At 70.1% G+C, this 49461-nt stretch carries 46 protein-coding genes and 2 pseudogenes; 22 read left to right on the forward strand and 26 right to left on the reverse strand.

Going from position 1 to position 49461, the window contains the following annotated elements; all coding sequences use genetic code 11:
- Window positions 1–25: 25 nt before the first annotated feature.
- Genes ACWDEW_RS09960 through ACWDEW_RS09980 form a run of 5 tightly spaced genes read left to right on the forward strand, consistent with a single transcriptional unit; the run spans window position 26 to window position 5521 of the window.
- The gene (locus ACWDEW_RS09960; RefSeq protein WP_450511291.1) at window positions 26–814 is read left to right on the forward strand and encodes a rhamnogalacturonan acetylesterase; all 789 of its coding nucleotides are present in this window, start codon (window positions 26–28) and stop codon (window positions 812–814) included.
- 17 nt (window positions 815–831) lie between these two features.
- On the forward strand, window positions 832–2142 hold the full coding sequence (locus ACWDEW_RS09965) for a pectate lyase family protein (RefSeq protein WP_450511293.1): 1311 nt from the start codon (window positions 832–834) through the stop codon (window positions 2140–2142).
- A gap of 40 nt (window positions 2143–2182) precedes the next feature.
- On the forward strand, window positions 2183–3349 hold the full coding sequence (locus ACWDEW_RS09970) for a pectinesterase family protein (protein WP_450511295.1): 1167 nt from the start codon (window positions 2183–2185) through the stop codon (window positions 3347–3349).
- A gap of 2 nt (window positions 3350–3351) precedes the next feature.
- Window positions 3352–4386, forward strand: a complete 1035-nt coding sequence (locus tag ACWDEW_RS09975) for a pectinesterase family protein (protein ID WP_450511403.1) — start codon at window positions 3352–3354, stop codon at window positions 4384–4386.
- Between the two features lie 31 nt (window positions 4387–4417).
- Window positions 4418–5521 (forward strand): right-handed parallel beta-helix repeat-containing protein, encoded by a 1104-nt coding sequence (locus ACWDEW_RS09980; protein WP_450511405.1) that lies wholly within the window; start codon window positions 4418–4420, stop codon window positions 5519–5521.
- Window positions 5522–5598: 77 nt separating this feature from the next.
- Here the strand turns inward: ACWDEW_RS09980 and ACWDEW_RS09985 are convergent, their stop codons facing one another.
- The 3 genes from ACWDEW_RS09985 to ACWDEW_RS09995 are packed head-to-tail and all read right to left on the reverse strand — an operon-like array spanning window position 5599 to window position 10722.
- On the reverse strand, window positions 5599–6072 hold the full coding sequence (locus tag ACWDEW_RS09985; RefSeq protein WP_450511297.1) for a hypothetical protein: 474 nt from the start codon (window positions 6070–6072) through the stop codon (window positions 5599–5601).
- A complete protein-coding gene (locus ACWDEW_RS09990) occupies window positions 6069–10376 on the reverse strand; it encodes a DUF6531 domain-containing protein (protein ID WP_450511299.1) in 4308 nt (1435 codons plus the stop codon). Before ACWDEW_RS09990 ends, ACWDEW_RS09985 begins: the two co-directional genes overlap by 4 nt.
- Window positions 10360–10722, reverse strand: coding sequence for a hypothetical protein (locus ACWDEW_RS09995; protein ID WP_019067486.1), 363 nt, complete (start codon window positions 10720–10722; stop codon window positions 10360–10362). Before ACWDEW_RS09995 ends, ACWDEW_RS09990 begins: the two co-directional genes overlap by 17 nt.
- 201 nt (window positions 10723–10923) lie before the next feature.
- Here ACWDEW_RS09995 and ACWDEW_RS10000 point away from each other — a divergent pair, with 201 nt between their 5' ends.
- Window positions 10924–11715 (forward strand): HAD family acid phosphatase, encoded by a 792-nt coding sequence (locus tag ACWDEW_RS10000; protein WP_450511301.1) that lies wholly within the window; start codon window positions 10924–10926, stop codon window positions 11713–11715.
- Here the strand turns inward: ACWDEW_RS10000 and ACWDEW_RS10005 are convergent.
- The gene (locus ACWDEW_RS10005) at window positions 11708–13918 is read right to left on the reverse strand and encodes a family 43 glycosylhydrolase (protein WP_450511303.1); all 2211 of its coding nucleotides are present in this window, start codon (window positions 13916–13918) and stop codon (window positions 11708–11710) included. The two genes, ACWDEW_RS10000 and ACWDEW_RS10005, sit on opposite strands and share 8 nt — an antisense overlap.
- Before the next feature lie 236 nt (window positions 13919–14154).
- On the opposite strand from ACWDEW_RS10005, the gene ACWDEW_RS10010 reads away from it, so the two are divergent.
- Complete coding sequence (locus tag ACWDEW_RS10010; RefSeq protein ID WP_450511305.1) at window positions 14155–15309, forward strand: right-handed parallel beta-helix repeat-containing protein; 1155 nt, start codon at window positions 14155–14157, stop codon at window positions 15307–15309.
- A gap of 60 nt (window positions 15310–15369) precedes the next feature.
- On the opposite strand, the gene ACWDEW_RS10015 is transcribed toward ACWDEW_RS10010, so the two are convergent.
- Window positions 15370–15702, reverse strand: coding sequence for a hypothetical protein (locus ACWDEW_RS10015; RefSeq protein WP_450511307.1), 333 nt, complete (start codon window positions 15700–15702; stop codon window positions 15370–15372).
- Between the two features lie 225 nt (window positions 15703–15927).
- Between ACWDEW_RS10015 and ACWDEW_RS10020 the strand changes: the two genes are divergently transcribed.
- On the forward strand, window positions 15928–16869 hold the full coding sequence (locus tag ACWDEW_RS10020) for a MerR family transcriptional regulator (RefSeq protein ID WP_450511309.1): 942 nt from the start codon (window positions 15928–15930) through the stop codon (window positions 16867–16869).
- A 58-nt stretch (window positions 16870–16927) separates the two neighbouring features.
- Entirely contained in the window at window positions 16928–17494 is a 567-nt protein-coding gene (locus ACWDEW_RS10025; protein WP_450511311.1) for a GNAT family N-acetyltransferase, read from the forward strand.
- A gap of 77 nt (window positions 17495–17571) precedes the next feature.
- Here the strand turns inward: ACWDEW_RS10025 and ACWDEW_RS10030 are convergent.
- The 3 genes and pseudogenes from ACWDEW_RS10030 to ACWDEW_RS10040 form a co-directional block, all read right to left on the reverse strand.
- Window positions 17572–17883 (reverse strand): annotated as a pseudogene (locus ACWDEW_RS10030) (polysaccharide lyase family protein); the annotation flags it as partial.
- A gap of 14 nt (window positions 17884–17897) precedes the next feature.
- On the reverse strand, window positions 17898–18758 hold the full coding sequence (locus tag ACWDEW_RS10035) for a hypothetical protein (RefSeq protein WP_450511313.1): 861 nt from the start codon (window positions 18756–18758) through the stop codon (window positions 17898–17900).
- On the reverse strand, window positions 18755–19321 hold the full coding sequence (locus tag ACWDEW_RS10040; RefSeq protein WP_450511314.1) for a SigE family RNA polymerase sigma factor: 567 nt from the start codon (window positions 19319–19321) through the stop codon (window positions 18755–18757). Before ACWDEW_RS10040 ends, ACWDEW_RS10035 begins: the two co-directional genes overlap by 4 nt.
- Window positions 19322–19586: 265 nt before the next feature.
- Here ACWDEW_RS10040 and ACWDEW_RS10045 point away from each other — a divergent pair, with 265 nt between their 5' ends.
- A complete protein-coding gene (locus tag ACWDEW_RS10045) occupies window positions 19587–21038 on the forward strand; it encodes an NCS2 family permease (RefSeq protein WP_450511316.1) in 1452 nt (483 codons plus the stop codon).
- Between the two features lie 34 nt (window positions 21039–21072).
- Here ACWDEW_RS10045 and ACWDEW_RS10050 read toward each other — a convergent pair whose 3' ends face one another.
- The 3 genes from ACWDEW_RS10050 to ACWDEW_RS10060 form a co-directional block, all read right to left on the reverse strand.
- A complete protein-coding gene (locus ACWDEW_RS10050) occupies window positions 21073–22533 on the reverse strand; it encodes a peptidoglycan D,D-transpeptidase FtsI family protein (protein ID WP_450511318.1) in 1461 nt (486 codons plus the stop codon).
- Window positions 22534–22633: 100 nt separating this feature from the next.
- Complete coding sequence (locus tag ACWDEW_RS10055; RefSeq protein ID WP_450511320.1) at window positions 22634–23104, reverse strand: GNAT family N-acetyltransferase; 471 nt, start codon at window positions 23102–23104, stop codon at window positions 22634–22636.
- 3 nt (window positions 23105–23107) lie between these two features.
- Window positions 23108–23881 carry an IclR family transcriptional regulator gene (locus ACWDEW_RS10060; protein ID WP_019067473.1) on the reverse strand — a complete coding sequence of 258 codons (774 nt, stop codon included), beginning with the start codon at window positions 23879–23881 and terminating at the stop codon, window positions 23108–23110.
- Between the two features lie 140 nt (window positions 23882–24021).
- Between ACWDEW_RS10060 and ACWDEW_RS10065 the strand changes: the two genes are divergently transcribed.
- Both ACWDEW_RS10065 and ACWDEW_RS10070 read left to right on the forward strand, forming a co-directional pair.
- Window positions 24022–25551, forward strand: a complete 1530-nt coding sequence (locus tag ACWDEW_RS10065) for an aldehyde dehydrogenase (NADP(+)) (protein ID WP_450511323.1) — start codon at window positions 24022–24024, stop codon at window positions 25549–25551.
- A gap of 129 nt (window positions 25552–25680) precedes the next feature.
- Complete coding sequence (locus tag ACWDEW_RS10070; RefSeq protein ID WP_450511325.1) at window positions 25681–26289, forward strand: DUF1349 domain-containing protein; 609 nt, start codon at window positions 25681–25683, stop codon at window positions 26287–26289.
- On the opposite strand, the gene ACWDEW_RS10075 is transcribed toward ACWDEW_RS10070, so the two are convergent.
- Window positions 26249–27619 (reverse strand): MFS transporter, encoded by a 1371-nt coding sequence (locus ACWDEW_RS10075; RefSeq protein WP_450511327.1) that lies wholly within the window; start codon window positions 27617–27619, stop codon window positions 26249–26251. The two genes, ACWDEW_RS10070 and ACWDEW_RS10075, sit on opposite strands and share 41 nt — an antisense overlap.
- Before the next feature lie 70 nt (window positions 27620–27689).
- Between ACWDEW_RS10075 and ACWDEW_RS10080 the strand changes: the two genes are divergently transcribed.
- From ACWDEW_RS10080 to ACWDEW_RS10095, 4 genes are all read left to right on the forward strand, one after another.
- Window positions 27690–28685: a GlxA family transcriptional regulator gene (locus ACWDEW_RS10080; RefSeq protein WP_450511329.1), complete on the forward strand. Its 996-nt coding sequence runs from the start codon at window positions 27690–27692 to the stop codon at window positions 28683–28685.
- On the forward strand, window positions 28682–29173 hold the full coding sequence (locus tag ACWDEW_RS10085; protein ID WP_450511331.1) for an N-acetyltransferase family protein: 492 nt from the start codon (window positions 28682–28684) through the stop codon (window positions 29171–29173). The genes ACWDEW_RS10080 and ACWDEW_RS10085 overlap by 4 nt, the downstream gene beginning before the upstream one ends.
- Before the next feature lie 79 nt (window positions 29174–29252).
- On the forward strand, window positions 29253–29966 hold the full coding sequence (locus tag ACWDEW_RS10090) for a DsbA family oxidoreductase (protein ID WP_450511333.1): 714 nt from the start codon (window positions 29253–29255) through the stop codon (window positions 29964–29966).
- Between the two features lie 96 nt (window positions 29967–30062).
- Window positions 30063–31112, forward strand: coding sequence for an aminotransferase class V-fold PLP-dependent enzyme (locus ACWDEW_RS10095; RefSeq protein WP_450511335.1), 1050 nt, complete (start codon window positions 30063–30065; stop codon window positions 31110–31112).
- A gap of 22 nt (window positions 31113–31134) precedes the next feature.
- Here the strand turns inward: ACWDEW_RS10095 and thpD are convergent, their stop codons facing one another.
- From thpD to ACWDEW_RS10125, 6 genes are all read right to left on the reverse strand, one after another.
- Entirely contained in the window at window positions 31135–32031 is an 897-nt protein-coding gene (thpD, locus tag ACWDEW_RS10100) for an ectoine hydroxylase (protein ID WP_450511337.1), read from the reverse strand.
- Window positions 32032–32036: 5 nt separating this feature from the next.
- Entirely contained in the window at window positions 32037–32471 is a 435-nt protein-coding gene (locus ACWDEW_RS10105) for an ectoine synthase (RefSeq protein WP_450511339.1), read from the reverse strand.
- A gap of 54 nt (window positions 32472–32525) precedes the next feature.
- On the reverse strand, window positions 32526–33797 hold the full coding sequence (gene ectB, locus ACWDEW_RS10110; RefSeq protein ID WP_450511341.1) for a diaminobutyrate--2-oxoglutarate transaminase: 1272 nt from the start codon (window positions 33795–33797) through the stop codon (window positions 32526–32528).
- Between the two features lie 55 nt (window positions 33798–33852).
- Window positions 33853–34359, reverse strand: coding sequence for a diaminobutyrate acetyltransferase (gene ectA, locus ACWDEW_RS10115; RefSeq protein WP_450511343.1), 507 nt, complete (start codon window positions 34357–34359; stop codon window positions 33853–33855).
- A 242-nt stretch (window positions 34360–34601) separates the two neighbouring features.
- The gene (locus ACWDEW_RS10120) at window positions 34602–34805 is read right to left on the reverse strand and encodes a mycothiol transferase (protein ID WP_450511344.1); all 204 of its coding nucleotides are present in this window, start codon (window positions 34803–34805) and stop codon (window positions 34602–34604) included.
- Window positions 34796–35896 carry a pyridoxal-phosphate-dependent aminotransferase family protein gene (locus ACWDEW_RS10125; RefSeq protein WP_450511346.1) on the reverse strand — a complete coding sequence of 367 codons (1101 nt, stop codon included), beginning with the start codon at window positions 35894–35896 and terminating at the stop codon, window positions 34796–34798. The genes ACWDEW_RS10120 and ACWDEW_RS10125 overlap by 10 nt, the downstream gene beginning before the upstream one ends.
- Window positions 35897–36089: 193 nt before the next feature.
- On the opposite strand from ACWDEW_RS10125, the gene ACWDEW_RS10130 reads away from it, so the two are divergent.
- The 5 genes from ACWDEW_RS10130 (at window position 36090) to ACWDEW_RS10150 (ending at window position 40749) form a co-directional block, all read left to right on the forward strand.
- Window positions 36090–36941 carry an ABC transporter substrate-binding protein gene (locus ACWDEW_RS10130; protein ID WP_450511348.1) on the forward strand — a complete coding sequence of 284 codons (852 nt, stop codon included), beginning with the start codon at window positions 36090–36092 and terminating at the stop codon, window positions 36939–36941.
- Window positions 36938–37765 (forward strand): amino acid ABC transporter permease, encoded by an 828-nt coding sequence (locus tag ACWDEW_RS10135; RefSeq protein WP_450511350.1) that lies wholly within the window; start codon window positions 36938–36940, stop codon window positions 37763–37765. Before ACWDEW_RS10130 ends, ACWDEW_RS10135 begins: the two co-directional genes overlap by 4 nt.
- The gene (locus ACWDEW_RS10140; protein ID WP_450511351.1) at window positions 37762–38562 is read left to right on the forward strand and encodes an amino acid ABC transporter ATP-binding protein; all 801 of its coding nucleotides are present in this window, start codon (window positions 37762–37764) and stop codon (window positions 38560–38562) included. The genes ACWDEW_RS10135 and ACWDEW_RS10140 overlap by 4 nt, the downstream gene beginning before the upstream one ends.
- Before the next feature lie 64 nt (window positions 38563–38626).
- On the forward strand, window positions 38627–39718 hold the full coding sequence (locus ACWDEW_RS10145) for an amidohydrolase family protein (RefSeq protein WP_450511353.1): 1092 nt from the start codon (window positions 38627–38629) through the stop codon (window positions 39716–39718).
- A gap of 131 nt (window positions 39719–39849) precedes the next feature.
- Window positions 39850–40749 carry an SCO1860 family LAETG-anchored protein gene (locus ACWDEW_RS10150; RefSeq protein WP_450511354.1) on the forward strand — a complete coding sequence of 300 codons (900 nt, stop codon included), beginning with the start codon at window positions 39850–39852 and terminating at the stop codon, window positions 40747–40749.
- Between the two features lie 66 nt (window positions 40750–40815).
- Here ACWDEW_RS10150 and cobC read toward each other — a convergent pair whose 3' ends face one another.
- The 6 genes from cobC to cobM are packed head-to-tail and all read right to left on the reverse strand — an operon-like array spanning window position 40816 to window position 47187.
- Window positions 40816–41901 carry an Rv2231c family pyridoxal phosphate-dependent protein CobC gene (cobC, locus tag ACWDEW_RS10155; RefSeq protein WP_450511356.1) on the reverse strand — a complete coding sequence of 362 codons (1086 nt, stop codon included), beginning with the start codon at window positions 41899–41901 and terminating at the stop codon, window positions 40816–40818.
- Entirely contained in the window at window positions 41891–42829 is a 939-nt protein-coding gene (locus tag ACWDEW_RS10160; RefSeq protein ID WP_450511358.1) for a sirohydrochlorin chelatase, read from the reverse strand. The genes cobC and ACWDEW_RS10160 overlap by 11 nt, the downstream gene beginning before the upstream one ends.
- Window positions 42826–43437 (reverse strand): precorrin-8X methylmutase, encoded by a 612-nt coding sequence (locus ACWDEW_RS10165; protein WP_450511360.1) that lies wholly within the window; start codon window positions 43435–43437, stop codon window positions 42826–42828. Before ACWDEW_RS10165 ends, ACWDEW_RS10160 begins: the two co-directional genes overlap by 4 nt.
- A complete protein-coding gene (gene cobJ, locus ACWDEW_RS10170; RefSeq protein WP_450511362.1) occupies window positions 43434–45125 on the reverse strand; it encodes a precorrin-3B C(17)-methyltransferase in 1692 nt (563 codons plus the stop codon). Before cobJ ends, ACWDEW_RS10165 begins: the two co-directional genes overlap by 4 nt.
- A complete protein-coding gene (cbiE, locus tag ACWDEW_RS10175; RefSeq protein ID WP_450511364.1) occupies window positions 45122–46360 on the reverse strand; it encodes a precorrin-6y C5,15-methyltransferase (decarboxylating) subunit CbiE in 1239 nt (412 codons plus the stop codon). Before cbiE ends, cobJ begins: the two co-directional genes overlap by 4 nt.
- Window positions 46357–47187, reverse strand: coding sequence for a precorrin-4 C(11)-methyltransferase (gene cobM / locus ACWDEW_RS10180; protein ID WP_450511366.1), 831 nt, complete (start codon window positions 47185–47187; stop codon window positions 46357–46359). The genes cbiE and cobM overlap by 4 nt, the downstream gene beginning before the upstream one ends.
- A gap of 110 nt (window positions 47188–47297) precedes the next feature.
- On the opposite strand from cobM, the gene ACWDEW_RS10185 reads away from it, so the two are divergent.
- Entirely contained in the window at window positions 47298–48026 is a 729-nt protein-coding gene (locus ACWDEW_RS10185; protein WP_450511367.1) for a ZIP family metal transporter, read from the forward strand.
- Window positions 48027–48037: 11 nt separating this feature from the next.
- On the opposite strand, the gene cobI is transcribed toward ACWDEW_RS10185, so the two are convergent.
- Together cobI and ACWDEW_RS10195 are read right to left on the reverse strand one after the other, a co-directional pair.
- Window positions 48038–48784: a precorrin-2 C(20)-methyltransferase gene (gene cobI, locus ACWDEW_RS10190; RefSeq protein WP_450511369.1), complete on the reverse strand. Its 747-nt coding sequence runs from the start codon at window positions 48782–48784 to the stop codon at window positions 48038–48040.
- A pseudogene (locus ACWDEW_RS10195) lies at window positions 48769–49461 on the reverse strand (cobyrinate a,c-diamide synthase); the annotation flags it as partial. The gene cobI and the pseudogene ACWDEW_RS10195, both read right to left, overlap by 16 nt.

The following is a 49461-nucleotide window of genomic DNA, read 5'->3' on the forward strand; positions in this document are numbered from 1 at the left end:
AGACGAAGCCGGAAGGTGAGCCATCATGTCTCTTACCCGCAGACAGATCACCCTTGCTGGTCTTGCTGCTGTTCCCTTGCGAGTCGGTCGGCAAGAGGGCCGTACTCTCTACATCGCCGGTGATTCCACCGCCGCCCAGAAGTACTCCACCGAAGCGCCCGAGACCGGGTGGGGAATGGCGCTGCCCTTCTTCCTGCGGCGGGGAGTGAAAGTCGCCAACCATGCCGTGAACGGCCGTAGTTCGAAGAGTTTCGTCGACGAAGGGCGGCTGGACGTAATCCTCGCCGCCATTCGCCCCGGTGATCTTCTCCTGGTCCAGTTCGCGCACAACGACGAGAAGATCGCCGACCCGACCCGCTACACCGAGCCCTGGACGACGTACCAGGACTATCTGCGGCTCTACCTCGACGGGGCCCGCAGCCGTGGTGCCCGGCCCGTGCTCGCCACTCCCGTCGAGCGCCGCAGGTTCGACGCCGACGGCAACGCCGTTCCCACGCACGGCGATTACCCGGCGGCGATGCGCGCGCTCGCCCAGGAGGAGCGGGTCGCGCTGCTCGACATCGAGGCGCTGTCGCTCGCGTTGTGGCAGCGGCTCGGGGTCGAGGAGACGAAGGTCTACTTCAACTGGACCGACACCGAGCAGGACAACACGCACTTCAATCCGCCCGGTGCGATCGCCGTGGCGCGGCTCGTGGCGCGGGAGTTGGTTCGTACCCGGGTGCTCGCGCCGCGTGATGCTGTCCGACTGCGCGACGAGATTCCCACGTCCTGGATCACCTGGCCCGAGGCGACGGACGCCTCGGACGTCCTCTGAGCAAGGAGACCCGCACAGTGCATTCATTTGTATGTCATGGACGCGTCATAGGTTCGCTGGTGGGGTGCACGGTGCTGGCGCTCGCCCTCACCAGCACCACCGCGCAGGCCCATCCGCGCAACCTCGCCCGGGAGACCCTCGGTGCCGGTGACGGCTGGGCCTCCTACGGCACCGGCACGAGCGGGGGCGCCGCCGCCACCCCCGACCACGTCTACACCGTCTCCAACTGGGCTGACTTCAAGGCCGCGTTGACCGCCGGCGGGACGGCGCCGAAGGTCATCAGGGTCAAGGGGACCATCGACGCCAACGCCGAGGGCTGCGACTCCTTCGCCGCGCCCGGCTACGACTTCGCGCAGTACCTCGCCACCTACGACCCCGCCGTCTGGGGCTACGACCAGAACCTCGACAACGAGCCCGCCGCCAGCCCGGAGGGCCTGCGCCGGGTCTCCGCCGCCAACCAGAACACCGCCATCAAGGCGTTCGTGCCCGCCAACACCACCATCATCGGCATCGGCAAGGACGCCGGGTTCAAGGGCGCCAGCCTGCAGATCACCGCCGTGGACAACGTCATCGTCCGCAATCTGGCCTTCGAGAGCCCGCTGGACTGCTTCCCGCAGTGGGACCCGACCGACGGCGACACCGGCAACTGGAACTCCGAGTACGACAGCGCCGTCATCTACGGCTCCACCCATGTGTGGCTGGACCACAACACGTTCACCGACGGCGACCACCCGGACAGCTCACTGCCCACCTACTACGGGCGCATCTTCGAGCAGCACGACGGCGAGCTCGACATCGTCAAGGGTGCCGACTACGTCACCGCCTCCTGGAACGTCTTCTCCGACCACGACAAGACGATCCTCATCGGCAACAGCGACAGCGCTTCGACCGCCGCTGTCGACCGGGGACATCTGAAGGTCACGCTCCACCACAACCTGTTCTCGAACCTCGTCGAGCGCGCACCCCGCGTCCGGTTCGGACAGGTCGACTCCTACAACAACCACTTCGTCGCCGAGCCCGGATACGGCTACAGCTACGGCATCGGCAAGGAGTCCCAACTCGTCGCGGAACACAACGCGTTCACGGTCCCGGCCGGCATCTCGGAGGCCGCCATCCTCAAGAAGTGGTCCGAGGCGCCGCTCACCGCCGACGACAACTACGTCAACGGCGAGCTCACCGACCTGATCGCCGTCCACAACGCGGGTGTGCCCAGCGAGATCCTCCAGTCCGACGCGGGCTGGACCCCGACCCTGCGCACGAGGGTCGACCCCGCGAGGGCCGTGCCGTTCGTCGTCGACCGCAACGCCGGTGCGGGCCGCCTGCGCTGACCTCTCGTCATCCCGCCATCTCGTCATAAGGAGCACCCGCATGCCCCTGCACGAGCACCTCCAACATCCCCTGTCCAGACGGGGGTTCCTCGCGGCGGGCACCGTCACCACCGCGGGCGCCCTGCTAGGCCTCGCCCCGGTCCCCGCCCGGGCCGCCGCCCCGCCCCGTCCGTTCGGCCGCTACGGCTCACCGGCCGCGCGCCTCACCCCGCTCACCCTGTACGTCGACCCGCGCGGCCGGGGCGACTTCACGACCGTCCAGGCGGCCGTCACCGCCGCGACCGGCGCGGGGTACACCCTGGTCATCGCACCCGGCGTCTACCGCGAGACGGTCACCGTCGGGGTCACCGACCCGGCGACCGGCCAACTCACCGCCGCCGGGCGCGAGATGACCTGGCTGGGCGCCGATGCGGACCCGCGTGCCGTCGTCATCGTCTACGACAACGCCAACGGGACGCAGAAGCCCGACGGTTCGGGCACCTACGGCACCTCGGGCTCGGCCACCACCCTCATCCGCACCGACGGCTTCACCGCCCGCCGGATCACCTTCGCCAACGACTGGCTGCGCGCCGAGCACCCCGACATCACCGGTACGCAGGCGGTCGCGATCAAGGTGCAGGGCGACCGTTCGGCGTTCTTCGACTGCCACTTCCTCGGGCACCAGGACACTCTGTACGCCGACTCGTTCGCCCTCGGTGTCTTCGCCCGGCAGTACTACGCGCGCTGCTACGTCGAGGGAGACGTCGACTTCGTCTTCGGACGGGCGACGGCCGTCTACGACCACTGCCACTTCCGCACCCTGAACCGCACCGACCTGGCGACGGCACCGTACGGCTTCGTCTTCGCGCCCTCCACGGCGGTCGCCAACCCACGCGGATACCTGGTGACACACAGCCGCGTCAGCAGCCAAGCCCCGGACGGCTACTACAAGTTGGCCCGCCCCTGGGTGCCCGGCTCGGACACCACCGCCCGCCCGATGCTCACCGTGCGGGAGACGGCGCTCGGTGCGGGGATCGACGCGGTGGCGCCGTACACCAACATGTCGGACGCCCATCCCTGGCAGAGCCAGCGGTTCGCCGAGTACCGCAACACGGGACCGGGTTCTGTGGTCACCGACACCGAGAACCGTCCCCAACTCACCTCCGAACAGGCCGAGTCGGCGACGCGAGAGGTCTATCTCGGCGACTGGAAGCCGGGGCGGCGATGACCCTGCGCAGACGCACACTCCTGACGGGGATCGCCGGAGGACTGGTGGCCGCCGGCGCGGCACCGGCCGTCGCTCTCGACCGTCGTCGTGTGCTGCACGTCCGGCCCGGCGACTCGGTGCAGGCGGCCGTGGACGCGGTGGAGGGCGGCGGCCGGACGATCGTCGTGCACCCGGGGACGTACCGGGAAGTCGTCAACGTGCCTGCGGGGGTGGGCGAGTTGACCTTGCGTGGCGCCACCGGTGATCCGCGTGACGTCGTCATCGTCTACGACAACGCCAACGGGACGCAGAAGCCGGACGGTTCGGGGACGTACGGCACGGCGGGCTCCGCGACCTTCACCTCGGCGGCGCCCGGGCTGACCGTCCGCGATCTCACGCTCGCCAACGACTGGCTGCGCGCCGACCATCCGGAGATCACGGGCACCCAGGCGGTGGCCGCGTATGTGACGGGCGACCGTTCGCGGTTCTCGCACGTCCGGCTGCTGGCCCACCAGGACACGCTCTTCGTCGACACCTCGGCGCTGGACGCCTTCGACCGGCAGTACTTCTCCCACTGCTACATCGAGGGGGACGTCGACTTCGTCTTCGGGCGGGCCACCGCGGTCTTCGCGGACTGTCACTTCCACACCCTTCAACGGGACGTCGCCTTCACACCGAAGGGCATGGTCTTCGCCCCCTCCACCGCCCGTGCCAACCCGCACGGCATCCTCGCCGTCCGCTCGCGGATCACCTCCGGCGCCGAGGACGCCGCCTACAAGCTGGCCCGCCCGTGGGTCCCGTCGTACGAGACGACGGCCTGGCCGTCCCTCGTCGTGCGGGACACCCGGATCGGGCCCGGCATCGACCCGGTCGCGCCCTACACGAACATGCGCGACGCCTACCCCTGGCAGTCGATGCGCTTCCACGAGTACCGCAACACGGGACCGGGCTCCGTGATCACCGTCCCGGAGAACCGGCCCCAACTCACTTTCGCCGAGGCCCGGTTGCACACCCCCGCGACCTACCTCGGCGACTGGGAACCCCTCCGCTCGCTCTGATCGACGAAAGGACCCGCACGTCATGCGTCGTATCAGCACCTTCACCGCGCTCGCCGTGACCACGGCATCGCTCGGACTCGCCGTCATCGCAACTCCCGCGCACGCGGCGACCGTTGTGGTCAGCAACTCCACCGACCTGACCAACGCCATCAAGAACGCCACCGCCGGTACGGTCATCCAGGTCCGGGCCGGCACCTACTACCCGACGGCCACCCTCCAGTCGACGGCCAACGGGACCTCCTCCGCGCCGATCACGCTCACCGCGTACGGCTCGGATACCGTCAAGATCGACGGGTCGTCGCTGCCTGCCGGCTCCTGGATCTTCAAGCTGACCGCCGACTACTGGAACGTCTCCAACCTGACCTTCCAGAACTCCCCGGACAGCGCGGTCGTCTGCCAGTCCTGCACCGGCACCAACTGGAACAACGTCAAGACCATCAACGGCGGCGACTCCGGCTTCACGCTCACCGGTGACGGCACGGTGAACAACACCGTGAAGAACCTGGACAGTTACGGCAACTACGACGCCGCCACGCACGGCCAGAACGCGGACGGGGTCGCCATCAAGTTCGGCTCCGGCACCGGCAACCTCGTCACCGGAGCCCGCCTGTACAACAACTCGGACGACGGCATCGACCTCTGGTCCTTCTCGTCGCCGGTCACCATCGAGCACAGCTGGTCCTTCGGCAACGGGGTCAACCGCTGGGGCGACTCCGCCTTCGAGGGCAACGGCAACGGCTACAAACTGGGCGGCAACGGCGTCACCGTCGCCCACGTCGTCAACAACTCGGCGGCCTGGGGCAATTCGGGCAACGGCTTCACCGAGAACTCCAACACCGGCTCGATCGTCATCAACCGCACCACCGCCTACGCCAACGGCGGCTGGGGCTACTACTTCGCCACCAGCTCCGCCAAGCTCGGCAAGAACCTCGCGGTGAGCAACGGCAGCGGCGCGGTCACCAAGGGCTCCGCGGTCACCTCGGCCGGCAACAACTGGGACTCCGGCATCTCCACCCCGGCCTTCGTCTCCACGGACGCGTCGACGACGTACAACGCCCGTTCGTCGAGCGGCACGTTGCCCGCGACGACGTTCCTGACAACCGGGAGTACCACGATCGGGGCGACGATGAACTGACCCGCGAGGTGGGCCCGGTCCGGGTGTCCTGGGGCTGGGCCCACGCCCTCGGCGGACCGTCACGTTCGGCTCGGTGGTCAGCCCGTCCCGTCCGTGTTCTCCCAGACCGCCTCCAGGTCCTGGCACCGCACTGTGATGCTCGCGTCGGTGAGCGCGATCTCGTGGACGCAACCGCCGTCCTCGTCCGGGAGGATCTCGTCCAGGAGCACGGTGTCGACCAGCATCCAGTCGATGGAGTGCTCGTAGTCGACGGAGAAGTGCGTCACACCTGAATAGCTGATGCGCAGACCGGAGTCGTGCTTGAACTTGTTGGGCGCGAACTGCAGGACCAGCCCGCCACTCTTGTCGGTGGCGAGATGGACGCCGGCCAGTTCCAGATCCTTCACACAGCGGACGGCGCCGGCGATGTCGTAGTGCCCGGGGTCCGTGGCGAAGGAGAGGGCGCCCGGGGGCAGGTCGGCGCGCAGGCGCGGCAGCTCCGCCAGATAGGGGTGCGCGTCCAAACGGAACCCGGGCACCTCGGGATCCCAGTCCGCCTTGACGAATTTCATGGGCAACCTTCCTGTGACAGCGGGGGGCGACGCCATTTGTCGCCGGAGATGTCCTCGGTCCCCTTGGGGCCGATACGCCCGGTCCTGCGCATCGTGTCGATGGCTCGGCCCTTGATGGCATTCTCCACGGCCGGCGGGACGTCTACCTGCTCGGCCTTGAGGCTGTGCTTGTTGAACCAGCCGTCGCTGCGGAACGTCCCGACCTCACGGTTCGCCTTGTCGTAGACGTGGATCTCGAAGTCCGAGCCCTTCGAGCCCTCGCCCCAGATGTCCACCCGTCCGGAATACCCCTGACCGAAGTCGAGAGGGTTGCCCCATGGCCCCTTCGGTCCCTTCGCCCCGGCGAGGCCGAGTGGGTCGCTCCAGCCCAGCGGGTTGGGCACATAGGCATGGTGGTCGGGTGCCGGGAGGAGCCCCAGCGGATCCGCGCTGAGGTACCTCGCCGTCTCGGGGTCGTAGTACCGGTGCACGTTGTAGTGCAGGCCGGTCTCGGGATCGGCGTACTGCCCCGGGAAGCGCAGGGGGCAGTCGATCGACGGCATGTCCTCGTCAGGAGTCGGGACCCGGGTGCCCCACAGTCCGGTACGGCGCTGCCAGACCAGCTCTCCGGTCGCGGAGACCAGTTCCGTGGGCGTACCGACGGAGTCGGTGACGACCGCGTGGAACCGGGCGTCGTGCCCCGGATCCGACTCCTCCGCCAGCCGCGCCAGGAACGACGCGTTGGCGGCTTGCGCGGCCGGTCTACGGCTCGTCTGGGCGACCGGCTGCGGACCGTTCGGCGCGTGGTCCCAGGTGGTGATCCAGCCGTCCGGCGCGGTCTGCTCGGCCAGGCACAGGTCGTCCCAGACGAAGACCGTACGGTCGGCCGCGGAGCCGTCGTCGGCCACCCGGTGCTTGGAGACGCGCCGGCCGAGCGGGTCGTACGCGTACCGCCAGCGGCTGCCGTCCGGGGCGATCACCTCCGTGAGGCGGTCCTCGGCGTTCCATGCGTAGGTCCAGGCAAGGACCTGGCCGTTCAGGAGCTTGCGGGTCCTGCGGACGAGGCGGCCCTCGGCGTCGTGCTCATAGCGGGTGCGGCCGGCCGAGCGGACCAGCGTGCCGTCGAACCGGCGCTCACCGGGGGCCTCATGGGCGGGCGAGGTCGCGTGCACCACGTTGCCGGCCGGGTCGTGCGCGTAGGTCTCGCTCCAGCCGTGGGCGCGCGTTCCGGTGACGCGGCCCATGCCGTCCAGGTCGAAACGCCGGGTGCCCGACGTCAGCTCCCGGATCTCGGTGAGGCAGCCGTCTGCCCGGTGGGCGTACGTCCGGTGCTGGAGGAGGCGGTTCGCAGCGGCGGCGGTCAGGGTCTGCGCGGTCAGCAGCCCCGTCGCGTTCCACGTCTGGGCCAGCGTCGCCTCCGTACCGAGGGTGCGCCGTGTCTCGCGGCCCGCGGCGTCGTGGGCGAAGTCCAGCGCTCCCGCGGACGAGCGCAGGGTGAGCGGTTGTCCTGCCGGGTCGTACGTCCACTCGGAGACCAGTCCGGAAGGCGTCACCCGTCGGGTACGGCGGCCGACGGCATCGTGGACATGGGTGGTCGTCCGGCCGTTCACGCTCTCCGCCAGCACCCGGCCGAGCAGGTCACGCTCCAGTGCGACCTCGGCATCCGCGTTGGCCGCACGGCACAGGCGGCCGTCGTAGCCGTAGGCGAACGTCGTGACGTCGCCCGTGTCCGTGTGCTGTTCCACGACCCGCCCGAGCGGGTCCCGCACGAAGCGCAGTGTCTGCCCGGCGCTGTTGGTGCGGGCGGCCTCTCGCCCGGCTGCGTCGCGCGCGTAGGTGAGGGTACGGCCGTTGAAGTCCGACTCCGCGGTCGCGCGGCCCGCCTCGTCGTAGATGTACGACCAGGTCAGGCCCAGCGGGTTGGTGACGGTGGTGAGGCGGAGCTCGGTGTCGTGGGCGAACGCGTACCGCGCGCCGTCCGGGTCCGTACGGCCCGTCGGCACGCCGAAGTGGCCCACCGTGTGGTGGGTCGTGTTCCCGGCGAGGTCCGTGTGACCGAGCAGCCGGCCCTCGGCGTCCCAGGTCCACGACTCCCGCGTACCGTCGGGCAGTTCGCGCCAGGACGGCCTGCCCTCCGTCGTCCAGCCCAGTCGGGTGGCGTGGCCGAGCGGGTCGGTCACCTCGACGACCCGGCCGAAGGGGTCACGGCGGACCGTTGTCGTGCGGCCCAGTTCGTCCGTCAGCGCGAGGGGCAGGCCCGCGGCGTCGTACGCCGTCGTGCGGGTGTGGCCGAGCCCGTTCGTGACCGCCGTCGGACGGCCCGCCTCGTCGTACGCGTACCGTGTCTCGGCGCCGGCCGGGTCGACCGTCGTCAGCAGGTTGCCCCGCTCGTCGTACGTGTGCCGCCACACCGCGCCGCCCGGCTCGACCACCTCGGCCGGCAGTCCGAGCGCGTTGTACGCGGCCCGGGCCACCGAGCCGTCGGGCAGGGCGAGTTCGGTGACATTGCCCGCGTCGTCGTAGGCGAACCGGGCGATGTGGCCCAGGGCATCGGTGACCGCCAGTGGCTCGGCACCGTACTCGTCCCATTCCGTACGGATGACATGCCCCAGCGGATCCGTCTCCTCCACCACCAGCCCCTCGGCGTTGGCGCGGTGCACCGAGACATGGCCCTGCGAGTCGGTGTACGTGGTCGTGCGCGTCGTGTCGTCGTAGGCCAGGGTGCCGGAGAGGATGCCGTCGACGCCCTCGGTGCGGACGACCCGGCCGCGCTCGTCGTAGACGTACGCGAACCAAGTGCCGTTCCGGTCGGTCCACTTGGTGACCCGGCCCTGCTCGTCGTAGGCGAACCGCAGTGGTTCCCCGCTGGAGTTGATGACCTCCGTTAGGTTGCCGACGCCGTCGTAGCCATAGCGCATGACGACCGTGCCCTCGCCCACGGGACCGTCGGGGCCGTAGCGGGAGGGGGGTTCGTCGAGCAGGCGCAGGGCGGTGATGCGGGGGCCGGTCGTGTCGACGGCGACGTAGTAGCCGCCGGAGTGACGCAGGCCGAACGGGACGCCCTCGTCGTCGCGTTCGACGTCGATGCGGTTGCCGTTGCGGTCGCTCCACGAGTCCAGCGCGAGGTGGAAGACGCCGAAGGTCGGGGAGGGGACCGGGGCGGCGAAGGTGCGGACGACTCCGGTCGCCGGGTCGGTGACGGTCATGGCGCTGTCCGGCTTGCCGTCCCATTCCAGCGGCCAGCGAACGCCCTTCACCGGCATGGTCGCCGCGCCCGGTTCCGGGACGGGATAGACGAGGCGCATGCCGTCCGCCGCCGCGAACACCACGCCCTCGCCGTCGATTTGAAGGCACTCGTCGAGAGTGGAGATCCAGGTCGGGCCGAAGCAGACGCCACCCCGGTACGAGGACAGATGGGTGCGCGTGAACTCCAGCGGCAGGCTTCCCGGCAGCGTCAGATCTGTCTGCGTCATCAGCATCGCGCCGGTCGCCACGTCGATCGGCTCGCCGACACAGGGGGTGCGGTCGGCGGTGCGGGCGGCCGGGCCGAGTTCGACCAGGTCGGGTCGGAGCGAGGGCGGGCGCAGGAGCAGCGGGGTGGTGTCGCTGAGCCCGCCTTCCATGGTCGCTTTCAGGACCCCGCCGCCGGCGCCCAGCGCGCCGCCGAAGAGCATGCCGTCCTCGGCGGCCTGGTTGACCTCGTCGAGGCTGAACCCCTGCTGCAGGCCGGTCGCGATCTTCAGCGGCTGGGCGACGGCCAGGTCGACGGTCACCGACTCGATCCCGCCGAACGCGGCGGCGACCAGCGTGCCGCCGGCGATCTCGGCGATCGTGGTGGAGACGGCGACACCGAGCCCGGCACCGAACTCGATGACGAGGTCGGCCGCCGCGACGGCCGCGCCGGAGGCCAGCCCGGCGGTGAAGAAGGCCAGCGCCACCCCGCCCGCGATCACGGCGGCGTCGATGCCGATCTGCGTCCAGAGCTTGGTGATGGCGTCGTCGATCGCGTCGGCGAACTTCTCCAGGGCGGTGGCCATGTCATGCCCGGAGTCGGCCAGGTCCTTCAGCCAGCCGCTGTCCTTGCCCTGGGCGCTCTGCGCGTAGCGGCCCCAGAACTTGTCGAACGCCTCGATCGACTCACCCGTGTTGTTGTGGATGATCGACGACGCGCTCTGCTGCACCGGGCCCCGCACATCGTCGACCGCGCCCGCGAAGGTGCGCCAGGCCGTCGCCGCCGACCGCAGCTTCCCGGAGTCGGCCTCCGGCCACCACAGGCCCAGATCGAGCAGGATCTTCCGGGCCTCGTCCTCAACGCTCACCGGCACCGTCCGCCTTGGTGACCTTCACTTCGGTGAACATCCCGGCGATCAGCTCGTCGTTGTCCACATGCCCGTCCGCCATGTCCACCATGGCCTCGTGAATGCTCGTCAGACCGAGCACCAGCGTGCCCGCCGCGCTCTCGATCTTCTTCTGCAGCGGCTTGTAGGAGTCGCCGAACTCCTTGCCCTGCTTGTCGTTCCCCCAGGGCTCGCCCAGTCCGTCGAGGGACTTCACGAGCGCGGTCAGCGCCTTGCCCAGATCAACTGCCGCCGTCTGGAAGTCCGGTGCCGCCCGCTTGATGTCGGCGGTCTTGATGTCGAGAACCTTGGCCGGATCCTTGCCGTCACCCATCGCGCGTTCCCCCGTTCGCAGTCGCGTGCACGACGGTAGGGGAAGCCGATCAAGAGAAGGTCAAGTGGGCCCCAAGCGCGGGTAATTCCCCGGCCTGTGGGTTGTGTATCGATCGGATAAAGACTCTCGCCTCCACGGTGTGATGCGCGTAGACAGTCTCTGACCTGGTGCATCACCCAAACAACCAGATCCGGAGATTCCATGCGGAAGTCCCTCAGAGCGGCCGCCGTCGGCGCCGCCTGTGTCGTCGCCGGTGCCGCCCTCTACGGCACGGGCGTCGCCACCGCCGGTCAGTCGACGGCCAACTCGACCCACGAGCCCTACAACATCGGGCTGTTGACGAAGGACATCGACACCTACTACGGCACCGCGCTCGACAGCAACGGCGTGTACCAGGCCTCGGCGACCAGCCCCTACGCCAAGGACCTGGCGCGCATCGACGCGTCCGCCAAGAAGTACATCGACGAGGCCGTCCACAAGCACCACAAGGGTGCCAAGCCGGCGGTCGTCTTCGACATCGACGACACGCTGCTGCTCAGTCTCGACTACGAGAAGAAGAACAACTACGGCTACAGCTCGGCCACTTGGGCCGCGTACGTCGCCCAGGCCAACCGCCCTGAGGTCTTCGGCACCCCCGAGCTGGTCAAGTACGCCGCGTCCAAGGGCGTCACGGTCTTCTACAACTCGGGTCTGAAGGAGTCGCAGCGCACCTACGCGGTCGACAACCTGAAGAAGGTCGGCGCCGACGTCAACCTCGACGCCGACCACATGTTCCTGAAGGACGCGGACAACCCGCCGTCCTACCTGAGCGCCTGCGCCACGCCGGGTACCTGGACCTGTACCACCGTGCAGTACAAGTCCGGCACCCGGAAGCACATCGAGGACCTCGGATACGACATCATCGCCAACTTCGGCGACCAGTACTCGGACCTCGACGGCGGCTACGCCGACAAGACGTACAAGATCCCGAACCCGACGTACTTCGTCAGCTGATCCGTACCGGACCGACTGCCCCGAGGGTGGGCACCACCGGCTGAATCGTTCCGTCCGCCGCGAACCGCAGGCGGTCGATCGTGGTCTCCCGGTGGGTGCCGTCCCCACCAGGTTTTCCTGGCCCGTTCAGGGCGAACCGGTGGTAGACGATGTACCAGTCGTCGGTCCCCGGGACGTTCACCACGGAGTGGTGGCCGGTGCCCAGGATGCCGTACTCGGGGTTCTTGGACAGGATCGTGCCCCGCTTGGTCCACGGACCGAGCGGGGACGGTCCCGTCGCGTACGCCACGTGGTAGTTCTCGCTGCGGGTGTCGTCCTCGGACCACATGAAGTAGTACGTGCCCTTGCGCTTCACCACGAAGGACCCCTCGCGGAAGTTGTCCGTCGTGATGTCCTTCACCTTCGTCGCGTCGTACGAGGTCATGTCGTCGTTCAGCGGCACCACGTACGCGTGCCCGTTGCCCCAGTAGAGATACGACTGCCCGTCGTCGTCCGTGAAGACGGCCGGGTCGATCATCTGGCCACTCAGCGAACCCCCCTTCGCCACAAGGGGTTTGCCGAGCGCGTCCTTGAACGGTCCCGCGGGCGAGTCCGCCACAGCGACCCCGATCTGCTGCTCGGCACAGAAGTAGAAGTAGTACTTCCCGTCGCGCTCCGCGACCGCCGGCGCCCATGCGTTCTTGTCGGCCCAGGAGACGTCGGGGCCCAGGTCGAGGACGCCTCCGTGGTCCTGCCAGTGGACCAAGTCCCTTGAGGAGTACGCCTTGAAGCTCGTCCCGCCCCAGTTCGCGTAGCCGTCACTCGTCGGGTAGATCCAGTACTGGCCGTCGAGATAGTGCACGTCGGGATCGGCGGTCAGCCCCGGCAGCACGGGACTTCGCGTCGGCACCGCTTCCACCGTCCAGGTCCTGCTCGTCCCGTCCGCCGCCGTCACCGTGTACGTCTGCGGCCTGCGGAAGTCCCGTCGGGTACCGGACGCCGGGCTGACCGTGGCGCCCGAGCCGATCGTCAGCGTCGGCGCCAAGTGCCGCGGATCCGCGCCGGGTTGCATCGGCAGCACGACCTTCGACGAGGCCTCCGTGACGATCGCGTACCCCTTCTGCCCGTGCGCCGTCGCGTCCACGACCGATGCCGGGGTCGCCGGATACGCGGCCAGCAGCCGGTCGTACTCGGCCTGCGTCACCGGAAGCACCGTGCCGTGCCGGGGACTTGCCGGGAGCTGGTAGTCCGTGGACGGGGTCCACCGGCCGGAGTCGAGGTCGGTCGTCTCGAAGGGGACGTAGCCGCGCAGCCCGTACTCGTCGACGAACAGGTACCACTTCTTCTCGGTGTTGGACCTGAACACCGTCGGGCCCTCGCCCCGCTCGATCGCACCGCTGCCGATGCACTCGGAGACGAAGTCGTACGACGTGGAGGTCAGCGAGGTCGACTTCTCGCCCGTGATGAACTTCGAGCAGGGGGAGCTGGAGGACGGGTCGCGCTCGTCCTTGGTGTAGCGGTAGTAGGTGTCCTTGTACTTCACGACGGTTGAGTCGATCACCGAGTAGCCGGGGTCGTCCCAGACCTTCGGGTCGCTGAAGGTGCGGAAGTCCTTCGTCGTCGCGTACATCATGCGGTTGTACGTCGAGCCGGCGTGGTCGGGGTCGTCGTCGGCGTACAGCTTCGACGCCCAGAAGACGACGTACTCACCGAGCGAGTCGTCCCAATAGGCCTCCGGCGCCCAGGTGTTGCCCGCGTTCTCCGGGGCCACCTTCACCAGCCGCTGGTCGGTCCAGTGGACCAGGTCGGTCGACTCCCAGATCATCACGGACCTGCTGCCGTGCCGCTGGACGTCGTCCCAACTCCCGCTGCTGTTCCGGTACATCCGCAGGTCGGTGGCGATCAGGTAGAACTTGTCGCCCTTCGGGGAGCGGATCACGAACGGGTCGCGCAGCCCCTTCTCGCCGATCGTCGACGTCAGGACGGGCTTGCCCTGGTTCAACTCCCGCCAGTGCAGAGGGTCGTTGCCACGGCTGAGGGCGTAGCGGATCTGCTCGCCGTCGGCGGTGCCCTCGCCGGTGAAGTAGGCGAAGAGATAGCCGGCGTACTTGGGATGGGTCACGGGCGGTGCTCCTGAGTGCGCGGTACTGGGCGGGGCGGCGAGGAGGCTGAGGAGGAGGGCCAGGAAGGGGAGCAGCAGGGTGCGGGCGGTGCGGGGTCGCATGGCACATCCTGTGGGGGTGTGGGGGATTCTGTTGAATGGCTGTGCCTTCGGAGTGTCACCAGCGGGGTGCGGTGCGTCAATCGGTGCGGGTGGGGCCGGGGGGATCGAAAGTTTCGGTTCGTCTCCCGTGGCCGTGGCAACCTTTCCGGCCACGGCGGCGACCAGGAACCAGAAACGGGCCGGGGCGGCCCCTCCGGCCCGTTTCGTCCTCGTCATCCAGGAAAGGAACCAACGCCGTGCGTACGAGCACCGGACGCCACCGCAGGACCCGCACCCTCTCGATCGCCGCCGCGGTGGCCCTCGCCGCGGGAGCGGGCGGCGTCTACCTCGGGCTCAACAGCGGTGGCGCGCAAGCCGCTTCGTCGACGGTCACCGTATCCACCACCGCCCAGCTGGAGTCGGCGGTCGCCAACGCCACGGCGGGGACGGTCATCCAGGTCAGGGCGGGCACCTACACCCCGGCCGCGACCCTCAAGTCCACGGCGAACGGCACGAGTTCGGCCCGGATCACGCTGGAGGCCCACGGCACGGAGAAGGTGAAGATCGACGGCTCCAAGCTGCCCGCGGGCCAGTGGCTGGCGGGAATCTACGGCGACTACTGGACGGTCCAGAACCTGACCTTCCAGAACTCCCCGGCCCAGGGCTTCGTGGCCACGTCCTCCGTCGGCGGCATCTTCAAGAACCTGGTCACCGCGAACAACGGTGACTCCGGCTTCACCCTGCGCGGCGACGGCACGACCAACAACCTCGTGCAGAACCTGGACAGTTACGGCAACTACGACGCCGCCGGACACGGCCAGAACGCCGACGGCATTGCCATCAAGTTCGGCTCGGGCGCCGGTAACAAGGTCACCGGCGCCCGCCTCTACAACAACTCCGACGACGGCCTCGACCTGTGGCAGTTCTCCTCGCCGGTCACCATCGAGCACTCCTGGGCCTTCGGCAACGGCAAGAACCGCTGGAACGACTCCGCCTTCGAGGGCAACGGCAACGGCTTCAAGCTCGGCGGCGGAGGCGTCGCCGTCGCCCACGTCGTCAACGACAACGCGGCCTGGGACAACAGCCTCAACGGCTTCACCGAGAACTCCAACACCGGCGCGATCGTCCTCAACCGCAACACCGCGTACTCCAACACGGCGGCCGGCTTCTTCTTCGCCACGAGCAAGTCCCGCCTGGCCCGCAACCTGGCGGTCGCCAACAAGGGCGGCCTGGACAAGCTCGGTTCGTCCACGGTGTCCGCGGCCAACAACTGGGACGGCGGGGTCACTACCCCGTCCTTCAAGTCCGTGGACGCTACGACGGCGTACGGGGCGCGTGCGGCGAGCGGCACGCTGCCGGCGACGACATTCCTGACGACGGGGTCCACGACGATCGGGGCGACGATGGACTGAGGTGCCCCTGACTCGGGCTGCGGTCGCCGCGAGTCGACCGGAGCCCGAGTGGTGCGGTGGTCAGAGGCCGTGGACGGCGGCTTCGGCGAACAGCCGGCGGTAGAAGGGGCCGTGGCCGTCGGGGACGGCCACGGACCGGAACACCTCCTCCGCCGGCAGAAGGCGGCGGTGGGCCATCTCGAACCGTGGGTCCCACGGAGCCAGCCGCACCTCTGCTCGCGACATCGACCGGACCAGCACCAGCCCTTCCTCCGGGCCGCGCACACAGACGCCCCGGCTGAGCCCGAGGAGTCGGCAGTCCGTCACCTCGGCGCAGGCCTCCTCACCGACCTCGCGGCGCATCGTGTCGACCCACTGCTCCGGACCCTCGGGCGACCGGCGGGCGGGCCCCACCGCTGTCCGTCCGGGCTGACCACGACGATTCGACCGTCGACGACGCAGACCGCCTCCGCGCCGTGCGGCCTACCCGGCGGCGTGTCAGAAGGCGGGTACCACGCAACGCGCCATTCCTGCCCGTTGATGGATGCGGTGACGTAGGCGCCGTTCTCGGCGATGTCGTTCATGGCTCCGATCCAGTGCACTTGAGTCTCCAGTAAGGGGAGACGTAAGGGTGGGGACATGGACGGCGACACCCTCTACTCGATCGGCGAACTCGCTCGGCTGACCGGGCTCACGGTCAAGACGATCCGGTTCTACTCCGATCGCGGAATCGTGGCGCCGGCAGACCGTACGCCGGCCGGCTATCGCTTGTACGGCATCGACGCCGTCGCACGCCTGGACCTCATAAGGACCTTGCGGGAGCTGGGACTTGACCTCTCCACGATCCGGAAGGTCGTGGACCGGGAGCTCTCGCTGCCCGAGGTCGCCGCGGCTCACGCGGAAGCACTGGCCGTGCAGATTCGTGTCCTGCGTCTGCGGCATGCGGTGCTGGCGGCGGTGGCCGCTCGTGGATCGACACCTGAGGAGACGGAACTCATGCACCGGCTGGCACAGCTCTCCGAGGACGAACGCCGACGTCTGGTCGGCGAGTTCCTCGACGCAGTCTTCGGTGGCCTTGAGGTCGCCACCCCCGCGTTTGCCGGGGTCATGCGCTCGATGACCCCCGAGCTGCCCGACAACCCGGATGCGGAACAGGTCCAGGCGTGGGTGGAGTTGGCCGAACTGTCCCTGGATCCTGAATTCCGCGCCTCCGTACGGCAGTTGGCCGAGGAGCAGGCCGCCGAGCAGGTTCTGAGGGAGGCGACGGGCCCGCGCCGCGATATTGCCGCAACCGTGTGTGACCAGGTCGGGCCGGCCCTCGCCGCCGGTGTCGAACCGGCCTCGCCCCAGGCCGATCCGGTCGTCGCGGCCTTCACGGCGAACTACGCGCACCTCGTCGACCGTCCCGACGACGTCGAGCTTCGCCGCCGCCTGGCTGCTCGGCTGGAGCGCGTGAACGACCCCCGCAGGGAGCGGTATCTCCACCTGCTCGCGGTGGTCAACGGCTGGCCCGCCCCGGAGAGTCTGGCTCCGGTGCTCGACTGGTCCGTGCAGGCTCTGCGCGTCCGGACACCGTCGTGATGACCCGGGCGGACGTGAGACGCGGCAGGACGAAATCGGCGCTGAATATGATCAGTTCATGACTGCTCCTGTCGTACTTCACGTGGCCCCGACTTCGACCGCTCCTGCTCTCGTTCTTCGGTCCTGGCGCCTCGCGGACGTTCCCGCGCTGGTCGAGGCGGGCCGGGATCCCCTCTTGCGCCAGTGGATAACTTCCATCGTCGACAACGAGGTTGACGGGGCGCGGTGGGTGCGGGAGCAGAAGCGGGGTTGGGCGGCGGGGGAGCGGTTCGCGTTCGCCGTTCTGGAGGCCCAATCCGGCTCGGATCAGGAGCGGTTGGTGGCCAACATGGTTCTCAAGGAGGTCACCCCCGGCAAGTCGGCCGCCGAAGTGGGCTATTGGACCGCCGCACACGCTCGCGGGCGGGGAGTAGCACCCCGCGCCCTCGACGCAGTCAGCGACTGGGCCTTCGACACCTTGGCCGCCGACGGGCTGGAGCGGCTCGAACTCCTGCACCAGGTGGACAACGTGGCCTCGTGCCGGGTCGCGGAGAAGGGCCGGTACGAGTTCGACAGGGTTCTGCCCGCGGTGCCGCCCGCCTTTCCCCGTGACGGTCACCTGCACATACGGCGCGCGAACGTCTGAGATCCTCCCGGGCTCGATGGACAACGCCCCCGCCGGTCGTCACCGGCGGGGGCGTCGCTCTGCTGACCGAGGGGGGCTCAGGTCAGCAGGTCGATGCAGTCGAACGACGTACCCGGGCTGAGGAAGGCCGAGCCGGTCGAACCACTGACTACGTTGATCTTCACGACGTCGTACTTCGTCGCGTCCGAACTCCACTCACTGGAAGGGACGTTGAAAACGAACGTGTGGTTGTTTCCACGGTAGGAACCCGTGGTGAGATCGCGCGTCGAGGGCTGCGTGGAAGGCGCGGGGACGGCGGAGACCCACTCGTTCACGGTGACTTGGGGGCGGGCGTCGATGTACGCCGTCGTTACTCCGACCCGCAGTGTGTGGGCTGCCGCCGCCTGTGGTACGAGAATTCCGGCTACGACTTCTGCGCCGCGAAGTCGCCCTTCACGGACAGCTGTTGTCCGGCCGCCGTGCCCGCCGCCGCGTAGCTGTCGTCCTTCGCGTCCCGGCCGCCGCGGTCGTGGTTGTACTGCCCGGCGAAGACCCACTCCCCGACCGCGACCGTACGGCCCTCCTTGAGCACCCAGGTGTAGACCAGGAACCCGTCCTGCTCCGTCACCGTCTGTGTGAAGTCCTGCGCGGGCAGCGAGCGCCAGGCGCCCGTTGAGCTGACCCCGCCGGTCTGCCTGACCTTCAACTGGACGGTGAGCGCGGTGAGTTGTTTGGTCGTCTTGAGGGTGACGTCGCTCTGGGCCCAGAAGTCGTTGCTGCCCGGGTCGATCGAACCGTCCGACCACAGCGGGCCGTCCTGCGTACCGGAGGCGGGCGGCAGCACGGGTGCGGAGGCGGACGCGGTCGGGGACTTCGCGGTCGGAGAGGTGCTGGTCTTCGGGGAGCTGTGCGAGGCGTCGCCGGAGCCCGAACTGTGCGTGGGGGCAACCGGTTTGACCGGGGTTCGGCTCGTCGCGTCCGGGGACGGCGTGGGTGTGGGGGTCGGCGAGACGGACACCGTCTGCTCGGCGGGGGAGTCGCCCTTCACCGCGGACGCCACCGCGTAGCCGCCGATCGCGAGGACGCTCGCCACCGCCGCCGTCGCGCTGACGACCCGCACCCAGCCGAACACGGGCGGCCGGGTGGCCCGGTGGTCGGGACGCGACTGCGCGGCCATGCCGCGTTCGAGCCGCGCCAGGATGCGCGCCCGGTCGGGCTCGTGGGCCTCGGCCGCCTCGTGCAGCCGGGCGCTCAGCTCGTCGTCGTGGACGTCCTGGTGCCTCATCGGTTCCTCCCTCCGGTCTCGCCGCCGCGCGCCATCGCCGCGTGCATCCGCAGCGGAGGGCTCTGCGGGCCGAGGATGCGCTGCAACTCGGCCATGCCCTTCGACGTCTGGCTCTTAACCGTACCGACGGAAACACCGAGGGCGAGCGCGGTGTCCTTCTCCGACAGGTCGAACGCGTGCCGCAGCACCACACAGGCCCGCTTGCGGAACGGCAGCCTGCGCAGGGCCTCCTGGACGTCGACCACGCCGGCCACGTCCGGGTTCTCGGTCTTCTCCTCGCGCTGCGACCAGAACAGGGCGACCCGTCGCCGCTCGCGCACCGCGCTGCGGATCCGGGTGCGGGCCAGGTTGGCGACGACGCCACGGGCGTAGGCCGCGGGATGGTCGGCGGCGCGCACCCGGTCCCAGCGGTGCCAGAGCGCGAGCAGCGCGTCGGCCGCGAGATCGTCGGCGGCGTCCGCCTCGCCCGTCAACAGGTGGGCGAGACGCGACAGTTCGGCGTAGTGGCGTTCGAAGAAGGCGTGGAACTCCACGGAGGCGGCGTCGTCGACGACTGTGCCCACGGCGGACCTCTCCTCGCTGCGTGGTTGTGCGTGTCATGTAGATGACACGTGATCATTCGGAGGTGACCCCGACGAGATCCGGAAGCGTAGCAGTGATCAACTGGCCGGATTGGTACAGGCCTTCGAACAACGTCTGGCAGGTCGACCGGGGACTGACGCGTCGACCCTGATTCCGTAACACGGGGAAAACCTGAAACAGGTTCAACGCGGGAACAATCCAGCCAGCATCCGCGCACCGATCACTGAGGCAACGAGGAGTACCCGCATGTCCGAGTCACAGAAGGTGGCTGACCGGCCAAGTGCCGAACCACCGGCGGCGAACAGCGTCGACCGGTACTTCAAGATCTCCGAACGGGGATCCACCTTCGGCCGTGAGATACGCGGCGGCTTCGCCACGTTCTTCACGATGGCCTACATCCTCGTACTGAACCCGATCATCCTCGGCAGCGCCAAGGACAAGTTCGGGCACTCGCTCGACACCGGCCAACTGGTCACCGCCACCGCCCTGGTGGCCTTTGTGATGACGGTCATCATGGGCGTCGGCGGCAACCTGCCCCTCGCCATCGCCGCGGGCCTCGGCCTCAACGCCGTCGTCGCCTTCCAGCTGGCGCCGCTGATGAGCTGGCCCGACGCGATGGGCCTGGTCGTCATCGAGGGCGTCCTGATCTGCGTGCTGGTCCTCACCGGACTGCGCGAGGCGATCATGAACGCGATCCCGCAGCAGCTCAAGCAGGCCATCGGCGTCGGCATCGGTCTGTTCATCGCGTTCATCGGCTTCGTCGACGCCGGCTTCGTCAGTCGTATACCGGACGCCGCGCAGACCACGGTCCCCGTTCAGCTCGGCGCCGTCGGCCGGCTGACCGGCTGGCCCGTCCTGGTCTTCTGCCTCGGCGTACTGCTGACCATCGCGCTGGTCGCCCGCAAGGTGAAGGGCGCGATCCTGATCAGCATCGTCACGATGACCGTCCTGGCGATCATCATCAACTCCGCCGCCGACATCAAGAGTTGGGGCCTGATGACCCCCAAGGTGCCGGACAAGGTCGTGGCCGCGCCCGACTTCGGACTCATCGGCCACTTCAGCCTGTTCGGGGCTTTCGGCGAGACCAGCGCGATCACCGTGATCCTGCTGATCTTCACGCTGATCCTGTCGGACTTCTTCGACGCCATGGGCACGATCGTGGGGATCAGCGCGGAGGCCGGTCTCCTGGACGACGACGGACAGGTGCCGAACATCGGCCGCGTCCTGTTCATCGACGGTGCCGCGGCCGTCGCCGGCGGTATCGGGTCCGCTTCCTCCAACACCGCCTACATCGAGTCGGCTTCGGGGGTCGGCGAGGGGTCGCGCACCGGGTTCTCGAACCTGATCACCGGCGGTCTGTTCGGGCTCGCGCTCTTCCTGACCCCGCTGCTGACCATCGTGCCGCTGCAGGCCGCCGCGCCCGCGCTGATCGCCGTCGGGTTCCTGATGATGACCCATGTCAAGCACATCGACTGGGACAAGTACGAGATCGCGATCCCGGCGTTCCTCACGATCGCCGCGATGCCGTTCACGTACTCGATCACCGACGGGATCGGCGCCGGATTCATCTCCTACGTCGTGATCAAGGCGGTGCTCGGGAAGGCGAAGGAGGTCAACTGGCTGCTGTGGGGCGTGTCCGCGCTGTTCCTGGTGTACTTCGCGATCGACCCGGTGGAGCAGATCCTGGGCGTCAAGTGAACGACGGCCCCGGCCACCCGGCCGGGGCCGCTCGCTAACTCTTCAGCGCCGCCTTCATCATCGCCTTGGCCACCGGGGCCGCCAGGCCGTTGCCGCTGATCTCCGACCTCGCGGCGTCCGACTGCTCGACCACCACCGCCACCGCGACCTCCTTGCCGGTCGAGTCGGACTTGCCGTAGGACGTGAACCAGGCGTACGGGGACTGGTCGTTGTTCTCGCCGTGCTGGGCCGTGCCCGTCTTGCCGCCCACGGTCACGCCCGAGATCCGGGCGTTCGTGCCGGTGCCGTCGGTGATGACCGTCTGCATCGCCGACTGGAGCTGCTGGGCGGTGTGCGAGCTGACGATCTCCTTCGTCGTCGTGCTGTCGTCGTAGTTGTGGACCACGTCGCCGCCGCTGTCGGTGGTCTCCGACACCATGTGCGGCGAGACCAGCTTGCCGTCGTTGACTATGGCGGCCGACACCATGGCCATCTGGAGCGGGGTGGCGGTCACGTCGTACTGGCCGATGCCCGTCAGGGCCGTGGACGACTTGTTCATGTTCGACGGGTAGACGCTCGGGTACGCCCGCACCGGGATGTCCAGCTTGTCGTCGTTGAAGCCGAACTTCTCGGCCATCGCCTTGACCTTGTCCTGCCCGAGGTCGACGGCCATCTTCGCGAACACGGTGTTGCACGAGTACTGGAGCGCGACCCGGATCGAGGCGTTGGTGCAGGGCGCGGAGGAACTCTCGTTCTTCAGCGGGGTGACCGTGCCCGGCAGGGTGTACGGCGAGGGGCTGGTCGTCTTCTCGTCCACCGAGGAGTAGAGCCCGTCCTCCAGGGCTGCCGCGGCCACCACCAGCTTGAACGTGGAGCCCGGCGGCAGCGGCTGGCGCAGCGCGCGGTTGGTCAGCGGCTTGTCGGGGTCGGCGTTGAGCTGCTTCCAGGCCGTTCCGGCGGTGTTCGCGTCGGTCAGCGCCGAGGGGTCGTAGGACGGCGTGGAGACGACGGCGAGGATCTTGCCGGTCGTCGGATCGATCGCGACCGCGGCGCCCTTCTTGTCACCGAGCGCCTCGTACGCGGCCTTCTGCACATCAGGGTCGATCGTCGTGACCACGTTGCCCGGGGCCGCCCGCTCCCCGGTGACCGTGTCCATGACGGTCTTCAGGCCGCTGTCCGTGCCGTCGAGGAGGTTCGCGTAGATCCCCTCCAGCTGCGTCGGCGCGTAGCTCTGCGAGGCGTAGCCCGTCACCGCCGCGTACAGCTTGCCGTCCGTGTAGGTGCGTTTGTACGCGAGGTCGCTGCTGTCCCCTGTCCGCGTCGAGCCGGTGATCGCGTTCCCGGCCACGATGATGTTCCCGAGCGGGTCCGCGTACGTCGCGATCGCGTTGCGCCGGTTGTCCTTGTCGTCCGCGAGCGCCTGGCCGTCGTAGAACTGCACCCAGGTCGCCCTCACCAGGAGGGCGAGCACCAGGAGCAGCGCGAAGACGGAGGCGCGCCTGATCGTCTTGTTCATCCCGCATGGAGGACGAGCGGGCGGGACGGGATCGTTCCCTTACGCCGCTTTTCTCATCGAGTGCTCATGGAAATCGAGTGCTCATGAACTCGGCGGTCCTTCAGGCATCCAGCCTCAGCACCAGCTCGTCGATCTCCTCGCCCCGCGCGTTCGCGAATCCCCGGGCGTGCCCGGTGACGCGGAAGCCGCACTTCTCCAGCACGCGCCGCGAGCCCGCGTTGTCGGCCGCCACGCGCGCGTGCAGCGGGCGTTCGGGCACCTCGGCCAGCAGGTCGCGCAGCGCGGCCGTAGCGATGCCCTTGCCCCAGTAGGCGCGGTCGATCCAGTACGTCACCTCGCGCTCGCCCGGTTCGCCGTACACCGCGGCGCTGCCCACCACGTCACCGTCCACCAGGACCGTGCGCAGCACGTCGGACGAGGCCCGGACGCGTTTCCAGTGGGCGTCGAAGGCGTCCCGGTCGGCCGGGTCCTTGGGTGCGAAGGCGGCCATCCGGAGTGACTCGGGGTCGTTCGTCTGCCGGAAGAAGACCGGCAGGTCGCTGTCGTGGACCGGGCGGAGCGCGACGTCCATGAGTCAGAGCCTCCGGGTGGCGAGGGTGAGCCGGTCGCGGGCGTCGAACAGGGCGTCCTTCACCATCTGTTCGTGCGCGGGCGTCAGCCGAGCCACCGGGACCGAGCAGCTGATCGCGTCCCGCGCGGGGGTGCGGTAGGGGATCGCGACGCCGAAGCAGCGCAGTCCGAGCGTGTTCTCCTCGCGGTCCACGGCGAAGCCCTGCTCACGGACCTGGTGGAGCTCCTCGATGAGCTTCTCGCGGTCGGTGATCGTGTGCTCGGTGAGCGCGGGCAGCGTTTCCGGGAGCATCTTGCGGACCTGCTCGTCCGAGTAGGTGCTCAGCAGCGCCTTGCCCAGCGAGGTCGAGTGCGCCGGGAGGCGGCGGCCGACGCGGGTGAAGGGCCGCAGATAGTGCTGGGACTGGCGGGTGGCCAGATAGACCACGTTCGTGCCGTCGAGGCGGGCGAGGTGGATGGTCTCCGTGGTGTCGTCGGAGAGCCGGTCCAGGGTGGGGCGGGCCGCCGCGACCACCTCGTCGCCGTCGATGTACGACGTGCCGACCAGCAACGCCCGTACGCCGATGCCGTACCGCGTGCCCGTGGCGTCCGTCTCCACCCAGCCCAGCTCCACGAGTGTGCGCAGCAGCATGTAGAGGCTGGACTTGGGGTAACCGACGGCCTCCTGGACCGCCGCGAGGGAGTGCATACCGGGCCGGCCCGCGAAGTATTCGAGCAGCTCCACCGTCCGCACCGCGGACTTGACCTGTGCCCCGCCGCCTGTCTCGCCTGCCGACATCGCCCTTGACCCCTTCGTTCGACGAGAACCTTGAGTTATCGTCTCCACGAGCATATTCATCATCAGAGACAGCGTTCAGCATATCGAACGAGCCTGGTGAATGACCCAGAACTGCGGCATTACATGTGGAGGGACCCGCGGTGGCAGCAGCACCAGTCTGGAGTGTCGACCCCCGAACCGGGAAGCAGCGGGAACAGGTTGCGGTGGAGGCCACAGCCCAGGAGGTGGACGCCGCCGTCCGCGCCGCCCACGCCGCGCGTGGCTCGCTCGCCGACCGCACGGTCCGCGCGGCCTTCCTGCGCGGCGCCGCCGACCAGCTCGAAGCGGCCAAGAACCAGCTGGTCGAGGTCGCCGACGCGGAGACCGCGCTCGGCCCGGTCCGGCTCAACGGCGAACTCGCCCGCACCTGCTACCAGTTGCGCGCCTTCGCGGACATCGTCGACGAGGGCGCCTTCCTCGACGTCGTCATCAACCACCCCGACGACACGGCCACCCCGCCGATCCCGGACCTGCGCCGCTACAAGGTGCCGCTGGGCGTCGTCGCCGTCTACTCGGCCTCCAACTTCCCCTTCGCCTTCTCCGTCCCCGGCGGCGACACCGCGAGCGCGCTGGCGGCCGGCTGCCCGGTCGTCGTCAAGGCCCACCCCGACCACCCCGGACTGTCCGAGCTGGTCGCCAAGGTGCTGCGCCGGGCCGCCGCCGAGCAGGGCATCCCGGACGGCGTTCTCGGCCTGGTGCACGGCTTCGAGGCGGGTGTGGAGCTCGTCAAGCACCCGCTGGTCTCGGCGGCCGGTTTCACCGGGTCGGTACGGGGTGGGCGTGCCCTCTTCGACGCGGCCGCGTCCCGGCCCGTCCCGATCCCCTTCCACGGCGAGCTAGGCTCCCTCAACCCCGTCGTGATCACCGAGGCGGCGGCGGCCGAGCGGGCCGAGGCGATCGGCACGGGCCTCGCCGGGTCCATGACCCTCGGCGTCGGCCAGTTCTGTGTGAAGCCCGGTCTGGTGCTCGTGCCGTCCGGCTCCGCCGGGGACGGGCTGGTCAAGTCCCTCACCGACGCCGTCAGCAACACGGATTCCGGTGTTCTGTTGGACCACCGGATGCGCGACAACTTCCTCGCGGGTGTCAGCGAGCGGGCCGGGCTCCCCGATGTGGACTCGCCGGTGACTCCCGGCGCGGGCGGCGAGCACACCGTGAGCCCCGGGTTCCTGACGGTTCCGGCGGAGAAGCTCGCGTCCGAGGGGGCGTACGACCTGCTGCTCGAAGAGTGCTTCGGGCCGGTCACCGTGGTGGCCCGCTACGACGACGACACGCAGGCGAATGCCGTGCTGTCGCGACTGCCCGGGAACCTTACGGCGACTGTTCATCTGTCGGCGGAGGAAGCGGCGGGGGAGGGGCGTGGGGCGGAGATCCTGGCGGAGCTCACGCCGCTGGCCGGGCGGGTGTTGGTGAACGCGTGGCCCACGGGAGTCGCGGTGGCGCCGGCTCAGCATCACGGGGGGCCGTACCCGGCTACGACGTCCACGTCGACTTCCGTCGGTGGTACGGCTATTGAGCGGTGGCTGCGGCCGGTCGCTTACCAGAACACCCCTGAGGCGTTGCTGCCGTCGGAGCTGCGGGACGACAATCCCCTTGGACTGCCGCGGCGTTATGACGGGCGTTTGGAGCGGTAGTGCCGTTGGGGTGCGGTTGATCGCGGAGTGCCGGTCCGTTGCGGCTGGTCGCGCCCACGCGGCGGACCCGCAAATCGATACAGCCCCGCGCCCCTGACGGCGTTCCCCCTGGCCTGAGATGATGAGTCGATGGACGTAGAGCTTCCCGAACTGCCCTTCCCCCTCCGAACCTATGGTCCCGACGGGCATTGGTCCCACGAGGACGGAGTGCTCACCGGGTGGGCCGGGCCCCGGCAGGACCGGTTTGTGCCGCCCACCGGAGAAGGGCTCGACCCCGCCTCCGACGCGCCCCGGTTGCTGGGGGCGCCGCACGGGGACTTTCAGCTGATCGCTCGCGTCACCGTCGGGTTCGCGGGGTCGTTCGACGCCGGAGTGCTGTACGTCCATGTCGGGGAGCGGGCCTGGGCCAAGTTGTGCCTGGAGTACTCGCCGGACGTGCCCACCGTCTGCACCGTAGTCACCCGGGGGCACTCCGACGACGCCAACTCCTTCACCGTGGAGGGGAGTTCGGTGTGGCTGCGGGTCAGTCGCACCGGGCGGGCCTTCGCCTTCCACGCCTCCCGGGACGGTGAGCGGTGGATCTTCGTCCGGCTCTTCACCCTCGGCGACGAGAAGGAGACGGACGCCGCCCTGGTCGGCTTCATGACGCAGTCGCCGATGGGGGAGGGGTGTGTCGTGACCTACGACCACCTTGAGTTCAGGGCGAGTTGGCCGGACGACCTGAGAGACGGAAGCTGAGCGAGGCCGTCACCGCGAAGAGGGCCGCGCTGATCGCGAGGCTCTCCCGCAGGCCGGCCGTGAACCCGCCCGAGACCAGTGCCCCGAACACGGCGATGCCCAGCCCCCCGGCCACCTGACGCGCCGAGTTGAGGACCCCGGCCGCCAGCCCCGCCCGCTCGGCCGGTACCGCGTCCATCATCATGATGGTCAGCGGCGGTACCGTCAGGGCGCAGCCGACGGCCATCGGCACGAGCAGGACGGCCACCAGGAGCGCGGGCGTGCGCTCGTCGACGAACAGCAGGCCGAGGGTGCCCGCCGTGGCCAGCAACTGCCCTGCCAGCATGGGCAGTCGGGCGCCGTGGCGGCCCGCAAGCTTGCCCGACACGATGTTCGTCACCGAGATCAGGGCGGCCATCGGCAGGAACATCAGCCCGGCGTACAGCGCCGAACGGCCCTGCACCTGCTGGAAGAAGAGCGAGAAGAGGAAGACCACGCCGTAGAAGGCGACACTGCACGCCACACCCGCCGCGACCGCCACGGACACCGTACGGCTGCGGAACAGGCCGAGCGGCACCATGGGATGTGTCTGCCGGAGTTCGACCCGGACGAAGGCGGCGCCCGCGACGAGGGCGACCAGCGAGGCCGCACCTCCCGTTGTTCCGCCCTCGATCACCGCGAAGGTCACGGCGGTGAGTGCCACCACCGCCAGCAGCTGGCCCGGCAGGTCGAGCGGCGCGGGGCGGCGTTCCGAGCGAGGTGACCGGACCAGCAGTACCAGCGCCACCGCGCCCAGCGGCAGGTTGATGAAGAAGATGCCGCGCCAGTCCCAGACGGTGGTCAGCGCGCCCCCGGCCACCGGGCCGAGCGCCACCGCGATCGCGCCGCCCGCTGCCCAAGTGGCCACCGCCCGGGCCCGTTCGGCCGGTTCGGGGTAGGCCTGCCGGACGAGGGACAGGGAGGCCGGGAGGACGATCGCGGCCGCCACGCCCTGGAGCACACGCGCGGCGATCAGCGTGGGCAGGTTCGGGGCCAGGCCGCAGGCCGCCGAGGCGGCGGTGAACACGGCGATGCCGATCGCGTAGGCCCGGCTCGCCCCGGCCCGGTCCGCGAAGGCGCCGGTGGACAGCATCAGGGCGGCGAAGGAGAGGGTGTAGGCGTCCACCACCCACTGCAGGCCCGACATCCCGCCGCCGAGCGCCTGTCCGATCGACGGCAGCGCCACGTTCACCACCGACGCGTCGAGGGTGATCAGCGCGAAGCCGAGGAGAGCGGCGGTCAGGGTGAGAGCGGGGGAGGGCGGGGGCAAAGCGCCGGTGCGGGGCGTGAGTTGAGTGGTGGTGGTTGGCATGCATCCATGCTGCGGAACCGCGACGGCATAGAGTAGTGGCCGGAACGCCATGCAACCGGAGGTTCTGGCCATGCCGAGGAAGCGGCCCCCGCACCGCGTCGCGATCGTCGCGCCGTCCCCCGTCTCCATGTTCAACCTGGCCATCCCGGAGATGCTCTTCGCCAAGGTCGAGGTCGACGGCGCCCCCGGCTACGAGGTGACGATCTGCAGCTCGGACGGCGGCCCGGTGGTGACGACCGGCGGCCTGGACCTCCAGGTGGGCCGGGGCCTCGACGTCCTGCGCACCGCCGACACCGTGGTGCTCGCGGGCACCGGCGAGCGCTACGAACCCGATCCGGTCGCGGTCGCCGCCGTCCGCGAGGCCGCCGCCGCGGGCAAACGGATCGCCTCCATCTGCAGCGGCGCCTTCCTGCTCGCCGAGGCCGGGCTGCTCGACGGCCGCAGCGCCACCACGTACTGGGGAATGGCGGACGAGCTGCGCGAGCGCTATCCGGCCCTCGACCTCAGGGGCGACGTCCTCTACGTCCAGGACGGCCAGGTTCTGACCGCCTCCGGTTACGCCGCCGGCATCGACCTCTGCCTGCACATCATCCGCACCGACTACGGTGCCGCCGTCGCCAACGAGGTGGCCCGCCTCGCCCTTGTCGCACCCGTACGACCGGGCGGGCAGACGCAGTTCACCCAGACCCCGCTGCCGCCCGAACGCGGCACCGTCTGCGCCGACACCCGGGGCTGGGCCATGCGCAACCTCGACAAGCCGCTCACCCTCACCGACCTGGCCAGGCACGCGGGCGTGAGCGTCCGCACCCTCACCCGCCGCTTCCACGCGGAGAGCGGGGTGAGCCCCCTGCAGTGGCTGCTCCACCAGCGTGTCGAGCGCGCCAAGGAACTCCTGGAGACCACCGCCCTCCCCATGGACCAGGTGGCCCGCGCCTGCGGCCTGGGCACGGCGGACTCGCTGCGCGGCCACCTGGTCCGCCGCACCGGGCTGACCCCGAGCGCCTACCGGACGCAGTTCAACCGCCTGGGAACCGGAGCGGCGGACGTCACGTCATCGGTCGCATGACGAGTGATCGCGCGATCGACACCCCGATGATCCGCAGGGCACGGCCGGGCGACGCGGAGGCCATCGCCGACCTGCACTTCCGCGCCCGCTCGACCTACTACCCCGACGGTCTCCCGCCGTCCGACTTCGACTGGCGCGCCGCCTGGCTGGGCTCCGTCGAACGCCCCGACGCCCAGGTGCTGTGCGCGGTCGAGGACGGCCGCGTCGTCGCCGTCGCCTCCTTCCGCACCCCGGACGGCGGCCCGGAAGAAACGGTCAAGCTGTTCCAGTTCCACGTCGACCCCGACCGCTGGCGCTCCGGCCTGGGCACGGCTCTGCACACGGCCTGCGTCGAGCAGTGGCGGGCCGACGCCCGGCGGACCGCCGTACTCGACGTTCATGTCGACAACGAACGGGCGCAGGCCTTCTACGTCCGTCAGGGCTGGCTCGCCGATCCTGCCGACGGTGATCACCATCTGGGGATGCGGCTGGCCCTCGCCGGGGAATGAAGCGGGCCGCAGGAATGTTCACGGGGGAGACGGAGGGACTCTCCGTCATCCGCACACGTCCTGGAAAGAGCCGAAGAAGATGCGCGTCGAAATCTGGTCCGACATAGCGTGCCCCTGGTGCTATGTCGGAAAGGCCCGCTTCGAGAAGGCCCTCGACGCCTTCCCGCACCGCGACGGCGTCGAGGTCGTCCACCGGTCCTTCGAACTCGACCCGGGCCGCGCCAAGGGCGACATCCAGCCCGTGCTGAAGATGCTCACCAAGAAGTACGGCATGAGCGAGGCGCAGGCGCAGGCGGGCGAGGACAACCTCGGCGCGCAGGCCGCCGCCGAGGGCCTCGACTACCGCACCCACGACCGCGACCACGGCAACACCTTCGACATGCACCGCCTCCTCCACTTCGCCAAGGAGCAGGGCCGCCAGGACGAGCTGATCCAGGCGCTGTACAAGGCGAACTTCGCCGAGGAGCGGTCCGTGTTCGGCGACGACGAGCGCCTCGTCGAACTGGCCGCCGCCGTCGGCCTCGACGCGGACGCCGCCCGCAAGGTGCTGGCCGACCCGGGCGCCTACGCCGACGACGTCCGCGCCGACGAGCGCGAGGCCGCCGAACTGGGCGCGAACGGCGTGCCCTTCTTCGTCCTCGACCGCAAGTACGGCGTCTCGGGCGCCCAGCCCGCCGAGGTCTTCGCCCAGGCACTGGCCCAGGCGTGGGGCGAGCACGCACCGCTCAAGCTGATCGACAACGGTGATGCGGAGGCCTGTGGCCCCGACGGCTGCGCGGTGCCGCAGGCCTGAAAGCCGCAGGTCGGGGGCGACGCATAAGCATCGCTTAGAGGATTCACGCAAAAACGCGCAATGGACGAGGGGCGCACGGCACCGCAGAGTGGAGCCATGGAGACCTTCGAGAGCCTCGTCCGCGCCGAGTTCGCCCCGAAGAACACCTACCTCAACACGGCGAGCACCGGCCTCCTCCCGAGGCGCACCGTCACCGCCATGCACACCGCCGTCGAGGCGGCCTCGGTCGGCACACCGACCGACATGTTCGACGACGTCGAGGCCTCCCGCGCCGCCTTCGCCCGCCTGTCGCGGGTGCCGGTCGGCCGGGTGGCGGCCGGCGCCTCGGTCGCGGTGTACAGCGGACTGATCGCCTCCTCGCTCCCGTCCGGAGCCGAAGTCCTCACCGCCGAGGCCGACTTCAGCTCGGTCGTGAACCCCTTCCACATGCGCGCCGACCTCAAGGTGCGTGCCGTTCCGCTGGAGCGGATCGCCGAGTCGGTACGCCCCGGCACCGCGCTCGTCGCGGTCAGCGCCGCCCAGTCCGCCGACGGCCGGATCGCCGACCTGCCCGCGCTCCGGGCGGCGGCACACGAACACGGGGCGCGTACGTACGTCGACGCCTCGCAGGCCGCCGGCTGGCTGGACCTCGACGCGGACGCCTACGACTACGTCGCCGCCGTGGGCTTCAAGTGGCTCTTCTGCCCGCGCGGGGTCGCCTTCCTGGTCACCCCGGAGGACCTCGGCGGCCTCAACCCGGTCTTCGCCGGCTGGGTCGCGGGCGAGGCCCCGTGGGACAGCTGCTACGGCCCGGTCGCCGAACTCGCCCACTCCGCCCGCCGGTTCGACGAGAGCCCGGCCCTCTTCTCCTACGCCGGTGCCCGCCACTCCCTCGCCCTGCTGGAGGAGTTGGGCGTGACCGCCGTACGCACCCACGACCTCACCCTGGCCGACCGCTTCCGCGCGGGCCTGGCCACCCTCGGCCACGAACCGGTCGCGTCACCGGGATCCCCGATCGTGTCGGTACCCGGACTGGGCCACCGCCAGGGCGAGTTGAGTGCGGCCGGAGTCGAAGTCTCGAACAGGGCGGGGAACTTGCGCGCAGCTTTCCACCTCTACAACACCAGCGAGGACGTCGACCGCCTGCTGGACGTCCTCGTCGGCTGAACGCCGACAGAGGTACGGCGGGTCAGCGCACCGGTGTGAAGTCCCTCGCCCCGATGAACTCCGGCCGGCGCACCGGTGCCGCGAACGGCTCGACCGCCTTGTTCTCCACGCTGTTGAAGACGATGAACACGTTGCTGCGCGGGAACGGGGTGATGTTGTCGCCCGAGCCGTGCATGCAGTTGCAGTCGAACCAGGTCGCCGAACCGGCCCGGCCCGTGAACAACTTGATGCCGTACTGGGAGGCCATGTCGGTCAGGGCTTCGTCGGAGGGGGTGCCCGCGTCCTGCATCTGGAGCGACTGGCGGTAGTTGTCCTCGGGGGTCGCGCCCGCGCAGCCCAGGAACGTGCGGTGCGAGCCCGGCATGATCATGAGGCCGCCGTTGGTGTCGTGGTTCTCGGTGAGCGCGATCGACACGGACACGGTCCGCATGTTCGGCAGACCGTCCTCGGCGTGCCAGGTCTCGAAGTCCGAGTGCCAGTAGAAGCCGCTCGCCCCGAAGCCGGGCTTCACGTTGATCCGGGACTGGTGGACGTACACGTCCGAGCCGAGGATCTGCCGCGCGCGCCCGACGACGCGCTCGTCCCGTACGAGCCGTGCGAACACCTCGCTGATCCGGTGCACCTCGAAGACGGACCGGATCTCCTTCGACTTCGGCTCGACGATCGACCGCTCGTCGGCCCGGATCGCCGGGTCGACGACAAGGCGCTCCAACTCCCGCCGGTAGACGTCCACTTCGTCGTCGCGGAGGAGTTCCGGCATGGCGAGGAAGCCGTCGCGCTCGAAGGCCTGGAGGTCGGCCGTCGGGATCGGCCCCGGGGTGTCCGGGGAGCCCCACACGACGGGGTCCTTGCGCGGGACGGACACCTCGGTGGTGCCGCGGCTGGGGTACAGGTCGGTGACGGTGGGGGCAGTGGTCATGTTCGTCAGCCCTCCTCGGGTTCGGTCCGCTGGGGGTCCCCCCAGGCATTCGGCTCTGGGGGAGGGTAGACGCCGTTCTCGTCGTGGTCCTCCCGTCCGGTGACGGGCGGGTTGAAGACACAGATGCAGCGGAAGTCCTCCTTGATCCGCATCGTGTGCCGCTCGTGTCCGTCGAGGAGGTACATGGTCCCGGGCGTGATCGTGTACGTCTGCCCGCTCTCGTTGTCGGTGAGTTCGGCCTCGCCCTCGACACAGACGACGGCCTCGACGTGGTTCGCGTACCACATCGACGTCTCCGTCCCCGCGTACAGGACGGTCTCGTGGAGCGAGAAACCGACCCGCTCCTTGGCGAGGACGATGCGCTTGCTCTCCCAGGTGCCGGACGCGGCCCTGATGTGCCGGTCGGTGCCTTCGAGTTCCTTGAACGAACGGACAATCACGGTGCTGTGACGCCTCCTTGACGTGGAGTCGGATGGTCGGTCGGGTCAGGCTGTTCAGACGGTTTCGCGTACGGCGCGGGCGAGGACGCTCATGCCCTCGTCCAGTTCCTCGGGGGTGATGGTCAGCGCGGGGAGCAGTTTCACGACCTCGCCCTGCGGGCCCGACGTCTCGACGAGCAGGCCGAGTTCGAAGGCGCGGGCGCAGATCCGCGCGGCGCGCTCGGGATCCTTGAACTCGATGCCCCAGACCAGTCCGCGGCCCCGGTACTCCTTGACGTCGGCGAGGTTCTCCTCGGTGATGGAGATCAGCCCCTGCTCGACCTGCTCACCGCGGGTGCGGGTCTGCTTCTCCATCGCGGAGCCGTCCGCCCAGTACGTCTCCAGGGCGGCGGTGGCGGTGACGAACGCCGGGTTGTTGCCGCGGAACGTGCCGTTGTGCTCGCCCGGCTCCCAGATGTCCAGCTCCGGCTTGAACAGGCACAGCGACATCGGCAGGCCGTAGCCGCTGATGGACTTGGAGACGGTGACGATGTCGGGCACGATCCCCGACTCCTCGAAGGAGAAGAACGCGCCGGTGCGTCCGCAGCCCATCTGGATGTCGTCGACGATGAGGAGCATGTCCTGGCGTTCGCACAACTCGGCGAGCGCGCGCAGCCATTCGGGGCGGGCGACGTTGATGCCGCCCTCGCCCTGCACGGACTCGACGATCACGGCGGCGGGCTTGTTGAGACCGGAGCCCTGGTCCTCCAACAGCCGCTCGAACCACAGGAAGTCGGGGACCTGCCCGTCGAAGTAGTTGTCGAACGGCATCGGCGTCCCGTGCACCAGCGGGATACCGGCCCCGGCCCGCTTGAAGGCGTTGCCGGTCACGGCGAGCGAGCCCAGCGACATCCCGTGGAAGGCGTTGGTGAACGACACGATCGACTCGCGGCCCTTCACCTTCCGTGCCAACTTGAGCGCGGATTCAACGGCGTTGGTGCCGGTCGGGCCCGGGAACATCACCTTGTACGGCAGGTCGCGCGGGCGCAGCACCAGATCCTGGAAGGTCTGCAGGAACGCGCGCTTGGCGCTGGTCGACATGTCCAGCCCGTGGGTGACGCCGTCGCGCTCCAGGTAGTCGATCAACGCCCTTTTCAGGACAGGGTTGTTGTGCCCGTAGTTGAGCGAGCCGGCGCCCGCGAAGAAGTCGAGGTAGGCGTGGCCGTCCTCGTCGTACATACGGCTGCCCCGGGCCCGGTCGAAGACGGTGGGCCAGCCGCGGCAGTAGCTGCGGACCTCGGACTCCAGGGTCTCGAAGACGCTGAGATCGGGCTGGGTGATGGTCACGCGAATCGCTCCTAAAAGGGTGTGGGGGGTACGCGGAGGCTGCGTCTGCCGCGTCTCAGAGACTCAACGGGCCGATCTGGTACAGCACTTCGGGGTCGTGCGGTCCGTCCGGGAAGTCACCGGCCTCGAAGAGCACCGTGCGCTCGACGGTCGCGCCGTGGCGTTCGGCGTACGAGGTGAAGAGGCGCTCGGACGCGGTGTTGCCGGGTGAGATCGTGGTCTCGATGCCGGTCACGCCGTACTCGGCGGTGACCCGCTCGGTGAGCCCGTCGAGCATCCGAGCGGCCAGCCCACGGCCACGCTGCGCGGCGTCGACGGCGACCTGCCACACGAGCAGGGTGCCGGGCCGGTCCGGCGGGATGTAGCCGGTGACGAAGCCGACCGGTTCCCCGCGCTCGTCCCGCACGACGGCGGAGGTACCGGCGAAGTCCCGGCACCACAGCAGATAGCTGTACGACGAGTTCAGGTCGAGGGCGTTCGAGTCCTTGGCAATACGCCAGAGCACGGAGCCGTCGGCCACCGTGGGGCGGTCTATGTGCAGGTCTGCTCGGGTGGCGGTCATGCAAATTGAATTTACCGAGGGAAATTCGAAATTGCATGGAGGGATGAGGTTACGTCTGAGGCTGCGCTGTGTTATCACGCGTGCGGGGACGACGTTATGTGTAGATTTGCCCAGCACGAAAAGGACGAATACACCCGCCTGTGCAACGGGTCACAAGGGCGTAACCCTCACGAGATCTACGCGAATTATTTGCGTTTAGGTGTGCGAAAATCGGGCAGAAGAATTCTGGAATTACATCCGAATTAGGCGCCGGTCATTCCGTCGATGCTTTCCCGCAAGATATCGGCGTGACCGTTGTGCCGCGCGTACTCCTCGACCATATGAATAAGCACCCACCGCAGACCGACCTCGACTCCGACCCTCGGCCCGTCCAGGATCCGCCCGGGAGCGTCCGGCGCCTCCTCGACACCGCGCCCGGGGGTACCTCGGCCGAGGGTTAACGCCACGCCCCGTCCGCGGCCGCCCGAGCACCCTCCAGATCCACCGGTACCCCCTGCTCGGCCAGCGCGGCGCCCAGTGCTGCCAAAGAGCTCTGTACCGCGTCCGGTGTCGCGTCGAGTCCGTAGTGGTTGACCCGGATCATCTCCTTCGAGAGGGGGCCGCCGCCCGCTGCCAGGGGCAGGGCCGGGTCCGTCGCCAGGGTCCTGGCCACCAGGTCCGACGCGATGATGCCCGGCGGTGTCCTGAGCGTCGTGGCGACCGGTGCGGCCTCGGACGCGTCGTGGACGTACGGCTCCAGGCCGCCGCCCAGGGCCAGGGTGCCCGCCCGAGTCGCCGCGGCCGCGACGGCGTGGCGGCGCATCACCGTGTCGAGGCCCTCCGCCTCGATCCGCTCGACGCATGCCTCCAGCGCCAGCATCTCCAACTGGGCCGGTGCGTGCAGGAGAGCCTTGCGGCCCGCGTCCACCCAGCGGTCCTTCCAGTCCAGCAACGAGAGGTACGAGCGGCGCGGGGCCCCGGGGTTGGACGTCATACGGGCCCATGCCGACGCGCTCACCGACACCGCCGACACACCCGCGGGACCGCCCATCGCCTTCTGCGCCCCGATCACGCACAGGTCGACACCCCACGCGTCCGGCAGTACCGGCTCCGCGCCGATGGAGGCCACCGCGTCGAGGTAGAAGAGGGCGCCGTGCGCGCGGACGACCTCGCCGATCTCCGCGACCGGGTTGGTGTTGCCGGTCGCCGCCTCCGCGTGGACCAGGGACACGAAGTCGATCTCCGGGCGGGCCAGGAAGGCCTCCCGGATCTGCTCCGCCGTCACCGCCGTGTGGAAGGGGACCGCGAGGTCGATCACCTCGGCGCCGCAGTCCCGCAGCCAGTTCCCGAAGGTCTGCCCGTAGGGGCCGGTGATGACGTTCAGCGCGACCGTGCCCGGACCGGCCGTCGAACGGATCGCGCCCTCCAGCGGCAGCAGCGCCTCGCCCTGCATGATCACGACATCCTGCTCGGTGCCGAGCAGCCGGGCCACCCGGTCCTCGATCGAGGCGAAGTGCGCGGCGCTCAGCGGGGCCAGGTCGAGGAAGGGGTGCGTCACGGCGGTGCTCTTTCACTCGCGGGGACCAAGGCGTCCCGGGGATCGATGGGAACGAGCGTAACCGGCGCCCTTTGGACCCCTCTGACCGGCGACTTCTTAGCCCGTACGGCCCCCTGGCCGGCACCTCACCACGAGCGGTCCGCCCCGCCCCTCCGAATAATCGGAAGCCACAGTTCCGTCACAGGAGGCCTCCGTGAACACGCTCCTCGGCCGCCGGGCCCGCACCCTGGCCGCCACCACCGCGACGGCCGCACTCGTCCTCGTGGCTGGCTGCACGTCGAGCGACAGCGGCGGCAGCGGTTCGAAGACCGCCGCCGGTGGCGTCGAACTCGTCAAGGCCGGTCAGCTCACGACCTGCACCCACCTGCCCTACCCGCCCTTCCAGTCCGAGATCGACGGCAAGGTGCAGGGCTTCGACGTCTCCCTCATCGACCTGGTCGCGGGGGACCTCGGCGTGAAGCAGACGATCCTGGACACCCCCTTCGAGAACTTCAAGACCGGCGCCTTCCTCAACGCCGGCGAGTGCGACCTGGCCGCCGCCGGCATGACCATCACCGCCGAGCGCAAGAAGAACGTCGACTTCTCCGACCCCTACTTCGACGCCACCCAGGCCGTCCTCGTCGACAAGAAGAGCGGGATCACCTCCCTCGCCGACGTCAAGGCCAAGGGCAAGAAGCTCGGCGCGCAGGCACAGACCACCGGCGAGGACTACGCGAAGAGCAAGGGCTTCGACCCGGTCTCCTTCGAGTCCTCCGACGCCGTGCTCAACGGCCTGCGCACCGGCCAGGTCCAGGCCGTCATCATCGACTACCCGGTCGTCCAGGGCTGGCTCAAGACCAAGGCCAACGCGGACGCCTTCCAGGTCGTCGACAACCTCAACACCGGTGAGCAGTACGGATTCACGGTCAAGAAGGGCAACACGAAACTCCTCGCCGCCATCAACAGGGCGATCAAGGACGCGAAGGCCGACGGGACGTACAAGAAGCTGTACGAGAAGTGGATCGGTCCCTACGACGCCTCGGCCGCCTCGCCCTCGGCCTCATGACGGACCTGCGACTCCAGCCGAAGGCGAAGGGCCTGACGCGGCGTCAACGGCGCAGGCTGTCCAGGGGAGTTCAGTACACCGTGTTCCTCGGCGCGGTGATCGCCTTCGCGGTCACCGCCGACTGGGGCCGCCTGAAGAACCAGTTCGCGCAGTGGAGCATCGCCCGGCAGATGTTTCCCGACGTCATCACGCTGGCGTTGAAGAACACCGTGCTCTACACCCTCTCCGGCTTCGTCTTCGGACTCGTCCTCGGCATGGTCGTCGCGCTGATGCGGCTGTCGTCCGTCGGCCCGTACCGCTGGCTCGCCGGGATCTACATCGAGATCTTCCGCGGACTGCCCGCCCTGCTGATCTTCATCTTCGTCGGTGTGGCCGTTCCCCTCGCCTTCCCGGGCACGGAGATCGTCGGCGGTACGTACGGCAAGGTCGCCCTCGCGCTCGGCCTGGTGTCCGCCGCGTACATGGCGGAGACCATCCGGGCCGGCATCCAGGCGGTGCCCAAGGGGCAGTCGGAGGCGGCCCGCTCGCTCGGCTTCTCGCAGGCGCGGGCGATGGTGTCGATCGTCGTCCCGCAGGCGTTCCGGATCATCCTGCCGCCCCTCACCAACGAACTCGTCCTCCTCTTCAAGGACTCCTCCCTGGTCCTGTTCCTCGGCGTCACCCTGGAGGAACGCGAACTGTCCAAATACGGAAGGGACTTGGCGAGCACGACGGCCAACTCCACGCCCATCCTGGTGGCGGGCCTGTGCTATCTCCTCGTCACGATCCCGCTGAGCTTCGTGGTGCGCCGCATGGAGACGAAGACCGGGGAGGCCGTGCGATGACCGCCCCGTCAGGGAATCCAGGGAATCCCGAGATCGAAGTGCGTGGCCTGCACAAGTCGTTCGGCACGAACGAGGTGCTGCGCGGCATCGACCTGGAGATCGGACAGGGCGAGGTGGTGTGTGTCATCGGTCCTTCCGGCTCCGGCAAGTCGACGCTGCTGCGCTGTGTGAACCTGCTCGAAGAACCCACGAAGGGGCGGGTGTTCGTCGGCGGTACCGAGGTCACCGACCCCGATGTCGACATCGACGCCGTGCGCCGCCGTATCGGCATGGTCTTCCAGCAGTTCAACCTCTTCCCGCACCTGACCGTCACCGAGAACCTCACCCTGCCCCAACGCCGGGTCCTGCGCCGGGACAGGGCGGCGGCCGAGAAGGTGGCCGCCGAGAACCTGCGACGCGTCGGCCTGTCCGAGAAGGCCGACGCCCACCCCGCGTCCCTCTCCGGCGGCCAGCAGCAACGCGTCGCGATCGCACGGGCGTTGGCGATGGACCCCGAGGTCATGCTCTTCGACGAACCGACCTCCGCGCTCGACCCGGAACTGGTGGGCGACGTACTGGCGGTCATGCGGATGCTCGCCGACGAGGGCATGACCATGATGGTGGTCACCCACGAGATGACGTTCGCGCGCGAGGTCGCCGACCGGGTGGTCTTCATGGACGGCGGGGTGATCGTCGAGGACGGCACGCCGGACCGGGTCATCGCCGATCCCGCACACGAGCGCACCCGCCACTTCCTTTCGAGGCTCCTGGATCCCGCGATGGCGGATGTGGAGGACGATCAGGAAGGCGCCCCTTGAGGGGCGCGGGGAACCGCGCGACCAGCCCCCACCGACCCGCACCCGACGAACTATCGTGCGTCCCATGAGCGATCAACCGGTGCTGCACGTAAAGGGCCGGGTCCTGGTGGGCCCCGAGGACATCCGCGACGAACTCTGGGTCATCGACGGCCGCATCTCCTACGACCGTCCCGCCGATGCCGGTGACGTCCGAACCGTCGACGGCTGGACCCTCCCCGGCCTGGTCGACGCCCACTGCCATGTGGGGCTGGGCCCCCACGGCCCCGTCGACGCGGCCACCGCCGAAACGCAGGCCCTCACCGACCGCGACGCCGGCACCCTGCTCCTGCGTGACGCCGGCTCGCCGTCCGACACCCGTTGGATCGACGACCGCGAAGACCTTCCGAAGATCATCCGCGCCGGCCGGCACATCGCCCGCACCCGCCGCTACATCCGCAACTTCGCCCACGAGATCGAACCGGACGAACTCGTCGCGTACGTCGCCCAGGAAGCCCAACGCGGCGACGGCTGGGTCAAGTTGGTCGGCGACTGGATCGACCGCGACCTCGGCGACCTGTCGGCCTGCTGGCCGCGCGAGGCGGTCGAGGCGGCGATCACCGAGGCCCACCGGCTCGGCACGCGCGTCACCGCGCACTGCTTCGCCGAGGACGCGCTGCGCGACCTGGTCGAGGCGGGCATCGACTGCATCGAGCACGCGACCGGCCTCACCGAGGACCTCATCCCGCTCTTCGTCTCGCGGGGCGTCGCGATCGTCCCGACCCTCGTGAACATCGCGACCTTCCCCGACCTCGCCGCGGGCGGCGAGACCAGGTACCCGAGCTGGTCGGCCCACATGCGTCGGCTGTACGAGCGGCGCTACGACACCGTGCGCGCCGCCTACGACGCCGGCGTACCGGTGTACGTCGGGACCGACGCGGGCGGGTCCCTGGCCCACGGCCTGGTCGCCGCCGAGGTCGCCGAACTCGTCACCGCCGGCATCCCGGCCGTGGAAGCGCTGTCGGCGACCGCGTGGGGCGCGCGGCGGTGGCTCGGGCGGCCCGGGCTGGAGGAGGGCGCGTCGGCGGACTTCGTCGTGTACGAGGCCGACCCGCGCGCCGATGTGCGCGTCCTGGCGTCGCCGCGACGGGTGGTGCTGAACGGGCTGGTGGTCGAATAGTCGCCAGCCGATTCGAATGCGTTCACGGAAAACCCACGATGGGGTGAAGTGACGCAGGATCGCTGACGGTTCACCCTTCGTGGGTAATTCTTACCGGGTCCCAAGCATGTCTCTTCTGGGGGTCCCACACCTTGAACGGCACCAACTTCCGCATGCCCGCACGCCGTTGGGCCACCGTCGCCACGGCTACCGTCCTCGCCGCCGGTCCCGCGACGCTGGCCGGCGCGGGGTCCGCCCACGCGACCACCGACCAGGGTCGTGCGAGCGCCGTCGTACTGCGCACCGGGCTCGACGTGTCACTGCTCAACAAGACCGTGGACGTCCCGCTCGCGGTCTCCCTCAACGAGGTCCAGGCACCCCAGAGCGCCGAAAAGACCGCGCTCAGCGCCCGGTTGGACGGGGTGAACGGCGGGCAGCCCTTCAGTGTGCTCGACGCGGACGTCGCCACGGCGAAGGCGACGGTGTCCGCGACGAAGGCCCAGGGGTACACCGACCTCGCCCATGTCCGGCTCCATGTGCCCGGGCTGCCGTTGCTCTCGCTCATCGAGATCGACACGGTCACGTCCAGGGCGACGTGCGAGGCGGGGAAGGCGCCGGTTGCCACGTCGCATCTGCCGGGCGCGGTGACGGTGCTCGGCAAGCGCGTCACGGTGACCGCCAGTGGTCCTACGGAGGTTCAGGTGCCGGGGGTCGGGTCGGTACGCCTCGATCTGTCCAGGACCTCGACCACGTCCCGTACGGCGGCGGCCACCGCGCTCCAACTCAAGGTGTCCGTCAACCCGTTGAAGCTGAACGTGGCGGATGTGGAGGGGACGGTGACGTTGGCGCGGGCGACGTGTGAGGCACCCGAGGTCGCCTCGACGCCGTCAGTAGCCCCTGCGCCCGACGTGAAGTCGCAGGGGGCTCCGGCGGAGGCGGGGTTGGCCGAGACGGGGGGCAGCTCCATGACGCCGTACATCGCGGGTGGGGCGGTGTCCTTGCTGGCGCTGGGTGGGGGAGCGGTGGTCATGGCGCGCCGTCGTCGGGGCTGAGGCAACTACCTTTCCCACCCACCCGTCTCGGTTGGTTGAGAAGTGGGCCTCAACAGACCCCTCCCCTCACTTCCCCGACAACGTCACCGCCTGGTCCAGCGCCTGCAAGAAACGGTTCACCGTCGTCCGGTCCCGTACCGCCAGGCGGAGCCACTCCTCGTCCAACCCCGGGAACGTGTCCCCACGGCGAACAGCGAAGCCCAGGTCGCGCAGGTGGCGCCGGACGGCAACGGCGTTGGGGACGCGGACGAGGACGAAGGGGCCCTCGGCGGGTTCCATGACCTGGAGGCCGTCGGGGGCGAACTCGGCGAGGCCGGCGACGAGATGGGCGCGGTCGGCGGCGATTCGGTGGGCCGCGTGGGCTGCCTCCGCGAGGGCCGGTGCCTCCATGCACGCCTCCGCTGCGGCGAGCGCGGGCGTGGACACCGGCCACAGCGGCTGGGCCCGCTCCAGTTCCGCGATCGTCTCGGGGGCGGCCAGGACGTAGCCGATCCGCAGTCCCGCCAGACCCCATGTCTTCGTGAGGCTGCGCAGCACCACCAGGCCGGGGATGTCGGTCCGGCCCGCGAGCGCCTCGCGCTCACCCGGCACCGCGTCCATGAACGCCTCGTCCACCACCAACGTCCGCCCCGGGCGCGCGAGTCGGGCGATCGAGGCCGCGGGGTGGAGGACCGACGTGGGGTTCGTCGGGTTGCCGATCAGCACCAGGTCCGCGCCCTCGGGAACGGCCTCCGGGGTCAGCCGGAAACCGTCCGCCTCCCGCAGCAGCACCCGCTCCACCGCGTGCCCCGCGTCCCGCAGTGCCGCCTCCGGCTCCGTGAACTGCGGGTGCACGACCACCGGCTGACGGACCTTCAGAGCCCGGGCGAGCAGCACGAAGGCCTCGGCGGCGCCAGCCGTCAGCAGCACGCGGTCCACCGGCAGCCCGTGCCGCGCCGCGACCGCCGCCCGCGCCGCCCGCCCGTCCGGGTAGGCGGCGAGACCGGTCAGTGAGGCGGCTATTCGCTCGCGCAGCCACGCGGGCGGCGTGTCCGCGCGGACGTTCACCGCCAGGTCGATCAACCTGGCGCCGTCGTCCCGGACTTCGGCGTCACCGTGATGACGGAGATCATGGGTCCCACGCGTGGGGTCGTGGGCTCTGTCAGTGTGCATGGGCGTGCCCACCGTGATGGTGATGCCCGTGGTGGTGGCCGTCGTGGTCGTGACCGTCGTCGTCCGGGTGGAAGTGCGGCTGCTGCGGCTGCCCCACCTTGTCCTCGAAACCGGGCAGCGCGATGCGGTACACGCACGAGTCGCAGTTCATCCGCAGATCACCCTTGACCGCCTCCCGGTACCGCTCCATCACCAGGTCGAGCAACTCCGGCTCCGGGCCGATGACTTCGGCCGACCGTACCTCGGTCTCCGGGTGTGCCGCCGCCCAGCCCTCCGTCTGCTGCCGTACCCGGTCCGGCAGGATGCCCGTGAACAGGAAGTACGGCAGCACGACGATCCGTCGCGCACCCAGCTTCACACACCGGTCAAGACCGCTCGGCACGTCCGGCGCCGCCAGTGACACGAACGCCGGCTCCACGCCCGCGTAGCCGCGCCCCTCCCAGAGCAGCCGCGCCGCCTTGTGCACCTCGGCGTTGGCGTCCGGGTCCGTCGACCCGCGCCCCACGAGGAGCACGGTCACATCGGCCCGGTCCTCGGGGGTCCGCGCCGACTCGCCCAGCGCCTCGTCGAGCCGCCGCTCCAGCACCTTCAGCAGCGACGGGTGCGGGCCCAGCGGACGGCCGTACGTGTAGGAGATCCCCGCGTGCCGCTCCTTCTCCCGGGCCAGCGCCGCCGGGATGTCCCCCTTGGCGTGCCCGGCGGACACCAGCATCAGCGGCACGGCGGCGAACCGGCGCACCCCGCGCTCCACCAGCTCGGCCACCGCGTCGCCCAGCGGCGGCGGCGACAGCTCGATGAACCCGCCCGCGACGGGCAGTTCGGGGTGACGGCGGCCCAACTCCCGTACGAAGGACCGGAACGCCTCGGCTCCGGCCTCGTCCCGGGTGCCGTGTCCGGCGATGAGCAGGGCGGGCGGCGGGGTGGTCACGATGTCTCCTCGGACGGTGATTCGGATGGTGAAGTGGGGTGGTACAGCAGGGCGTTGAGGGCGGCCGCGGCGACCGCCGAGCCGCCCTTCTCGGACACGTTGCTCACGGCGGGCAGCCCGCTCGCGCGCAACGCGGCCTTGGACTCGACCGCGCCGACGAAACCGACGGGCAGCCCGATGACGAGTGCGGGGGAGGCGTCCAGCGTCAGCAACTCCTCCAGCGCGGTGGGCGCGTTGCCGATCACCCACAGGGCGCCGGGCCCGACCTCCTCGTAGGCGAGCCGGATCGCGTGCGCCGAACGGGTCAGCCCGGGACCGGACTCGGCGTCCTTCAGCCGGCACACGGTCCTGAGCCGCGTGATCCCGGCCGCGACCATCGCCACGTCCACGACCACCGGCGCCCCCGCGTGCAGCGCGCTGTGCGCCTTCGCCAACTCGCCCTCGTCCAGGACGAGATCGGTCGCGTACTCCAGATCGGCCGCGGAGTGGACGACCCGCTCCACGACCGCACGGGTCAGCGGCGGGAGGTGCGAGGTGTCCAGGCGGGCGCGCATCCGCCGGTACGACTCCACCTCGATCGGATGAACCACCCGGTCCCCGGGGATCATTCGGCCACCTCCTGCCAGCGGTACCCGCGCGGTGTCACCATGCGTCCGGCGATGTCCCGGGTCGCCGTGTTGCCCACGGTCACCACCGTCATCATGTCGACCGTCGCCGGATCCAGCGCCGCCAGGGTCGTCAGTCGGCTGGATTCGTCCGGCCGCGAGGCGTTCCGTACGACACCGACCGGCGTGCCCGGCTCCCGGTGCTCCGCGAGGATCGCGAGGGCCTTCGGGAGCTGCCAGTCACGGCCCCGGCTGCGGGGGTTGTAGAACGTCACCACGATGTCCGCCTCGGCCGCGGCCCGTACCCGCCGCTCGATGATCTCCCACGGCGTGTGCAGATCGGAGAGGCTGATGGAGACGTGGTCGTGGCCGAGGGGCGCTCCGAGGATCGCGGCGGCGGCCAACGCGGCCGTCACACCCGGGACTCCGACCACGTCGATGTCGTCCGAGGCCTCCGCCAGCGCGGGCGAGGCCATCGCGTACACCCCGGCGTCCCCGCTGCCGATCAGCGCGACCGCCTGCCCCTTCCGCGCCTCGGTGACCGCCGTACGGGCCCGCTCCTCCTCGGCGCCGAGTCCCGACTCCAGGACCAGCGTCCCGGGCCGCAGCAGATCGCGGATCTGGTCGACGTACTGGTCGAGCCCCACCAGCACGGCGGCGCGCCGGAGTTCGGCCTTGGCGCGCGGGGTGAGCAGGTCCCGGGCGCCGGGTCCGAGCCCGACCACAGCGAGCCGGCCGCGCGCGAGCCGCCGTACGACGGCACAGGTCGCCATCGCCGGCTGCCCGTCGGCGCGCTCCGACTTCCGCTTGGGGACCAGGAGTTCGCCACCCAGCGCGAGCGCCGCGGCCTCCGCCACCGACGGTGTGCCGACGGCCGCGAGCGGTGCCTCGGAGGGGTTGGGCACCTCCACGGCCGCCAGCTCCTCGGCGGAGTGGGTCACCAGCGGCACCCCGAGTCGCCGGGCCGCCTCGACGATGCCGGGCTCGTCCGACTTGGCGTCCACGGTGGCGAGTTCGGCGAGGGACTTCAACGAAAGCCCCGCATCACGCACCGCGCCCTCGATGAGCCCCACCACCTCGTCCACCGGGGCACCCTTGGACGCGCCGACCCCGACGACGAGCGACGGCGGCCGGAGTACGACCTCACGCTCGCCGGGTTCGGCTGCGCGGTCGGTGACCCTGATGACGTAGGAGCCGTTGTCCGACACCTTCAGCGGTGGCAGCGGCCACGCCAACTCGGCGTCCAGGGAGACCGGTTCGCCGTCGAGCAGTGCTCGCGACACCCCGGCGACATCGCCCTCGACCGGGAACCCGAGGGTGTCCAGGCCGGGCACACCGACCGCGTCCGTGGCCGTGGTGACGACGGGCTGGGCGGCCAGCGACTCGCCCACCTCCACGGCGAGTTCATTGGCTCCGCCGCCGTGCCCGCCGACCAGCGACACGGCGAACCGGCCGCCCTCGTCGACGCACACGACCCCCGGGTCGGTCCGCTTGTCGCCCAACAGCGGGGCGATCAGCCGTACTACGGCTCCCGTGGCGAGGAAGCAGACGAGCTGCTCGCACTCCGCGAACGCGGCCCGGACGGCGTCCCCGACGGGTCCCTCGTACACGCGCGTACGGTCCGGCCACGCGGCGGCCAGCCGGTCCCGCGCCGTCGCTCCCGCCGCGGTGGCGGAGATGAGGCCGATCACTGAGCAACTCCTTCAACAGACGCCGGAGGCCGGACGCCCCACAGCAGAAAAACGGGATTGGTCGCCGCCAGCCGGGTCACATCACCCGGCAGCGGCGCGAGCCGGGACGACTGCAGCAGCACCCCCTCGACCGCGAACCCGGCACCGCCGAGCGCCTCGCGGACCGCCGGTACCCGGTCCAGCGCGGCCATCGCGACGACCACGGTCCGCCGGGCCCGCCGCGCGCACGCGGTGACGATGGCGGGCAGTTCGCGCCCGCCGCCGCCGACGAACACGGCGTCGGGGTCGTCGAGGTCGGACAGCACGGTCGGCGCCGCCCCGTGCACGGTGTGGACGTCGACACCGTGCGCCTCGGCGTTGGCACGGATCCGCTCGACACCGTCCCGGGTCTTCTCGACGGCGGTGACGGCGGCGCCCAGCCGCGCGCACTCGACGGCCACGGACCCGGAGCCGGAGCCGATGTCCCAGACCAGTTCGCCGAGCCGCGGACCGATCCTGGCCAGTGCCAGCGCCCGTACCTCGAACTTGGTGATCATCGAGTCCCGGTGCTCGAACTCCCGCTCGTCCAGCGCCCATCGGGCCGGCCCGACGGCAGCCCCGGCGACCGTCCGCACGGCATTGAGAACACGGGTCTCGTCCAGACACAGGACCACGTTCACCGCCGTACCCCAGTCGCGGGCGGCGGCTTCGGCGGGCGTGACCCGCTCCACCCGCTCCTCCCCGGAGCCCAGCGCGGACGCGACGACCAGGACGCGGCCGGTGGTGCGGTGGGTGAGGGCGGCGCCCAGTGCGGCGGGTCCGGCCCCCGGTCCGGTGAGGACGGCGACCTTGGGATGCGCGCGGCACGCGTTGGCCGCCGTACGGAGATCGCGTCCGTGCGCGCTGACCACGACGGCGTCGTCCCAGGTCAGGCCCAGTCGCGCGAAGGCGGTGGCCACGGAGGAGACACCGGGGCGTACGTCGAGGGCGTCGGCGCCGAACCGTTCCGCCAGTGCGCGGACGATCCCGAAGAACCCGGGGTCCCCGGAGGCCAGCACGACGACCGGCTCGCCCTTCTCGACGGATGCCTCGATGGTGTCGAGGGCCGGCGCGAGCGGGCCGAGGACGATCTGCTCGGCGCCGTCCGGGAGCGCGGCGGCGGCCAGATGGCGCCGGCCGCCGACGACGAGCCGGGCAGCGGCGAGCACGTCGTCCGCGACCGGCGCGCCTGTCCCCGTGCCGACGACGGTGATCACGTGCTCGCACCCCGCGAGCGCAGGGCCCGGCGGGCCTCCGGGTCGGCCTTGCGGTAGCCGTGGAAATGGCCCGGGTGGTAGAGGTGCGAGCGGGTGCCGTGGGCGTCGAGGGCCGGGCCGACCAGGAAGAGGGTGTGCTTCCAGAGTTTGTGCTCCTTGACCGTCTCCTCCAGCGTGGCGATCGTGCACTTCACGATCAGTTCCTCGGGCCAGGTCGCCTGGTAGGCCACGACGACCGGGGTGTCCGTCGGATAGCCGCCCTCCAGCAGCTCCCGCACCAACTGCCCGCTGCGGGCGGCCGACAGGAAGATCGCCATGGTCGTGCCGTGGCGCGCGAACTCCCGCACCTCCTCCCCGGGCGGCATCGGCGTCTTGCCGCCGCCGAGCCGGGTGAGGACGACGGACTGCGCGACCTCCGGGATCGTCAGCTCGCGCTGCGCGAGGGCGGCCACGGCGGAGAACGCGGAGACACCGGGCACGATCTCGGTCTCGATGCCGATCGCGGCACACCGGTCGAGCTGCTCCTGCGTGCCGCCCCAGAGGGCCGGGTCGCCGGAGTGGATGCGTGCCACACGCAGCCCTTCCGCCCCGGCCCGCTCGTACACGGCGACGACGTCCTCCAGGGACATGGTCGCCGAGTCCAGGATCTCGGCGCCCTCGCGCGCGTGGTCGAGGACCTCCGCCTGGACCAGGCTGGCCGCCCAGATCACGACGTCGGCCTCGGCGATGGCGCGTGCGGCACGGAACGTCAGCAGATCGGCGGCGCCGGGACCGGCACCGACGAAGGTCACCTTGCCGGTGGGGGTATCGGCGGCGGCATCGGCCATGGGGTCGGATCCTCTCAAGCGGGACAAACAGAACGGGAACGTCAGTGCACGTGGGGGTGGAGTGGCCCAGGATGTGCGCGAACAGGGGTTGATCGGATAGCAAGGGGTCTATGGCGGTCTTCGTCGCGCTCGGCGCGTTCCTGATGACGCTGGCCGGCGGCTGGACGGCACAGCGCGTGACCGACCGCCGCCATCTCGTCCTGGGCCTCGCCGGCGGCCTGATGCTGGGCGTCGTGGGTCTCGATCTGCTGCCGGAGGCGCTGCGCGCGGCCGGTCGCGAGGTCTTCGGCGTACCGGCCGCTCTGCTGCTCTTCGTGGCCGGCTTCCTGGTGGCCCATCTGGTCGAACGCACGCTCGCCGCCCGCCAGGCCGCGCACGGCGCGGAGGAGAACAACGGCCGCGCGCCCGAGGTGGGCCTCACGGCGGCCGCCGCGATGGTCGGCCACAGCTTCATGGACGGGGTCGCGATCGGCGCCGCGTTCCAGGTGGGCGGCGGCATGGGCACGGCGGTCGCGCTCGCGGTCATCGCCCATGACTTCGCGGACGGCTTCAACACGTACACGATCACGAGCCTGTACGGCAACGCCCGCCGCAAGGCGATCGCGATGCTGGTCGCGGACGCGGCGGCCCCGGTGGTCGGCGCCGCCTCGACGGCGTTCCTGACCATCCCGGCCCCGCTGCTCGGCGGCTATCTCGGCTTCTTCGGAGGCGTGCTCCTCTACCTCGCCGCCGCCGAGATCCTCCCCGAGGCCCACCACGAACACCCCGCGCCCGCGACCCTGATGTGCACGGTGGCGGGGGCGGCGTTCATCTGGCTGGTGGTCGGCCTGGCCGCCTGATCTTCGGGGCGTCACAGTTTTCCGCCCCGCCCGCCCTCGCGCCGCGCGGGGGCGATGAGCGTCGACAGATAGGGCAGCGGCTCCCCGTCCAGTTCGGCGGCCGGCCGGATCGACTCCCCGTCCAGCCCGAGCGCCGACCCCCACACCGCGTCCTCGATCCGCCCGGTCTCGCGCAGCGCCTCTGCGACCTCGGCCGCCTGCCGCCCGAACTTGTACGCCACGACCGTCCCCGGCCCGGCCAGCGCGTCCTTGAGCACGGCGGACCCGGCGGTCACGGGCACGAGCGTCAACGGCTCGGTCCCTTCGGTGAGTACGGCCCCGGAGCGCGCGGCGAGATCCTGCATGGCGGTGATCCCCGGCACGGTCTCGACCACGACCCCCGGCACCAACTCCCCGATGGTCAGGGCGAGATAGGTGAAGGTGGAGTAGACGTTCGGGTCCCCGATGGTCGCGAACGCGACGACGCCGTGAGCGCCGAGCAGCTCGGCGACTTTCGCCCCGGCGGCGTCCCAGGCGGCCTCGCGCCGGGCCCGGTCGGTCCGCTCGTTGAGCGCGAACACGACCCGCAGCACCTTCTCCTGGGGCACGTAGTGCAGCACGGTGGCCTCGGCCCGCCCCCGCTCACCCGTATCCATCACAGGCACCACGACGACATCGGCGGCCCGCAGAGCGTTGACGCCCTTCACGGTCACCAGCTCCGGATCGCCGGGACCCACCCCGACTCCGATCAACCTGCTGCTGCTCATGACGTCCGGCACCTCTCCACGAACCGACGGGCCACACCGGGCTCGGCCGCCCAGTGCGTGTGCAGATAGCTCGCGTGCACACCCTGTTGTACGAAACCTTCGACCCGCCGCTCGGGGGCGCGCACCCCCCAGGCGGGAGCCGCCCCCGAGCCGGGCTCGACGACGGTCCGGTGGAACTCGTGCCCGCGCATCCGCGTCCCGGCCACGGCCAGCACACTGTCGCTCAGCGCGACGGCGTCCCGATATCCCAGGGTCAGCCGTTCGCTCATCCGCGCGGTGGCATCCAGTACCCCGCACATCGGCCGACCGTCCAACTCCCGCCCCAGATACAGCAGTCCGGCACATTCGGCGGCCACGGGAGCCCCGCTCCCGGCGAGCGCTCCAACGGCCTTGCGCAACGGCTCGTTGGCGGACAACTCGGCGGCGTACACCTCCGGGAACCCGCCCCCGATGACCAACCCGCGTGTCCCGTCGGGGAGTTCCTCATCCCGAAGGGGATCGAACACGACGACCTCGGCACCGGCCGCGGTGAGGAGCTCGGTGTGCTCGGCGTAGGAGAAGGTGAAGGCTGCTCCGCCGGCAACGGCAATTCTCAGCCCGTCCGGCGTTTGAGGACGAGGCCGTTCAGGCCGATGGGGGTCCGGGGGCGCAGCCCCCGGGGACGGGACGGGTAGGGGCGGCGGGGGCGA

Source organism: Streptomyces sp. NPDC001100 (assembly GCF_053598575.1).

What these genes read in the sequence shown, in the direction of transcription:
- ACWDEW_RS09960 (WP_450511291.1), top strand. Translation starts at nt 26, where the DNA reads ATGTCTCTTACCCGCAGACAGATCACCCTTGCTGGTCTTGCTGCTGTT.
- ACWDEW_RS09970 (WP_450511295.1), top strand. Translation starts at nt 2,183, where the DNA reads ATGCCCCTGCACGAGCACCTCCAACATCCCCTGTCCAGACGGGGGTTC.
- ACWDEW_RS09985 (WP_450511297.1), bottom strand. Translation starts at nt 6,072, where the DNA reads ATGAAATTCGTCAAGGCGGACTGGGATCCCGAGGTGCCCGGGTTCCGT.
- ACWDEW_RS09995 (WP_019067486.1), bottom strand. Translation starts at nt 10,722, where the DNA reads ATGGGTGACGGCAAGGATCCGGCCAAGGTTCTCGACATCAAGACCGCC.
- ACWDEW_RS10000 (WP_450511301.1), top strand. Translation starts at nt 10,924, where the DNA reads ATGCGGAAGTCCCTCAGAGCGGCCGCCGTCGGCGCCGCCTGTGTCGTC.
- ACWDEW_RS10005 (WP_450511303.1), bottom strand. Translation starts at nt 13,918, where the DNA reads ATGCGACCCCGCACCGCCCGCACCCTGCTGCTCCCCTTCCTGGCCCTC.
- ACWDEW_RS10020 (WP_450511309.1), top strand. Translation starts at nt 15,928, where the DNA reads ATGGACGGCGACACCCTCTACTCGATCGGCGAACTCGCTCGGCTGACC.
- ACWDEW_RS10025 (WP_450511311.1), top strand. Translation starts at nt 16,928, where the DNA reads ATGACTGCTCCTGTCGTACTTCACGTGGCCCCGACTTCGACCGCTCCT.
- ACWDEW_RS10035 (WP_450511313.1), bottom strand. Translation starts at nt 18,758, where the DNA reads ATGAGGCACCAGGACGTCCACGACGACGAGCTGAGCGCCCGGCTGCAC.
- ACWDEW_RS10045 (WP_450511316.1), top strand. Translation starts at nt 19,587, where the DNA reads ATGTCCGAGTCACAGAAGGTGGCTGACCGGCCAAGTGCCGAACCACCG.
- ACWDEW_RS10050 (WP_450511318.1), bottom strand. Translation starts at nt 22,533, where the DNA reads ATGAACAAGACGATCAGGCGCGCCTCCGTCTTCGCGCTGCTCCTGGTG.
- ACWDEW_RS10055 (WP_450511320.1), bottom strand. Translation starts at nt 23,104, where the DNA reads ATGGACGTCGCGCTCCGCCCGGTCCACGACAGCGACCTGCCGGTCTTC.
- ACWDEW_RS10060 (WP_019067473.1), bottom strand. Translation starts at nt 23,881, where the DNA reads ATGTCGGCAGGCGAGACAGGCGGCGGGGCACAGGTCAAGTCCGCGGTG.
- ACWDEW_RS10070 (WP_450511325.1), top strand. Translation starts at nt 25,681, where the DNA reads ATGGACGTAGAGCTTCCCGAACTGCCCTTCCCCCTCCGAACCTATGGT.
- ACWDEW_RS10075 (WP_450511327.1), bottom strand. Translation starts at nt 27,619, where the DNA reads ATGCCAACCACCACCACTCAACTCACGCCCCGCACCGGCGCTTTGCCC.
- ACWDEW_RS10080 (WP_450511329.1), top strand. Translation starts at nt 27,690, where the DNA reads ATGCCGAGGAAGCGGCCCCCGCACCGCGTCGCGATCGTCGCGCCGTCC.
- ACWDEW_RS10085 (WP_450511331.1), top strand. Translation starts at nt 28,682, where the DNA reads ATGACGAGTGATCGCGCGATCGACACCCCGATGATCCGCAGGGCACGG.
- ACWDEW_RS10090 (WP_450511333.1), top strand. Translation starts at nt 29,253, where the DNA reads ATGCGCGTCGAAATCTGGTCCGACATAGCGTGCCCCTGGTGCTATGTC.
- ACWDEW_RS10095 (WP_450511335.1), top strand. Translation starts at nt 30,063, where the DNA reads ATGGAGACCTTCGAGAGCCTCGTCCGCGCCGAGTTCGCCCCGAAGAAC.
- thpD (WP_450511337.1), bottom strand. Translation starts at nt 32,031, where the DNA reads ATGACCACTGCCCCCACCGTCACCGACCTGTACCCCAGCCGCGGCACC.
- ectA (WP_450511343.1), bottom strand. Translation starts at nt 34,359, where the DNA reads ATGACCGCCACCCGAGCAGACCTGCACATAGACCGCCCCACGGTGGCC.
- ACWDEW_RS10135 (WP_450511350.1), top strand. Translation starts at nt 36,938, where the DNA reads ATGACGGACCTGCGACTCCAGCCGAAGGCGAAGGGCCTGACGCGGCGT.
- ACWDEW_RS10140 (WP_450511351.1), top strand. Translation starts at nt 37,762, where the DNA reads ATGACCGCCCCGTCAGGGAATCCAGGGAATCCCGAGATCGAAGTGCGT.
- ACWDEW_RS10145 (WP_450511353.1), top strand. Translation starts at nt 38,627, where the DNA reads ATGAGCGATCAACCGGTGCTGCACGTAAAGGGCCGGGTCCTGGTGGGC.
- cobC (WP_450511356.1), bottom strand. Translation starts at nt 41,901, where the DNA reads ATGCACACTGACAGAGCCCACGACCCCACGCGTGGGACCCATGATCTC.
- ACWDEW_RS10165 (WP_450511360.1), bottom strand. Translation starts at nt 43,437, where the DNA reads ATGATCCCCGGGGACCGGGTGGTTCATCCGATCGAGGTGGAGTCGTAC.
- cobM (WP_450511366.1), bottom strand. Translation starts at nt 47,187, where the DNA reads ATGGCCGATGCCGCCGCCGATACCCCCACCGGCAAGGTGACCTTCGTC.
- ACWDEW_RS10185 (WP_450511367.1), top strand. Translation starts at nt 47,298, where the DNA reads ATGGCGGTCTTCGTCGCGCTCGGCGCGTTCCTGATGACGCTGGCCGGC.